This window comes from Actinoplanes sp. TBRC 11911 (assembly GCF_012933445.1).
GTDB lineage: Bacteria > Actinomycetota > Actinomycetes > Mycobacteriales > Micromonosporaceae > Actinoplanes.
Genome location: NZ_JABBNC010000032.1, coordinates 1 through 57,089, shown reverse-complemented (window position 1 = coordinate 57,089; position 57,089 = coordinate 1). Strand labels below are relative to the sequence as shown.

48 protein-coding genes, 2 tRNA genes, 2 pseudogenes and 1 riboswitch (1 of these 53 running past the window's edge) are annotated in these 57,089 nt (G+C 68.8%); of the genes and pseudogenes, 28 read left to right on the top strand and 24 right to left on the bottom strand.

From position 1 onward, the window contains the following. The 5 genes from HH310_RS32620 to HH310_RS32600 all read left to right on the top strand — a co-directional run. Positions 1 to 450: the final stretch of an ABC transporter permease gene (locus tag HH310_RS32620; protein WP_169179562.1), read on the top strand. The gene continues 567 nt to the left of window position 1, outside the view; only the last 450 of its 1,017 coding nucleotides appear in the window; its start codon lies off the left edge, out of view; its stop codon occupies positions 448 to 450. A 48-nt stretch (positions 451 to 498) separates the two neighbouring features. Continuing rightward, a complete protein-coding gene (locus HH310_RS32615) occupies positions 499 to 1,545 on the top strand; it encodes a substrate-binding domain-containing protein (protein WP_169179561.1) in 1,047 nt (348 codons plus the stop codon). A gap of 22 nt (positions 1,546 to 1,567) precedes the next feature. Further along, a complete protein-coding gene (locus HH310_RS32610) occupies positions 1,568 to 2,755 on the top strand; it encodes a Gfo/Idh/MocA family protein (RefSeq protein ID WP_169179560.1) in 1,188 nt (395 codons plus the stop codon). Between the two features lie 524 nt (positions 2,756 to 3,279). After that, positions 3,280 to 4,194: a sugar phosphate isomerase/epimerase gene (locus HH310_RS32605; protein WP_169179559.1), complete on the top strand. Its 915-nt coding sequence runs from the start codon at positions 3,280 to 3,282 to the stop codon at positions 4,192 to 4,194. Between the two features lie 151 nt (positions 4,195 to 4,345). Continuing rightward, positions 4,346 to 5,350, top strand: coding sequence for a sugar phosphate isomerase/epimerase (locus HH310_RS32600; protein WP_169179558.1), 1,005 nt, complete (start codon positions 4,346 to 4,348; stop codon positions 5,348 to 5,350). A 63-nt stretch (positions 5,351 to 5,413) separates the two neighbouring features. Here HH310_RS32600 and HH310_RS32595 read toward each other — a convergent pair whose 3' ends face one another. Then, complete coding sequence (locus HH310_RS32595; protein WP_169179557.1) at positions 5,414 to 5,713, bottom strand: hypothetical protein; 300 nt, start codon at positions 5,711 to 5,713, stop codon at positions 5,414 to 5,416. 195 nt (positions 5,714 to 5,908) lie between these two features. Between HH310_RS32595 and HH310_RS32590 the strand changes: the two genes are divergently transcribed. Continuing rightward, positions 5,909 to 5,981 (top strand) — tRNA-Asn (locus HH310_RS32590). A 403-nt stretch (positions 5,982 to 6,384) separates the two neighbouring features. On the opposite strand, the gene HH310_RS32585 is transcribed toward HH310_RS32590, so the two are convergent. Next, positions 6,385 to 6,801, bottom strand: a complete 417-nt coding sequence (locus HH310_RS32585; RefSeq protein ID WP_169179556.1) for a type II toxin-antitoxin system VapC family toxin — start codon at positions 6,799 to 6,801, stop codon at positions 6,385 to 6,387. Further along, positions 6,798 to 7,034 (bottom strand): ribbon-helix-helix protein, CopG family, encoded by a 237-nt coding sequence (locus HH310_RS32580; RefSeq protein WP_169179555.1) that lies wholly within the window; start codon positions 7,032 to 7,034, stop codon positions 6,798 to 6,800. Before HH310_RS32580 ends, HH310_RS32585 begins: the two co-directional genes overlap by 4 nt. A gap of 342 nt (positions 7,035 to 7,376) precedes the next feature. Between HH310_RS32580 and HH310_RS32575 the strand changes: the two genes are divergently transcribed. The 8 genes from HH310_RS32575 (at position 7,377) to HH310_RS32540 (ending at position 16,835) form a co-directional block, all read left to right on the top strand. Further along, positions 7,377 to 8,285 carry a LysR family transcriptional regulator gene (locus HH310_RS32575; RefSeq protein WP_312034468.1) on the top strand — a complete coding sequence of 303 codons (909 nt, stop codon included), beginning with the start codon at positions 7,377 to 7,379 and terminating at the stop codon, positions 8,283 to 8,285. Positions 8,286 to 8,396: 111 nt separating this feature from the next. Continuing rightward, positions 8,397 to 9,548, top strand: coding sequence for an LLM class flavin-dependent oxidoreductase (locus HH310_RS32570; RefSeq protein WP_169179553.1), 1,152 nt, complete (start codon positions 8,397 to 8,399; stop codon positions 9,546 to 9,548). A gap of 23 nt (positions 9,549 to 9,571) precedes the next feature. Further along, complete coding sequence (locus tag HH310_RS32565) at positions 9,572 to 10,075, top strand: flavin reductase family protein (RefSeq protein ID WP_169179552.1); 504 nt, start codon at positions 9,572 to 9,574, stop codon at positions 10,073 to 10,075. Between the two features lie 36 nt (positions 10,076 to 10,111). Further along, on the top strand, positions 10,112 to 11,323 hold the full coding sequence (locus tag HH310_RS32560; RefSeq protein ID WP_169179551.1) for an SfnB family sulfur acquisition oxidoreductase: 1,212 nt from the start codon (positions 10,112 to 10,114) through the stop codon (positions 11,321 to 11,323). Positions 11,324 to 11,342: 19 nt separating this feature from the next. Next, entirely contained in the window at positions 11,343 to 11,810 is a 468-nt protein-coding gene (locus HH310_RS32555) for an NADPH-dependent FMN reductase (protein ID WP_169179550.1), read from the top strand. 196 nt (positions 11,811 to 12,006) lie between these two features. Further along, positions 12,007 to 14,028: an ATP-binding protein gene (locus HH310_RS32550; protein ID WP_169179549.1), complete on the top strand. Its 2,022-nt coding sequence runs from the start codon at positions 12,007 to 12,009 to the stop codon at positions 14,026 to 14,028. Between the two features lie 123 nt (positions 14,029 to 14,151). Further along, positions 14,152 to 15,696: an NAD(P)/FAD-dependent oxidoreductase gene (locus HH310_RS32545; protein ID WP_169179548.1), complete on the top strand. Its 1,545-nt coding sequence runs from the start codon at positions 14,152 to 14,154 to the stop codon at positions 15,694 to 15,696. Positions 15,697 to 15,824: 128 nt separating this feature from the next. Further along, positions 15,825 to 16,835 carry an alcohol dehydrogenase catalytic domain-containing protein gene (locus tag HH310_RS32540; RefSeq protein ID WP_169179547.1) on the top strand — a complete coding sequence of 337 codons (1,011 nt, stop codon included), beginning with the start codon at positions 15,825 to 15,827 and terminating at the stop codon, positions 16,833 to 16,835. 9 nt (positions 16,836 to 16,844) lie between these two features. On the opposite strand, the gene HH310_RS32535 is transcribed toward HH310_RS32540, so the two are convergent. The 4 genes from HH310_RS32535 to HH310_RS32520 all read right to left on the bottom strand — a co-directional run bounded on the left by HH310_RS32535 (position 16,845) and on the right by HH310_RS32520 (position 21,888). After that, on the bottom strand, positions 16,845 to 17,720 hold the full coding sequence (locus HH310_RS32535) for an alpha/beta hydrolase (RefSeq protein ID WP_211192900.1): 876 nt from the start codon (positions 17,718 to 17,720) through the stop codon (positions 16,845 to 16,847). Positions 17,721 to 17,936: 216 nt separating this feature from the next. Next, positions 17,937 to 18,554, bottom strand: a complete 618-nt coding sequence (locus HH310_RS32530; protein WP_169179545.1) for a TetR/AcrR family transcriptional regulator — start codon at positions 18,552 to 18,554, stop codon at positions 17,937 to 17,939. Positions 18,555 to 18,579: 25 nt separating this feature from the next. After that, the gene (locus HH310_RS32525; RefSeq protein ID WP_169179544.1) at positions 18,580 to 20,589 is read right to left on the bottom strand and encodes an ATP-binding protein; all 2,010 of its coding nucleotides are present in this window, start codon (positions 20,587 to 20,589) and stop codon (positions 18,580 to 18,582) included. Positions 20,590 to 20,592: 3 nt separating this feature from the next. Continuing rightward, positions 20,593 to 21,888: an NAD(P)/FAD-dependent oxidoreductase gene (locus HH310_RS32520; RefSeq protein WP_169179543.1), complete on the bottom strand. Its 1,296-nt coding sequence runs from the start codon at positions 21,886 to 21,888 to the stop codon at positions 20,593 to 20,595. Positions 21,889 to 22,117: 229 nt separating this feature from the next. Between HH310_RS32520 and HH310_RS32515 the strand changes: the two genes are divergently transcribed. Beyond that, complete coding sequence (locus HH310_RS32515) at positions 22,118 to 23,098, top strand: zinc-binding dehydrogenase (protein WP_169179542.1); 981 nt, start codon at positions 22,118 to 22,120, stop codon at positions 23,096 to 23,098. A gap of 9 nt (positions 23,099 to 23,107) precedes the next feature. Here HH310_RS32515 and HH310_RS32510 read toward each other — a convergent pair whose 3' ends face one another. Next, on the bottom strand, positions 23,108 to 23,743 hold the full coding sequence (locus HH310_RS32510) for a TetR/AcrR family transcriptional regulator (protein ID WP_169179541.1): 636 nt from the start codon (positions 23,741 to 23,743) through the stop codon (positions 23,108 to 23,110). A 36-nt stretch (positions 23,744 to 23,779) separates the two neighbouring features. Continuing rightward, positions 23,780 to 25,651: a transketolase gene (locus tag HH310_RS32505; protein ID WP_169179540.1), complete on the bottom strand. Its 1,872-nt coding sequence runs from the start codon at positions 25,649 to 25,651 to the stop codon at positions 23,780 to 23,782. A gap of 263 nt (positions 25,652 to 25,914) precedes the next feature. On the opposite strand from HH310_RS32505, the gene HH310_RS32500 reads away from it, so the two are divergent. Next, the gene (locus HH310_RS32500) at positions 25,915 to 27,354 is read left to right on the top strand and encodes an MFS transporter (RefSeq protein WP_169179539.1); all 1,440 of its coding nucleotides are present in this window, start codon (positions 25,915 to 25,917) and stop codon (positions 27,352 to 27,354) included. On the opposite strand, the gene HH310_RS32495 is transcribed toward HH310_RS32500, so the two are convergent. Continuing rightward, positions 27,342 to 28,925: a methyl-accepting chemotaxis protein gene (locus HH310_RS32495; RefSeq protein WP_169179538.1), complete on the bottom strand. Its 1,584-nt coding sequence runs from the start codon at positions 28,923 to 28,925 to the stop codon at positions 27,342 to 27,344. The two genes, HH310_RS32500 and HH310_RS32495, sit on opposite strands and share 13 nt — an antisense overlap. 127 nt (positions 28,926 to 29,052) lie before the next feature. Here HH310_RS32495 and HH310_RS32490 point away from each other — a divergent pair, with 127 nt between their 5' ends. The 3 genes from HH310_RS32490 to HH310_RS32480 all read left to right on the top strand — a co-directional run bounded on the left by HH310_RS32490 (position 29,053) and on the right by HH310_RS32480 (position 33,439). After that, positions 29,053 to 30,126 (top strand): Vms1/Ankzf1 family peptidyl-tRNA hydrolase, encoded by a 1,074-nt coding sequence (locus tag HH310_RS32490; RefSeq protein WP_169179537.1) that lies wholly within the window; start codon positions 29,053 to 29,055, stop codon positions 30,124 to 30,126. 72 nt (positions 30,127 to 30,198) lie between these two features. Further along, a riboswitch (cobalamin riboswitch) is annotated at positions 30,199 to 30,266 on the top strand. Positions 30,267 to 30,318: 52 nt separating this feature from the next. Beyond that, a complete protein-coding gene (locus HH310_RS32485) occupies positions 30,319 to 31,395 on the top strand; it encodes a HoxN/HupN/NixA family nickel/cobalt transporter (protein ID WP_169179536.1) in 1,077 nt (358 codons plus the stop codon). Between the two features lie 46 nt (positions 31,396 to 31,441). Continuing rightward, complete coding sequence (locus HH310_RS32480; protein WP_312034467.1) at positions 31,442 to 33,439, top strand: cytochrome c oxidase assembly protein; 1,998 nt, start codon at positions 31,442 to 31,444, stop codon at positions 33,437 to 33,439. Between the two features lie 82 nt (positions 33,440 to 33,521). Here HH310_RS32480 and HH310_RS32475 read toward each other — a convergent pair whose 3' ends face one another. Further along, the gene (locus HH310_RS32475) at positions 33,522 to 34,328 is read right to left on the bottom strand and encodes a helix-turn-helix transcriptional regulator (RefSeq protein WP_169179535.1); all 807 of its coding nucleotides are present in this window, start codon (positions 34,326 to 34,328) and stop codon (positions 33,522 to 33,524) included. Positions 34,329 to 34,442: 114 nt separating this feature from the next. Then, positions 34,443 to 35,204: a class I SAM-dependent methyltransferase gene (locus HH310_RS32470; protein ID WP_169179534.1), complete on the bottom strand. Its 762-nt coding sequence runs from the start codon at positions 35,202 to 35,204 to the stop codon at positions 34,443 to 34,445. A gap of 58 nt (positions 35,205 to 35,262) precedes the next feature. On the opposite strand from HH310_RS32470, the gene HH310_RS32465 reads away from it, so the two are divergent. Next, positions 35,263 to 35,568, top strand: coding sequence for a hypothetical protein (locus HH310_RS32465; protein ID WP_169179533.1), 306 nt, complete (start codon positions 35,263 to 35,265; stop codon positions 35,566 to 35,568). Between the two features lie 10 nt (positions 35,569 to 35,578). Here the strand turns inward: HH310_RS32465 and HH310_RS32460 are convergent, their stop codons facing one another. Further along, positions 35,579 to 35,965: a helix-turn-helix domain-containing protein gene (locus tag HH310_RS32460; protein WP_211192899.1), complete on the bottom strand. Its 387-nt coding sequence runs from the start codon at positions 35,963 to 35,965 to the stop codon at positions 35,579 to 35,581. Positions 35,966 to 36,029: 64 nt separating this feature from the next. On the opposite strand from HH310_RS32460, the gene HH310_RS32455 reads away from it, so the two are divergent. Genes HH310_RS32455 through HH310_RS32445 form a run of 3 tightly spaced genes read left to right on the top strand, consistent with a single transcriptional unit; the run spans position 36,030 to position 39,331 of the window. After that, positions 36,030 to 36,893: an LLM class flavin-dependent oxidoreductase gene (locus tag HH310_RS32455; protein ID WP_169179532.1), complete on the top strand. Its 864-nt coding sequence runs from the start codon at positions 36,030 to 36,032 to the stop codon at positions 36,891 to 36,893. Next, positions 36,890 to 38,170 (top strand): FAD-binding oxidoreductase, encoded by a 1,281-nt coding sequence (locus tag HH310_RS32450; protein ID WP_169179531.1) that lies wholly within the window; start codon positions 36,890 to 36,892, stop codon positions 38,168 to 38,170. Before HH310_RS32455 ends, HH310_RS32450 begins: the two co-directional genes overlap by 4 nt. A gap of 15 nt (positions 38,171 to 38,185) precedes the next feature. Further along, positions 38,186 to 39,331, top strand: a complete 1,146-nt coding sequence (locus HH310_RS32445; protein ID WP_211192898.1) for an acyl-CoA dehydrogenase family protein — start codon at positions 38,186 to 38,188, stop codon at positions 39,329 to 39,331. On the opposite strand, the gene HH310_RS32440 is transcribed toward HH310_RS32445, so the two are convergent. The 8 genes from HH310_RS32440 to HH310_RS32405 form a co-directional block, all read right to left on the bottom strand. After that, entirely contained in the window at positions 39,294 to 39,947 is a 654-nt protein-coding gene (locus HH310_RS32440) for a TMEM175 family protein (RefSeq protein WP_169179530.1), read from the bottom strand. The two genes, HH310_RS32445 and HH310_RS32440, sit on opposite strands and share 38 nt — an antisense overlap. Beyond that, positions 39,947 to 41,635 (bottom strand): MOSC and FAD-binding oxidoreductase domain-containing protein, encoded by a 1,689-nt coding sequence (locus HH310_RS32435; protein ID WP_312034465.1) that lies wholly within the window; start codon positions 41,633 to 41,635, stop codon positions 39,947 to 39,949. The genes HH310_RS32440 and HH310_RS32435 overlap by 1 nt, the downstream gene beginning before the upstream one ends. 73 nt (positions 41,636 to 41,708) lie before the next feature. After that, a complete protein-coding gene (locus HH310_RS32430) occupies positions 41,709 to 42,656 on the bottom strand; it encodes an aldo/keto reductase (RefSeq protein WP_169179528.1) in 948 nt (315 codons plus the stop codon). Beyond that, positions 42,653 to 44,128: an aromatic amino acid lyase gene (locus HH310_RS32425; RefSeq protein WP_312034464.1), complete on the bottom strand. Its 1,476-nt coding sequence runs from the start codon at positions 44,126 to 44,128 to the stop codon at positions 42,653 to 42,655. The genes HH310_RS32430 and HH310_RS32425 overlap by 4 nt, the downstream gene beginning before the upstream one ends. 3 nt (positions 44,129 to 44,131) lie before the next feature. Beyond that, complete coding sequence (locus tag HH310_RS32420) at positions 44,132 to 44,710, bottom strand: sigma factor (RefSeq protein WP_169179527.1); 579 nt, start codon at positions 44,708 to 44,710, stop codon at positions 44,132 to 44,134. Next, the gene (locus tag HH310_RS32415; RefSeq protein ID WP_169179526.1) at positions 44,707 to 45,591 is read right to left on the bottom strand and encodes an RNA polymerase sigma-70 factor; all 885 of its coding nucleotides are present in this window, start codon (positions 45,589 to 45,591) and stop codon (positions 44,707 to 44,709) included. The genes HH310_RS32420 and HH310_RS32415 overlap by 4 nt, the downstream gene beginning before the upstream one ends. Before the next feature lie 68 nt (positions 45,592 to 45,659). Beyond that, on the bottom strand, positions 45,660 to 46,403 hold the full coding sequence (locus HH310_RS32410; RefSeq protein ID WP_169179525.1) for an SDR family oxidoreductase: 744 nt from the start codon (positions 46,401 to 46,403) through the stop codon (positions 45,660 to 45,662). A 91-nt stretch (positions 46,404 to 46,494) separates the two neighbouring features. Beyond that, positions 46,495 to 47,469, bottom strand: coding sequence for a polysaccharide deacetylase family protein (locus HH310_RS32405; protein WP_169179524.1), 975 nt, complete (start codon positions 47,467 to 47,469; stop codon positions 46,495 to 46,497). Between the two features lie 433 nt (positions 47,470 to 47,902). Between HH310_RS32405 and HH310_RS32400 the strand changes: the two genes are divergently transcribed. The 4 genes from HH310_RS32400 to HH310_RS32385 all read left to right on the top strand — a co-directional run bounded on the left by HH310_RS32400 (position 47,903) and on the right by HH310_RS32385 (position 51,742). Continuing rightward, positions 47,903 to 48,886 carry a helix-turn-helix domain-containing protein gene (locus tag HH310_RS32400; protein ID WP_169179523.1) on the top strand — a complete coding sequence of 328 codons (984 nt, stop codon included), beginning with the start codon at positions 47,903 to 47,905 and terminating at the stop codon, positions 48,884 to 48,886. Then, positions 48,843 to 50,054, top strand: coding sequence for a threonine synthase (locus HH310_RS32395; protein ID WP_169179522.1), 1,212 nt, complete (start codon positions 48,843 to 48,845; stop codon positions 50,052 to 50,054). The genes HH310_RS32400 and HH310_RS32395 overlap by 44 nt, the downstream gene beginning before the upstream one ends. Positions 50,055 to 50,358: 304 nt before the next feature. Then, positions 50,359 to 51,621: an FAD-dependent oxidoreductase gene (locus HH310_RS32390; protein ID WP_169179521.1), complete on the top strand. Its 1,263-nt coding sequence runs from the start codon at positions 50,359 to 50,361 to the stop codon at positions 51,619 to 51,621. Positions 51,622 to 51,668: 47 nt separating this feature from the next. Beyond that, a tRNA-Ile gene (locus tag HH310_RS32385) sits at positions 51,669 to 51,742 on the top strand. A 73-nt stretch (positions 51,743 to 51,815) separates the two neighbouring features. Here HH310_RS32385 and HH310_RS32380 read toward each other — a convergent pair. The 3 genes and pseudogenes from HH310_RS32380 to HH310_RS32370 form a co-directional block, all read right to left on the bottom strand. Next, positions 51,816 to 52,081, bottom strand: a pseudogene (locus HH310_RS32380) (site-specific integrase); the annotation flags it as partial. A 694-nt stretch (positions 52,082 to 52,775) separates the two neighbouring features. Next, positions 52,776 to 53,666, bottom strand: coding sequence for a DUF6602 domain-containing protein (locus HH310_RS32375; RefSeq protein ID WP_169179520.1), 891 nt, complete (start codon positions 53,664 to 53,666; stop codon positions 52,776 to 52,778). A gap of 254 nt (positions 53,667 to 53,920) precedes the next feature. Next, complete coding sequence (locus HH310_RS32370; protein WP_169179519.1) at positions 53,921 to 55,396, bottom strand: mCpol domain-containing protein; 1,476 nt, start codon at positions 55,394 to 55,396, stop codon at positions 53,921 to 53,923. 845 nt (positions 55,397 to 56,241) lie between these two features. Between HH310_RS32370 and HH310_RS32365 the strand changes: the two are divergent. Then, positions 56,242 to 57,089 (top strand): annotated as a pseudogene (locus tag HH310_RS32365) (hypothetical protein); the annotation flags it as partial.

Genomic DNA, 57,089 nt, shown 5'->3' with positions numbered 1-57,089 from the left:
GTCGTGGCGATCGGCTGGATCGTGCTCAACCGCACCACCTTCGGCCGTCGCACGGTCGCCATCGGCGGGAACCCCGAGGCGGCGCGGCTGGCCGGCATCAACGTCAAGTGGCAGACGCTGCTGCTCTACGGATTGTCCGGGCTGTGCTGCGGGATCGCGGCGATCATGCTCACCTCGCAGGGCACCAGCGCGCAGGCCGCCATGGCGAACCTGTACGAACTCGATGCGATCGCCGCGGCGATCATCGGCGGCACGCTGCTCAGCGGCGGTCGCGGCACCATCATCGGCACCCTGTTCGGGGTGCTGGTCTTCGCCACCATCACCAACCTGTTCGCGATCAACAACCTTTCCACCGAGGTTCAGAACATGGTCAAGGGCGGCATCATCGTCGCCGCGGTCTTGATCCAGCAGTTCCGTTATCGCTCTCTCACGCAACTCCTGAAGCGCTGACCTTTTTCACCCGGAATTCTCTCTCCGGGTACCCCCTTGGGAGGTACGATGTCCGCTTTGTCCCGTAGGCGCATTCTGTTCGGCGGCGCTGCCGTCGGCGCCGGCGCCCTTCTCACCGCGTGCACGAGCAACACCCCCGAGAACAACGCCCAGGTCAACACGAACACCGATGCGAGCGCCAACCCGAACGCCGCACCCGGCCAGAAGGTGGTCATCGGCTTCTCCGCACCGGCCGCCGACCACGGCTGGATCGCCGCGATCACGGACAACGCCAAGGCCCAGGCCGCCGTCTACTCCGATGTGGAGCTGAAGGCGGTCGAGGCGGGGGCGGACGCGGCGGCCCAGCGCGCCGCGCTCTCCACGCTGATCTCGCAGAAGCCCAACGTCATCGTGATGCTCCCGCACGACGGCAAGGAGCTGAACGCGGCCGGGCTGGAGGCCATGAAGGCCGGGATCCCGGTGGTCAACCTGGACCGCGCGTTCCCGGACGCGGCCGCGTACCGGTTACAGATCAAGGGCGACAACTTCGGGATGGGGCTGGCTGCCGGGGCGTACATCGGAGAGCAGTTGAAAGCCAAGGGCGTGACCAATCCGATCATCGGGGAGATCCCTGGCATCGACTCGCTGGAGTTGACCCAGGAGCGCACGAAGGGCTTCAACACGGCCCTCGCGCAGTACGGCTTCAAGGTCGCCAACCGGCGTCCGGCCGAGTTCACCGCGGACTCCGGCCAGGCCGCCGCGACCGCCCTGCTGCAGGCGCTGCCGAAGATGGACGCCCTCTGGAACCACGACGACGACCAGGGCATCGGTGTGATGGCCGCGATCAAGCAGGCGAACCGCAGCGAGTTCTTCATGGTCGGCGGTGCCGGCTCCAAGCAGGCGATCGACTCGATCTCGAAGGACGACACTGTGCTCAAGGCCACGGTGACCTACAGCCCGTCGATGGCATCGTCGGCCATCACTCTTGCCAGGTTGATCGGCCAGGGCAAGGGCATGAGCGACCTCGTCGAACTCCAGGTGCCCAAGGAGATCACGTTAGCTTCGGAAACGATCACCAAGGACAACGCGGCGAAGTACGCCAAGTTGGGCTTCTAGGGCTTCTAGGGGAGACACGACAATGTCGCAACAGCTGCGGGTCGGCATGGTCGGCTACGCGTTCATGGGCGCTGCGCACTCACAGGCGTGGCGCACCGTCAACCACGCTTTCGACCTGCCGCTGTCGGCACGGATGACGGCGGTGAGCGGCCGCTCCGAACAGGGGGTCGCTGCCGCCGCCGCCAAACTTGGCTGGGCGGAACACACCACCGACTGGCGTACGTTGATCGCCCGGGACGACATCGATCTGATCGACATCTGCTCCCCGGGTGACACGCACGCCGAGATCGCGCTGGCCGCCCTCGCCGCCGGAAAGCACGTCCTCTGCGAGAAACCACTGGCCAACACGGTGGCCGAGGCACGCGAGATGGCCGCGGCCGCGTCCAAGGCCGCTGCTTCGGGCGTACGCGCGATGTGCGGCTTCAACTACCGCAGGGTGCCCGCCGTGGCCCTGATGAAGCAGATGATCGACGACGGGCGGATCGGCACCATCCGGCACGTCCGCGCGAACTATCTGCAGGACTGGATCGTGGACCCCGCGTTCCCGCTGGTCTGGCGGTTGCGCAAGGAGATCGCCGGGTCCGGGGCACTGGGCGACATCGGTGCGCACATCGTGGACATGACGCAGTTCGTCACCGGGCAGTCGATCACCTCGGTGTCGGCGATGACCGAGACGTTCATCAAGCAGCGGCCGCTGCCCTCGGCGTCGGCCGGCCTGTCCGCGGCGGCCGACGGCTCGCACGTCGGCGACGTCACCGTCGACGACGCGGCGCTGTTCCTGGCCCGGCTCAGCGGGGGAGCGGTCGCCACGTACGAGGCCACGCGCTTCGCCACCGGCCGCAAGAACCAGCTGCGGGTGGAGATCAACGGGTCGCTCGGCACGCTGGTGTTCGACCAGGAGCGGATGAACGAGCTGGAGTTCTACGACGGCACGCGGCCGGCCCCGGAGCAGGGCTTCACGCGGATCCTGGTGACCGAACCCGATCACCCGTACATGGCGGCGTGGTGGCCGCCGGGGCACCTCATCGGGTACGAGCACTCGTTCACCCACGAGATGCGTGACCTGCTGTCGGCGATCGCGGAGGGCCGCCAGCCGGAGCCGTCCTTCCAGGACGCGTTGCAGGTGCAGCTCGTGCTGGAGTCGGTGTCTCGGTCGGCGGAAACGTCGTCGTGGACGGAGGTGGAGCCGGCTCTGCAGCCGGCCTTCTAGGACCTCCGGCGCGTGCCGGCGAGGGACGACGCGGTTGCGCCCCGCGTCGGCCGGCCCGCGGCGGAAATAGCGGTGCGTATGCGTGGGCACGACCGTCCGCGCATACGCATTTGCGTGTCCGGCGCGATGGGGTTTTGCAGTCGCACGAGAGATCGTCGGGTGCATGTCCGATCGTGCATATAGTGCACGCGGCCTCGGCTCGTCCAACCCATTCGGCACGCTGTCGTTCTCGCTCCGGGGCAGGTCACCGTGTGTTACGACATCGATCAAAATCGATTTGTACGGGTTGTTTCGATCATGTTCTCGCCGCTCAGGGCGTCGCACGAATGGTACGGCGCTGATCCCGAGGGCACCCGAGTCTCGTATCCGTGGACAGAAGACTCCCCGGATGGAGGCGAGATGGCATCCCGACGGCCCGCAGCGCGCGCGTCGAGCGTCGACCGCCATATGGTCCATACTGGAGTCCCAAGCACGCGCGGATGCACGTGCAGATGCACCGGTGCGCTCGTCCGGGGAGGACTCGAATGCGGCTGAGACACACATCCGGCCGGATCGTGCAACTCAGCTGTGAGATCTTCCCACGACCGGTCGCCAACCTTCCAGATCTGGTCGAGTGCCTCGACACGTACGGCAACGCCCGCGCCCGCCTCGGCGCCGACGCCCTCGGCGTGACCTTCTGGCTTCCCCCCGCACTCGCCGCCGCCCTCGCCGTAGAGAGCCGCGCCCGCACCCGGCTTCGTGCCGAACTCGACGCCCGCCGGCTCGAAGTCGTCACGTTGAGCGGAGCGCCCTTCGACGAGAGCGGCGGCGAGGCCCCCACCTGGACCGAACCGGTACGCCGCGAATACACCCTCGATCTGGCCCGCATCCTGCTCGATCTGCTCGACGAGGACGCCGTGCGCGGCACCGTCAGCACCATCGGGCTCGGCGCCCGCAGCGGCTGGGCCGAGTCGTCCGAGAAGGCCGCCACCGGCATCCTGCGCCGCCTCTCCGCCGGGCTCGCGGACCTGGCCTGGCAGAACGGACGGGCCGTCCGGGTCGGGTTCCAGCCCGGCCCCGGGTTCGTGCTCGACGGTCCGGAACAAACGGTCGCGGGGCTCGCCCGTACGGACAAGGATCGTCTCGGGGTTTGCCTCGATCTCGGCCATGCGGCGCGCACCTGGCCGGACGCGGCGGCCGGCATCGAAACCATCACCGACGCCGGCTACGGGATCGTCGAGGTACGCCTCGCCGCCGTCCCCGGCTCCACCACCGAAGGGTGGCGCTCCGGCCTGCGGCAGCTCTTCGGCTCCGAGGGCCCGCTCACCGAGAACATCACGCTGGTCTCACGCGTGCGCGGAGCAACCGCCGAACAGATCGCGGCCGACGTGGCGTACCTGCTGGCCGAGCTGGCCGACGTCGGCCTCGCGCCGGAAAACGAGCCTTGCCCCGCACGCTGATCCGGTTATTGTCATTGATGTCATCGCCGTGACGGCGGGCCCTCCGGGAGGCGCAAACCCGGTCGGCCGCTGTTTCGCCGCACGCCGATGCGACCTGGCCCGGGTCTTCCCTCACCGGCCGTCTTTTCGACTGCGAGCAGGGGAGTTGGCAATGGCGCGACCCATCACACTCTTCACCGGCCAGTGGGCCGATCTGCCGTTCGAGGAGGTGTGCCGGCTGGCGTCCGAGTGGGGATACGACGGGCTCGAGATCGCCTGCTGGGGCGACCACTTCGAGGTGGACCGGGCGCTCGCCGAACCCGACTACATCGACCGCAAGCGCGAGCAGTTGGGTAAGTACAACCTGAAGGTCTTCGCGATCTCCAACCACCTGGTCGGGCAGGCGGTCTGCGACCACCCGATCGACGAGCGGCATCAGGACATCCTGCCGGCGTCCATCTGGGGAGACGGAGACCCGTCGGGCGTACGCGCGCGCGCCGCGGAACGGATGAAAGACACCGCCCGGGCCGCCGCCGCCCTGGGCGTCAACACCGTGGTCGGCTTCACCGGGTCGTCGATCTGGCACACCGTCGCCATGTTCCCGCCCGTGTCCGAAGCCATGATCGACCGCGGCTACCAGGACTTCGCCGACCGCTGGAACCCCATCCTCGACGTGTTCGACGAGGTCGGCGTGCGGTTCGCGCACGAGGTGCACCCCAGCGAGATCGCGTACGACTACTGGACCACCCGGCGCGCGCTCGACGCCATCGGGCACCGGCCCGCGTTCGGCCTGAACTGGGACCCGTCGCACTTCGTGTGGCAGGAACTCGACCCGGTCAACTTCATCCTCGAGTTCAAAGACCTCATCTACCACGTGGACTGCAAAGACGCGAAAGTCCGTACCGGCGACGGGCGCCGCGGGCGGCTCAGCTCCCACCTGCCGTGGGCCGACCTGCGCCGGGGCTGGGACTTCGTCTCCACCGGGCACGGGGATGTGCCGTGGGAGGACTGCTTCCGGGCACTGAACGCCATCGGCTACGACGGGCCCATCTCCATCGAATGGGAGGACGCCGGCATGGACCGGCTGGTCGGGGCTCCGGAGGCGCTGGAATTCGTGCGGCGGTTAGCGTTCGACGCCCCCAGTGCGGCGTTCGACGCGGCCTTCTCGACGAAGTAGTTCGCAGAGCTTTGTGGGCCGCCCCCGCCAGGTGGGGGCGGCCCACAAGCCGTCTCAGTATTTTCAGTAGGCGCTGCCGGCTGGCTTGTTGTTCGAACCCGCCAGCGAGTCGGTCACGTCCGCACCCGTGGTCGACGAGACGTGCAGCTTCTCACCCAGCTTCGACGACTGAAGCTTGTCCTTGCTCTCCGAGTACAGCTTCGTGGCCTGCGCCTGGGCGACACCGGCGGCCTCCTGGACCGACGGATGCTCCCACACCTTCTTCGCGCTGGACCGGATCTCCTCGTACTTCTCCCGGCCCGCGCGACTGCCCAGGACGAAGCCCGCCGCGAGACCGGTGATGAACATCAGCTTTCCGCGCATGATGGCGGCTCCTTCCGTGTGACGACGCGCCTGCGTCTGCGCCACGCATACCCATCCTGCCCGCGCGGTACTCCTGTGCCGCGCGTTTGCGCCCATCGGCGGCGCGCCCCGGTAACCCCTTCGCACACCGCCCACCCCGTCATGTACTCTGTTCCCCGGCACCGAGGAGAGCAAGACCCCGGGGCCGAAGAGCAATCCCCTGTAGCTCAATTGGCAGAGCAGCCGGCTGTTAACCGGCAGGTTATTGGTTCGAGTCCAATCGGGGGAGCGAGTGGGCGGGGGTCTGTGTTCGCGGAAAGCGCGAACCGGGCCCCCTCGTATATCTGCTCAGGGGGCCGAGCCCCCTGAAACCCCACGTTGCGGTGCCTGCGGTGGGTGCCATCGCTCACGCTCGGCCGTCGGGGTGCGCTTTCGCCTTCGGCTCCTAGGACCGGGGCATTGCGTTGGTGCGCTTGAGCCTTCGGGTTCGAAACTCCCTGGCTAGGTTCGCTACAGAACCCCCGAGCCGAGCTCTGGGCGCTGCTCCGTGACCCGGAGCGCAAGGGGCCGGGCCGGTTGCGTGACCGGCTGACCCCCGACCTGATGTGCGGCATCGAAAACTCGGGAGAAGTCGACGTGCACGACCTCGTCCGATACATAGTGGGCGAGCGCTCTCGGGGCTGCCTGGTCGTTCAGCCGGTGGGCATGCCTACGGCAAGGCCGGCTGCTGATGCGGCCTCGGCGAGCCGTTTGTCGTAGGTCACGAACAAGGTCAGTCGCTGCTGATCTCGTAGCCGTAGTCCGGTGGCCAAGTGGATGGCGTCTAGGCTGCGTACGGCGGGCGGCGTGACGGTCTGGGCGAGGATGCGAATCCCGGAGTCGATCTCGACGCGGACGATGAGGTCGAGTAATGCATGGAATCGATTGATCACCGCGGGCATGTCGGCGGGTCCGGTGGCCCGGGCCAACGCTCGGTAGGTCTCAATCTCGACCAGGCTAGAGCTGACCCACTCAATCGTGGAATGTTCGTCAAGGAAGGCGCGTAGCGCGGCGGAGTCGGCTTCGGTATGGACAAGCTTGACCGCAGCCGCTGAGTCGAGGTAGATCACTGGATCTGGCCTTCGCGCTCGCGCGCGATGTCGTCGGCAAGGTTGGTTCCGTCTGGCAGCGGCATTGGCTGGGAGAGGAAGGCGCGTTTCATCTCTACGAGGCGCTCGCGGCGTACCGCTGCCTCCAAGAGCGCCTGTCGGATCGCCTCTGAACGGTTGGTTCCGTCGCGGGTCAATACGTCCAGTGCGTGCTCGGTGTCCGTATCGATACGTATCGTGACGGTGTCAGCCATGCGACAAGTGTAAGACGAAGCGTAAGACGTCGGCAATGCGCTTCTATGATTGACCGGTTACGCCAGGCGTTCGCCACTTGCTGGTGGGTCGGCTGGGGCCTGGCAAACGGCCGCCAAGTGGGCGGGGTGGTTGCGCTTGGCCTCCGGGTCGGGGGTTTGGCTGGGGTGGGCCGGCGATTGCCGGGCTCGGGGCATATCCTACTTCTTAGATGGGATGGGTATGTGCTATGAGTGACATGGGTGGGGCGGGCGAGGAGGGAGAGGCCTTGTGTAAGCGGGTCTCCGGACGCGGGCGGCTGCGTGGCAGGTGCCGCTGTTCGGCTACGCTGCGCGACTGAGCGCGTGCGGCTGGAGCAGCTGGGGTATCTGGCGGCGGTCACGCAGTACGGGTCGTTGCGCCGCGCGGCGGAGCATCTGCATGTCTCGCAGTCCGCGCTCAGTGAAGGCATCAGCAGCTTGGAGCGGGAGCTGGGGGTGCCGCTGCTCGAACGGCATCGTTCCGGCGCCCGGGTCAGCCGGGAGGGCATCGATCTGCTGCCGTTGATGACCGAGATCCTGTCCGGGGTGGCGCAGCTCAAGAACGCGGCGCGCGATCACGCCAGGACGATTCGCACCATCCGCGTCGGTACCGTCAACGCCGGAACCTCGGCGTTGCTCGTGCCGGCCGTCCGCGAGTTCGGTGCCGGGCATCCGAACACCACGGTCGACGTCGCGACGATGTTGCAGGACCAGATTCACGACGGCCTGCTGCAGGGGCGCCTGGACGTCGGGCTGGTGAACGTCTTCCCGGACGACGCCATCCCGTCGGGCCTGACCCGGAGCCTCCTGTTGCGGGGCACGCCGGTCGTGTGCTGCCGGGTGGACGACCCCTTGTCCGCCCAGGCCACCGTGCGCGTCGAGGACCTGCGCCGCCGCCCGTTCGTCGCGATGCGGCCCGGATACCTGATGCACCGGCTCGTCCAGGACCTGTTCGCCGACGCGCCGCCGCCGGAGACGTTCTCGACCGACGGCGCCGAGATGGGCAAGGTCCTGGTCGCCAACGGCACGGGACCGACCATCCTGCCGGACTACAGCGTGTACGGCGACCCCCTCGAACGAGCCGGAGTGATCACCACGCGCCCGCTGGTGGAGGACGTGCCGCCGGTCACGATGCTGCTGCTGCGCCGCCGATTCGACCGGCTACCGCCGGTCGTGCGTGACTTCGAGCAGACGATCATCCGGCTGGCGGGTGAGCACGCGCAACACGGATGACCCTTCGGTACGCCCGACGGGGTGTTCGGCAATCCCGCACACACCGGCCTTGCCAGCGCCGTAAAACCTAGTAATTCTGTAGGCGATAGCGGTTTCGAGCAGAGGATCCTCATGTCGCTGAAGTTTCATTGGTTCCTGCCGACCAACGGCGGCGACGGTCGCCACGTGGTCGGCGGTGGCCACGGCCTGACCGCCGGGCACTCCGGCCGCCCCAGTGACGTCGCCTACCTCACCATGGTGGCCCGCGCCGCCGAGGAGAACGGCTTCGAGGCCGCGCTGACCCCGGCTGGCGCGTGGTGCGACGACGCCTGGCTGAGCACGGCGATGCTCAGCCAGACCTCGCAGCGGCTCAAGTTCCTGGTCGCCTTCCGGCCCGGCCTGGTCTCGCCGTACCTGGCGGCGCAGATGGCCGGCACCTTCCAGAACCTGACCGACGGCCGCCTGCTGCTCAACGTCGTCACTGGCGGCGAGAGCCACGAACAGCGCATGTACGGCGACTACCTGGACAAGGACGCCCGCTACCGGCGCGCCGACGAGTTCCTCGAGATCGTGCGACGGCTGTGGGCGGGCGAGACCGTCGACTTCCACGGTGAGCATCTGTCGGTGGACGCCGCCCACCTCGACCAGATCCCCGACCCGGTGCCGGCCATCTACTTCGGCGGTTCCTCCCCCGCGGCCGGCATCGTCGCCGCCAAGCACGCCGACGTCTACCTCACCTGGGGCGAGCCGCCCTCCGCGGTGGCCGAGAAGATCGCCTGGATCCGCGGGCTCGCCGCGCAATTGAAGCGTGAGCGGCCGGTCCGCTTCGGCATCCGGATGCACACGATCAGCCGCGACACCGCCGAGGAGGCCTGGGCCGAGGCGGACCGGCTGCTGGCCGGGATCTCCCCGGAGATGATCGCCAAGGTGCAGCGGGGGCTGCGGCTCAGCGAGTCGGAAGGGCAGAAGCGGATGCTGGCCCTCAACGGCGGCTCGAAAGACGGTCTCGAGGTCTATCCGAACGTGTGGGCCGGCGTCGGCCTGGTCCGCGGCGGCGCCGGAACCGCCCTGGTGGGCAGCCACGAACAGGTCGCCGACCGCATCGAGGAATACGCCTCGCTAGGCATCGAGGAGTTCGTGCTGTCCGCCTATCCCCACCTGGAGGGCACGTACTGGTTCGGCGAGGGTGTGCTGCCGATTCTCGCCGAGCGCGGTCTCTGGAAGGACGAACGGCCCCGCCGCCACCACAACGCCGCGGTGCCCTTCGCCGCGGCCGGCCGCTGATTCTTCGCACCGGGGGGCCTGACATGACCGTTGCGGATCTCGACCCCGCCAGCCTGCGTCGGGCGTTCGGGGCCTTCCCCAGCGGCGTCGTCGCCGTCGCCGCCGCCGTCGACGGCAAGCTGGTCGGCCTCGCCGCCAACTCGTTCACCTCGGTGAGCCTCGACCCGCCGCTCGTGTCCTTCTCGATCGCGAACGCTTCCAAGACCTGGCCGGATCTGCGACGCGCGGACCGTCTCGGGGTGACGATCCTCGCGTCGCACCACGGCGTGGTCTGCCGGCAACTCGCCGGTCCCGCCGAGCACCGGTTCGATGGCGTGCCCGCAACGGTCACCGGCACCGGCGCGGTGACCCTCGACGACGGGCTGGCCCGCTTCGACTGCTCGATCTCCCGCGAATTCGAGGCCGGCGATCACACCATCGTGCTCCTGCGGTTACACGCCGTAGATCATCCCGTCGAACGGGCCCACGGCTCGTCACCGCTCGTCTTTCATCGGTCCGGCTTCGGGCGGCTTTCCCCGGCAGCGTGACCGACCACTTTTTACCTAGTCACTCAAGGAGGCGACATGGTCGCGATCCTCTCTGGTGGACCGAACACCCAGGTTCCCGTCCTGTCCGACGCCGACGCGGTTGAGGTCGCCCGCGAGTTGGGCGCGAAGTTCGCCGCGGGTGCCGCCGAACGAGACCGGCAGCGGATCCTGCCGACGTCCGAGGTGGATCAGCTGTCCGCCGCCGGCCTGCTCGCCCTGACCGTCCCGGCGGACTTCGGCGGAGCCGGACTGGGCGCACAAACCCTTGCCGAGGTCGTACGCCTGGTCTCCGTCGGCGATCCGAACATCGCCCAGATTCCGCTCAGTCATTTCGTCTACATCAACGCCGTGCGCCACCGGGGTTCCACGGCACAGCAAGAGTTCTTCTTCGGCGAGGTGCTCGCCGGCAAGCGATTCGGCAACGCCCAGTCGGAGATCAAGAGTAAGAACGTGCGGGAGCACGCGACGACCCTGCGCCCGGCCGGTCGCGACTGGACTCTCGACGGCGAGAAGGGCTACGCAACGGGCGCGCTGTTCGCGCACTGGATTCCGGTGCTCGCCCACCTGGACGAGGGTGGTCCGCTGCACGTCGCCTGGGTCGAACGCGGCGCCGCCGGCGTGACCGTCGCCGACGACTGGGACGGGCTCGGCCAGCGCACCACGGCCAGCGGCACGGTCCGGCTCGACGCCGTCCACGTCCCCGCCGAGCACGTGATGCCGTACCACCTGACCTTCGAGAAGCCACAGACGTACGGCGCGTTCGCCCAACTGCTGCACGCGGCGATCGACGCCGGCATCGCCCGGGCCGCCGTCGCTGAGGCAGCCGCGTTCGTCACCACGAAAAGCCGGCCCTACCCGGATGCGGGCGTCGACCGGGCCGCCGAGGACCCGCTGGTCGTGCAGGCGTTCGGGCAGCTGGAACTGCAGGTCCGGGCGGCTGAGGCGCTGCTGGCCGAGGCAGGTCGGGCGGTCGACCGGGCCGACGCGGATCTCACCGCCGAGACGGCCGGCGCGGCGAGCCTCGCGGTCGCCGCGGCCCGCGCGATGACCACCAGCGCGTCGGTGGACGCCGGCAGCCGGCTTTTCGAGGTGTCCGGCACTCGCTCGGCGCTCGCGTCACTCAACCTGGACCGCCACTGGCGCAACGCCCGCACCCACACGCTGCACGACCCGGCCGCCTGGAAGGTGCAACACCTCGGCCGGTACGCCATCGACGGCACCCTCCCGCCCCGGCACGGGCAGATCTGACGAAGGGAGCGCACCCCGCATGACGACTGTCGTCCTCTCCGGCAACCCGCGACCCGGCTCCCGGACCGCGCGGCTGGCCGCAGCGCTCGGCGCCGCACTCGCCGGCGCCGAACCACACGTGGTGGATCTCAGCAAGCTCGCGGCCGGGCTGCTGACGCCGGGCGACGGACCGGCCACCGCCGCGCTGGACACCGTCCGCGGTGCGACCCGGCTGGTCGTGGCCACGCCCACCTACAAGGGCTCGTACACCGGAATTCTGAAGGTTTTCGTCGACCTGCTGCCGCCGGCCGCCCTGGCGGGTATCAACGCCGTGCCGGTGGTCACCGCCGGAACCCCGCCACAGGCCGAGGGCGCCGCCATCGCGCTGCGAGCGCTGCTGACCGAGCTCGGCGCCGACGTCGCCCCGGCACTGACCGCGATCGAGAGCGAACTCGACGACATCGAGGGTCTCGTCGAGGCCTATGCCACGTCATTCCAGACAAGCTGATATCTGCGATCTGAGTGACGGCAGCTTGTGGTAGGAATCGGAACGTACTCTCCGCAAGTTCTGCCTAGGGTGCTGTTTCGCGGTGTCTGAAATCACCTCGGCCGTACGGGATTGATCGGAATGCCGGACCGCATCATTGCTGCAGGTGGCTTTCCTTTAGGAGAAATAGTTGCAGACCCTTGGTGATCGGCTTGACATGAATCGCCGAAAGGTCTTTGTCGGACGCCAGCGGGAACGTGAACTGTTCGCCGCGTCCCTTAGCGATGATCGTGGCGACGGGTCGGTTCTGTTCGTGCAAGGTGCCGGCGGCGTCGGGAAATCCGCCCTGCTCGACGTCTTCGCTGACGACGCGAGGGCGAAGGGCCGCGCGGTCATCCGGATCGACGGCCGGTTCGTCGAGTCCGACCCCGCATCGTTCGCGGAGGCGGTCGGAGCGGTGCCGGCCGGGAGTGTGCTGATCATCGACACTTTTGAGCGCTGTCAGGGCTTAGAGCTGTGGCTGAGCCGTCACTTCCTGCCCGGACTGCCGGGCGACACGGTCGTCGTCATCGCGGGCCGCCGGGCGCCGGATGTGTCCTGGCGGTCGGATTCCGCGTGGTCCGGGCTGCTGCGAGTGCTGAGGTTGGGTGAGCTGGACGCGCCGGATGCGGCCCGGCTGATGGCCGGTCGGGGGGTGCTCGCCGCGCTGCGGCCCCGGGTGCTGGCGTTCGCCGGTGGGCATCCGCTGGCGTTGACGCTGGCCGCCGAGGTCGCCCGCAGCGATGTCGCGTCGGCCGAGACCTGGGAACCCGGCCCGGATGTGATCGGCACGCTGCTGGCCCAGCTCGTCGGCGAGGTGCCGAGCGAATGGCACCGGCGTGCGCTGGCGCTGTGTGCCCACGTCGAGGTCAGCACGCAGGAGACGGTGCGGACCGTGGTGCCCGCCGATCAGGCCGGCGGGGTCTTCGCGTGGTTGTGTGATCAGCCGTACATCGAGACCGATCCGCGTGGTGTCTTCCCCCACGACATCGTGCGCGACGTGCTGGAGGCCGAGCTGCGCTGGCGTGACGCCGAGGCGTACCGGGAAATGCATCGGGCCGTGCAGCAGCACCTGCTCGACGAGATCCGCGCCGACGGGAACGCGGATTACCTGCGGCTGACCCGGGAATTCGCCTTCACGTTCCGGCGGAGCCCGGTGATCTCGACCTTCTTCACCTGGCAGGGGACCGACGATCTATTCGGCGGCCCGTACCGGCCGGGGGAGCGCGCGACGCTGCTGGCGTTCACCGAGCGGGTGGCGGGGTCGGCGACCGCGCGGATCGCCGGATATTGGATGGATCGCCAGCCCGAGGCGTTCCAGGTCTACCGGCGGATCTCCAGCGGCGAACCGGTCGGCTACTCGGCGTGGCTGACGCTCACCGAGCCGGACCCGCGGGACCGGGCCGCCGATCCGGTGGTGGACGCCGTGTGGACGCACGTCGAACGCACCGCGCCGCCGCGGCCGGGTGAACACGTCGGAGTGTCGCGCTTCCTGGTCGAGGCCGAGGCGTACGAGCGCCGCTCGCCGGTCATGGATCTCATGGTGTTGGGTGTCTTCAAGGCGTGGCTGTCCGGCGATGGACTGGCCTGGAGCTTCTGCGCGGCGGGCCGTCCGGACCACTGGAGGGACGGGCTCGCGGGTCTGCAGCATCGCTCGGTGCTGCCGTATCCGCGGATCGACCGGGAGCCGGTCGGGCTGTTCGCCTGCGACTGGCGGCGTACCCCGGTCGAGCCGTGGCTGGACTGGCTCAGCGTGCAGGCGCTGCGCGGCCGGGCCACCGGCAGTCCACCGCCGCGGCCGGATGTCGACGTCCTCGGCCGCGCCGAGTTCGCCGACGCCGTCCGGTTCGCGCTGCGCGTCCTGCACGGCACGTCGCTGGGCGACAGCGTGCTGCTTCGCAGCCGCCTGGTCAACGGCAGCGTCGACCGCCGCCTCGCGCTGCGCGACCGGATCCTCGCGGAGATCCGCGAGATCGGGGCGGATCCCCGGGAGGCCAAGGTGCGGCGGGTTCTCGACGCCACCTACGTGCGTCCCGCCCCGACGCAGGAGGCCGCGGCCGGCCGGCTGAATCTTCCGTTCACGACCTACCGGCGGCACCTGACCCGTGGCATCCAGCTTCTGACCGAGCGCCTCTGGCAGCAGGAGCTGAACGCCTCGGTGGACAGTGTTCGGTCAGAAAACGGCGTTGACAATGGATAGCCATCGCGTTTCCGGCAATCCGGGATTGCTGTGAGAAACGCTTTACGCTGGCATTTCTCCTGGTCACGTGCTCCCTCTCACGTCGGATAAAAGGCACCGGAGAATCGGGATAGCGTCGCTCGCATGCCACCACTGCGGGATCACGAATTCGACGTCGTTTTCATCGGAGCCGGCCATAATGCACTGGTCGCCGCCGCTTATCTGGCCAGGGCCGGGCGAAGCGTGCTTTTGCTGGAACGAACGGAGCGAGCGGGCGGGTTTGTCCGGACGCAGGAGCTGACCCTTCCGGGTTTTCTGCACGACACGTACTCGGCGGTGCATCCGCTGTTCGCCGAGTTCGGCCTGCGGTATGTACGAGGCGATGTCTCCACCGGCGTCTCCCTGCCGGGCGGTCGCGGCGTCGTCATCCCCACCGATCCTCGCGAGCTGGACGCCGAGCTCGACCGGCTGGGCGAACGCGGCGCCTGGTACGGCCTGTTCGCCGACCTCGCCCCGGTGTTCGAGGAGGCGCTGCCGCTGCTCGGCACGGACCTGACCAGCTTGGACGCAACCGCCACGTTCAACTATCTGACGCGCGAGTTCGCGACGGCACCGATGCCGTTCGAGCACCTGCTCGCCGGGAACGCGGCCGACCTGCTCACCGATCGTTTCCGGTCCGAGGAACTGCGGGCGAACTACCTGGCCTGGCCGGTGCACATGGGCGTCGGGCCGCGAGACGCCTCGGGCGCGTTCTGGGTCTGCGTGATGATGGCCGCGCTCGCCGGCGGCAACCCGCAGGCCGTGGGCGGTAGCGGTCGGCTGGCGGACGCCCTGGTCGCGCTGGTCGAGAAGCACGGCGGCGTGATCGTCACCGGGGCCGAGGCCGACACGATCGTGGTCGATGGGGGACGGGCCACAGGCGTACGCACGAAAGGGGGTGAGGTCTTCACGGCCACCTCGGGGGTGGTTGCCACGACCTCGCCCGATGCTCTCTACAACCGGCTGCTACGCGACGTCGTGACGGTCCCGCCGGGGGTGCGCAGCCAGGCCGCGCGATACCGGTATCGGCGCGGTTGCCTCCAGGTCAACCTGGCGCTCAACGGCAAGCCACATTTCGCGGACGCGCGGATGGACCATGGTGGCCTCATCACCCTCGGCCGCGGTTTCGACGACATGATCGCCGCGGTGCGGCAGGCGGACGACGGGGTGATTCCTGAGCACCCGACGATCTCGTGGCACGAGCCCAGTGCCGTCGACCCGGGCCGCGCCCCGGACGGCTCCGCGACCGTACGGCTGCAGATCTTCGAGGCGCCGTTGTATCCGAAGGCGGACGCGGCCGGGGTCATCCCCACCGATGGCACGTGGACCCGGGATGTCGGGGAGCGGTACGCCGATCGGATCGTCGCCGAGGCCGCACAGCATGTCGAGGGCCTTGAGGACATGATCGTGGGCCGGCATGTGCTCACTCCGGCGGACATCGCGGCGGCGAACCCGAACGCCGGCCCTGGCGACTCCAACGCCGGGCACAACGCGCTGTCGCAGGGCTTCACCCAGCGGCCGCTGCCGGCCCATCGTGGTGGCTACGCCACGGTGGTGCCCGGCCTGTACATGATCGGCGGCGCGACGTGGCCGGGCCCGGGCGTCAGTGGCGCCTCCGGGCGTGCGGTGGCACAGATCCTGCTCGGCTGAGCGCGGGCTCACCCTCCGGCTGCTGCCGCTTTCGCGATCGCTTCGCCGCGCGAAAGCGCTGTGAGCTGCGAGTACTCTCGCCAGTGGGTGATCGTCCCGCTGCCCTGAGTAAGCATGGGGGTCTGCCGATGCTGACTGCCGTCGCCAACGCGCCCGGCGAGCCGCTCGTGTTCACCGAACGTGACGTGCCAGAGCCCGGGCCGGGTGAGGTTCTCGTCAAGATCACTGCGTGCGGGGTGTGCTACACGGATTTGGATGTGCTGCAAGGGCATTGGCCGATGGCGCGATTTCCGGTCGTCCCCGGGCACGAGATCACCGGGGTCGTGGTCACGGCCGGTCCGGGTGCTTCCTGGCAGGAGGTGGGTTCCGCCGTGGGCGCTCAGATACTGGGCGACTCCTGCCGTCATTGCGACTATTGCGCGCGCGGTGACCAGATTCTGTGCCCGCAGAAGCGTTTCACGGGCATCGTCATGGATGGCGGTTATGCCGAATACGCGGTCCTCAAGGCCGATTTCGTGACCCGGCTGCCGGAGGGACTCGACCCGGTCGCCGCGGCTCCGTTGATGTGCGCGGGCCTGACCGCCTTCAACGCCTTACGGCGGGCCGGGATCACGCCCACCTCACGTGTGGCGATCATCGGCGCCGGGGCTCTCGGCATGCTCGCGATCCGCTACGCCGTCGCCATGGGCGCCCGGGTGGCTGTCGTCGGGCGCTCGGACCGTGAGCTGGCGGCCGGCAAGGAAGCGGGCGCCGAGCGGTTCATCTCCACCGCGGACTCCGATCCCGCGGAGGCGTTGAAGGCCTGGAACGGCGGCGCGGATCTGATCCTCAACGCGTCGCCGTCCACCTCGGCTGCCGCGGCGGCGTTCACCGGCCTGGCGCCCGACGGCACGCTCGTGCTGTGCGGGTACGGGGCCGACCCGCTGATCCTGCCCACCGAGCCGATGGCCCTCAACCGGCTGCACGCCATGATCAATCCGTCGGGGTCACCGCACGACGCTCGCGACACCCTGGCGTTCTCGGCGGCGCACGGCATCCTCCCCGAGTTCACCCCGATCGCGCTGCGCGACGCCGGCACCGTGCTCGATGCCATGGCCCGAGGTCAAGCCGGCCGGCGCTCGATCATCGTCTTTGACTGATCATCGCCGTCATATCGTCCGCAGATATCGGATGCGGTCGGCCTGAATTCGTCGCGCGATGTCGGTGTTGAAAGCCATGGTTTCGAAGGCGTGCACGACTCCGCTGTGCAGGTGCAGCTCGGTGGGAACACCGGCGAGGGAGCATCGCCGTGCGTATTGCAGGTCTTCGTCGCGGAGAATGTCGAGCTCGAGCGCTTCCATATAAAGCGGCGGAAGGCCGGCCAGGTCCGAGGCGCGGGCCGGCGCCGCATAGGCGGATACATTATCGGTGCCGTACGCGTTGCCCAGAAATGCCCGCCAGATCGTCTCGTTGTCGTCGTAGGACCAGGTGTAGAGGCCATCGAGCTCCGGATCCGGTTCGATGGTGCGGTCGTCGAGCGCGGGATACAGCAGGATCTGCTTGGCCAGTGCCGGCCCGCCCCGGTCACGAGCGAGCAAGGCCAGGCTGGCCGCGACGTTCCCGCCGCCGCTGTCGCCCATGACAGCGATCCGGGCGGGGTCGACGCCGAGATCGCCGGCGTGCTCGGCGAGCCAGGTCAAGGCGGCGTAGCCGTCCTCGACCGGCGTCGGGTGCGGGAACTCCGGGGCGAGCCGGTACTCCACCGACAAGAAGGGGACACCGCTGGAGGAGACGAACCGTGACACGGTCCCGTCATAGAGGCTCACACTGCTTGCGATCATGCCACTGCCGTGGAAGAACAACACCGCCGGACCCGGAATCGAATCCTCCTTGACGTACCACCGCAGCAGCAGCGTCGCCCCGTCCGAGGCGGTGGTCGAGAAATCCGTGGTTACCACATCACCGGGCACTCCAGGCGCGGCATCGACCATGGCGTGTGCCGCGTTGATTCCCGCGCGTCGCGACACCACATCCCCGACCGGCATCCGGGGAACATTGAACGATCCCCCGAAAATGGCCTCCAATGCCGCACGCACATCCGGATCAAGAGACAGAGGCATAGCGCTTCCCCATCTTTAGATTTGCGAAAGGCCTCGCCAAATAGTCAGGCCCATTTCATGATGCGGTTTCGTCGGCCATTCTGACACGGTGTCGGAATCTTCGGCAGCGTGATGATCGGCACACTGGCTCGGGTGGCGTTCTCAGCCCCGGACCCCGCGGCGGTACACCCCGTAATACTGATTGGCGGCCAACTCCTGGGCGATGATGTCGTCGCGCTCGGGTCCACGAGTGGTCACGTGGTGGGTGATCACCTGGAACCCGCCCCAGATGATGACCTCGGCGGCGGCTTGCGCGTCCACCTCGGCCGGCGTCCGCCCGGCCGCCTGCTCGGCACGCAACAGGCCGACCTCGCGCTGGACGAATTTCCGCCGGTATCCCTCCCACGCGGCACCGACTTCGGGATCGTACGCAGCCGCCTCGAGCACGGCGGCGAGCACGAGTTTTCGCTCCCTGAAGAACGCTATCCCCGTCCGATATGCCTCGGTGATCGCTTCCAGGTCGACCGGGGTCCCCTCGCTGCTCTCCCAGTTGGGGGAATGCAACGCTTCAACCAGCCGCAGCACCAGCTCCGTCTTGCTGCTGAAGTACAGGTAGAACGTTGACCGCGCCAGGCCGACCTCGGCGGCGATCTGCTTGATCCCCAGCTCGGTGAACGAGACGCCGCCGGCCAGGAGGCGCTCTGTGGCGGCCATCACGGCGGCCACGACAGCAGCACGCCGGACCGCCGGATCGTATGGCCGGCGAACGTTGGAAGACACGCCGCCATCCTAGATTTCGTCACCCCTACGCCAAGTCATCAGCGGTCGAATAGCCGTGCAGTTCCTGGTGCCACAACAGGTCGGTGAGCTCCTCAACGGCGCGGGACAGGTGTCGCCGGTATGTGCTCAACGGCAGGCCCAGGCGTTCGGCCGCGGCTTCCTGGGAGGGCACGCCGTGGAAGTACTCGGTGGTCAGCGCGCTGTGCCAAGCGACCGTGCGAGGGTCGCCGGCCAGGACGGCGGCCGCGTCGCCGATGGTCGTCCTCAGGTTCGCGACCCGGTCGTCTCCGTCGGCCGCGGCGAGGCGGCTGCGGGACAGCGGGTTCGCGGCAATTCGCGCGGGGCGGCGCCATGCGCGCAGCACCTCGCGCACCGCCAGGTTGAACTCCTCGCGGGAAAGAACCGCCAGGTCACTCGACGGGGCTGGTGGCGTGCGCTGCAAGAGTTCAACGCCGACGTGGCGGTCGAGCCACGTGTCGAACGGCACTGCCCGCCAGTCGTGGCCGAACAACTGGTAGCGGCGACCGCCGACCTCGCTCTGGCGGCCGACCGCGTGCTGGTCGAGATAGTCCATCTGGCCCTGCCAGGCCGGCGCGTCGGCCACCACCAGATAGCTCCAGGCCAGCCGGTCCGCGCGGAGCCATTCGGCGAGGATTCGGGACTGCACCAGGTCTCCGGTGGCGGACGGGCGCTGGTAGGCCTCGGGGTCGACGATAAAACGCGCGACGGCGATGTGCTCGCCGGCCCGCAGCGGTCCGGTCGAGCGCGCGTGCTGCCACGCCGCCGCCACGACCGGATCCGCGGCGATCTCGTCGGAGTTCGGCTCGGTCAGTCGCAGCCACACCATGAAGGCATACGGCTTCGGCTCGCCGGGTCGCCGGAACACGCTTACCGCGGACGGCTGCCGGTCCAGCCAGAAGCCCGCGATCCGTGCCGACTCCGGCCCCTCCGCCCGTTCGGTCAGCGCGACGACGACGTCGCCGACATCGTCGCGGTACGGTTCGATCCGGATGTCGTGCCGGCGTTGGAAGGTGATGTAGTCGGACATCACGCCGCCGTGCCGGTGCAAGAAGGTGAGATCCCGCATCCTGTCCAGCAGCCCATCGCCCCGCGTGGCGTCGGTGCGTGACAGCAGGTAACGGCGGATGCCCCGGTGCATCTCCGCGTATCCCGACGGATCGCGCCACCGCAGGTCGTCGTCGAGGGCGTCCCGGACGATGTCATGAGGGAAGAGCCCGTGCGGTCCGGCCTCGATGTACGGCTGCTCACGGAGCCAGTCGAACAGCCGGCGCGCGCCGGCGTCCCGACCGAGGACGGCGCGCAGCAACTCCTCGGTGGTGTCGAACGCGTGCGCGCAGATTTCCAGCGCGCGCTGATGCGCGTCTGACGGGACCGCGCCGACGAGCTCGCCGAGCAGCGTCCGGATGACGTCGTGCCCGCGTTCGGTGACCGCGCCTTCCCGCGCCGACCGCGCGCCCAGCGACAGGGCCAGCGGGTGTCCGCCGGCGTAGGCCAGAAGCTCGGCCCGCGCGGACGGTGGAACGTCGAGGGCGTGCAGGAACGTTTCGGCGTCCTCGGGGCCGAGGTTGCGCAGCCCGAGCACCTGCAGCAACTCGCCCCAGCCCGGGTCCGCGCGCCAGTCCGGCGAAGGGCCGCTCCGGCCCGCGATCACCACCACGGCGTCCGGGGCGATGTTCGGCAGGAACTCGTCGCGAAGCCAGCTCTCGAGGCCGGCGCCCCGCTCGAACGTGTCGATCAGAAGCACGCCGGTGGCGGGCGCCTCCCGGAACGCCTCCGGCGTGGGGTCGCTCTCGCGGAGGTCGATGAGGGTGACCGTGCGGGCCGTGTCGCGCGCGTCCTCGGCGAGCTGCCGCAGGAGCGCCGTCTTGCCGATGCCACCGGGGCCGTGAATCCACAGCACGGCGGCCGGCGACGCCCCGGCGAGCATGGTGCCGAAGATCTCGCGTTCCGCGGCGCGGCCCACGAACGTGCGCCGGCGTGCGGCTCGGATCCGGGCGCCTAGCGAGTGCGGCACAAATCAGCCTATCCGGCCGAACAGCGAGGAGGGCGGCTCCGTCATGTGCATCACCTTGATGAACGCCCTACTGAGCTCGGGATCGCTCGCCGCGGCCGCATGAAACTTCTCCCAGTACGCGTTGAGCGCCTCATGCTCGGGCGGGCGGAACCCGACGGCCTCCGGGAACCGTAGATCGTTGCCGACCGCGACGGTCCACGGTGTCTCGATTGCCTCGGCCGCTCGCCGGAAGAAGCGTTCGGGGAGCGCGTCCGACCCCTCGGCCAACAGCTCGCGCAGCAGCGTCGCCTCGACCGCGGCGACGGTCATCCCCTGGGCGTAGATCGGATTGAAGCTGCACATCGCGTCGCCCGTGACCAGAAAACCCTCGGGCAGGCGCGGCAGCCGCTCGTATCGCCATCGTGTGTTGGCGGCAAAGCGCATCTTCACCGGATCGTCGAGCGGCTCCGCGTCCCGGATGATGTCGTAGATGTCCGGGCTGGCCAGTGGCTTCACCCAGTCCAGCATCGCGGCGTGGTCCATCGGCGGGTCGGCGCCCAGCATGCCGCCCACGACCACGGCGAAGCGATCACCTTCCTGAGCGAGCGCGAACCCGCCGTGCAACTGTCCCGGGTAGTAGTTGACCGACGTGCCGATCCGGCCGCCGAGATCGCTCGGATCGCGGCGGTAGTGGCGCGTGATGTTGACCAGGTTGACGCGCAACGTCTCCTGCTCGGGAGCCGGATAACCGAGATCCCACAACCAGGCCGGGGACCGCGATCCCCGGCCGGCGGCGTCCACGACCAGTTCGGCGGGCAGTGCGGACTCCGTCGAGTCGGTCCGGGACACGGTCCGCACCCCGGTGACGTGCCGGCGATCCGCGGTCGAGGTCAGTCCGACGACGTCGAGCGACGGCAGAATCCGGATCCCGGGGAACTCGGCCAGCCGGCGCCGCACAACATACTCGACGAGCGGCCGGCTGGCCCCGACGCCGACAATGCCGGACGCGGCCGGCTGCAACTGATGGCCGCCGATGTACCAGTGCATGTCGCGCAACGGGTCGCCGAACGGCGCACCCGCGGCGCGCAGATCATCGCTGAATCCCGGCAGCAGCTCCTCGATCTCCTGCAGGCCTCGGGCGAGCATCGCGTGCACCTGCCGGCTCTGCGGTACGCCGCGACGGGGTGCCGGATGGTCAGGCAGCGCGTCCCGGTCGATGACGGTGACGCTCGGATAGCGACTTCGCAGTGCCACCGCTGTGAGCAGCCCGGCCATGCCGGCGCCGATGACGACCGCGTGGTCGCCTCGAAAGTCAGTCATGACCCTATGGTTCGAGCTGCCGCCGCTCACCGGCCAGGGCAAACCACGCTCACTTCGCACTCACCGGCGGGCGGTCGTGACTTGTCGCTCAGCAGCTCGGTGGTGATCGACGGCACGTTGCCGAACCGGCGGGGTCCTCTTGTACGGTTCACTCGGACATGGTGTCCGACCTTGACGACCGATCGATTGTCCCTTGGCGCGGTGAACGTGGCGTGGAAGGAATGTGTGCGTGTTGGTAGAGGGAAACGCCTGGCGTGTGGTGGCGTTTGGTGACGTGCGGCTCGAACGCCTCAGCTATGACCAGATGCCTGCCGGACACTTGCTCGTCCGGGTTCGCACGGCGGGGGCCGGCATGCCCGATGCGATGATGGTGGCGGGGCAGTTTCCGGTGCTCAGTACGCCGCCGTTCGGACTGGGCGAGGAAGTGTGCGGCGACGTGGTCGCGGTGGGTGAAGGCTCACGGTTCACCGTCGGCGAACGAATCATGGGGATCACCGCCTTCCTACTGGGCTGGGGCGGCTACGCCGAGTACGCCTACGTGCGGGAACAATCTGCCGGGCGGGTGCCCACGCGATTCAGCGACGAGCAGGCCGGTGGGTTCAGCATCGGCTTCCGTACGGCGTACCACGCGCTGGTCGAGCGGGCTCAAATAAGGGCCGGCGAGACCGTGGTCGTGCTCGGGGCCGCCGGCAGTTCCGGGGTCACCGCGGTCCGGCTGGCGAAGGCGTTGGGCGCCACGGTCATCGGGGTGGCCGGCAGTGACGAGAAGCTGGCGTTCGCTCGCGAGGCGGGCGCCGACGACGTGGTCAGTCATCACGTTGACGACCTCGCCGCCGAACTCGGCGCGCTGACCGGCGGCCGCGGGGTCGACCTGATCCACGATGCCGTGGGCGGCCCGGCCGCGGAAGCCGCGATCAAGGCGCTCGGCCGCAACGGACGCATCGTCCTGGCGGGCCTGGCCAGCGGGCAGCCGGTCAAGCTGGATCCGCTCGACATGCTCGGGCGCAACTGGGGCGCGTTGGGCGCGCTGAATTTCGGGCATGCGCCGGAGTACGACGTGGCCGTCTGGGACCGGCTGATCGACCTGGCGGAGAAGGGCCTGCTGGACACTCCGGTCGGCCGCGTGTGGGCGTTCGACGAGGTGCCCACGATGATCGCCGGTCAAGGGTCGCCGCCGCCCGGTAAGTCGGTGGTCCGCGTAGCGGACTGAGCGACCGTCCTAATCGCGATGGTCCGGGCGTCGCAACGCGCCGAACCACTGGATCTCGGCGATCTCGCGGGCGACAGCGGCGTCGTCGGCGGGGTCGCCGGTCGCGATGTGATGGGTGATCGCCTGGATGCCGCCGTGCACCAGGACGCGGACGGCCGTATCGGTACGGACGCCGGCCGAGGTCATCCCGTCGCGTTGCGCGGCCTCCAGCCAACGCCGGCCCAGGGCGACTTGACGTTCGAGCTCGTCGTTCCACATCTGACGGACGGCCTCGTCATACGCGGCGACCTCGAGGACCGCGCGCAGCAGCGCGGCATGCTCGCGGTACACCGCGATCACGCCGGTCAGGATCTCCACCATCGCCGGGAACGGGTCGGTGCCGTCCGGATCCCAGACCGTCACCCGGTTGAACGAGGTGTCCTTCAGCTTCGCCGCCAGGCTCAGCAGCACGTCGCTCTTGTCCCGGAAATGCACGTAGAAGGTCGAGCTGGCGATGCCCGCCGTCTCGACGATGCGCTGCACGCTCAAGTCGGTGAACCGCTCGCCACCCTCCAGCGATCTCTCGACCGCGGCCAGGATCCGGGCCTGAATCTCGGCCCTGCGTTCGGCCGCGTGCGTGGACCGACGTGTGGTGATCGATGGCATGCCGCTACGGTAGCTCAGTCCCGGCGCGTCATTGCCTCAGCCGTTGAGCAGCTCCTGGGCCGCCGTCGCGATGTGCTCGGCGTCGATGCCCGCCCACGCCATCAGTTCCTCGCCGGTGCCGGAGCCGGGCATACCCCGTACGGCCAGATGGGTGAGTTTGACGTCGGTGATGCCATCGGCCACGAGGCTGTCGATGACCGCGGAGCCGAGGCCGCCCTCGGGATGGTGATCCTCGGCGACCACGATGCGGCCGCCGGTCGCGGCCGCCGCCTCACGCAGGGTGGCGCTGTCGATCGGCTTGATGGAGTACGCGTCGACGACGCGCGCGGTGATGCCCTGCTCGGCCAGCGCGTCCGCCGCGGCCAGCGCCTCGTGCAGCGTGACGCCCGCGCCGACGAGCGTGACCTGGTCGTGGTCGCTGGAGCGCGGCAGCTTCGAACCCCCGACCGGGAACGACTCGCCGTCGGGGTAGAGCACCGGGTAACTGCCCCGGGTGGTGCGCATGTAGCTGATGCCGGTGGTGTTCGCCATCGCGTGGGTCAGCGCGACCGTGCTGGTCGCGTCGGCCGGGTAGAGCACAGTGGAACCGTGCACGGCCCGCATCATGGCGAGGTCTTCGAGTGCCATCTGCGAAGGGCCGTCGGCGCCGATCTCGACCCCCGAGTGTGAGCCCACCAGGCGCAGGTCGGCGCCGCTGATCGCGCCCATCCGGATGAAGTCGTACGCCCGGGTGAGAAACGCCGCGAAGGTGGAGGCGAACGCTTTGTACCCGCGTACGGAAAGCCCGGTGGCGGCGGCGACCATCTGCTGTTCGGCGATGAACATCTCGAAATACCGGTCGGGATAGGCGTGCGCGAACTCGTCGGCGAACGTGGAATTACTGACCTCGCCGTCGAGTGCCACCACGCGGGGATCGAGTGCGCCGAGCGCGACCAGCCCATCCCCGTACGCCTTGCGGGTGGCCACCTTCGCGCCCAGCTCGTACGAGGCGGGCTTGCCGGGCTGGACGGGTTCCGGCGCCGCCACCCGAATCTTGTCGGGAAGCGGGCCGCGGAGCGTGAGGTTGCGGACGCCGCCCAGTTCGGCGATCGCGCGTTCCGCCATGTCCGGCGGCAGGGGCTTGCCGTGCCAGCCGTTCTTGTCCTCGATCTCGGAGAATCCCTTGCCCTTCACGGTCTTCGCGAGAATCACGGTGGGCCGGCCCTCGGTCTGCGTCGCCGCGGTCAGCGCCTCGTCGACGGCTGCCAGGTCGTGTCCGTCGATGGTGAGCACCCGCGCCCCGAATGCCTCGGCGCGGGCCCGGTATCCGTCGAGGTTCCAGCCGAGGTCGGTCTCGCCGCGCTGGCCGAGCCGGTTGACGTCGACGATCGCGACGAGGTTGGACAGCTGGTAGTAGGACGCCTTGTCGAAGGCCTCCCAGATCGAGCCCTCGGCCATCTCGCTGTCGCCGCACAGCACCCAGACCCGGTATGCCCTCTTGTCCAGGTACTTGCCGGCCAGCGCGACGCCGACGCCGTCGGGCAGGCCCTGGCCGAGCGAGCCGGTGGCCACGTCGACCCACGGCAGCACGGGTGTGGGGTGGCCCTCCAGGCGCTGCCCGAAACGCCGGTAACCGGTCAGCAGTTCCTCGTCCGAAACGACACCGACGGCCTTGAACACCGAGTAGAGAAGCGGCGAGGCATGGCCCTTCGAGAAGATCAAATGGTCGTTGTCGTCGGCGTCCGGATTGTTCCAGTCGTAGCGCAGGTGCCGGGCGACCAGCACCGCGATCAGGTCGGCGGCGGACATGCTGGACGTGGGATGCCCGGAACCGGCGCTGGTGGAGGAGCGGATCGAGTCGACGCGAAGCTGGGCGGCCACCTGCGCGACCGTCTCGAGGTCCGTATCGGGTGAAATGATCGTCGTCATGGCGCTCCTCCGGGTAGCCGCGAATCAACTCGACTACCCGGCGAGCACTGTTGGCAACAGTACGCGTACAAGATGTGACACAGAACGCGTCACTGCTCGAGACCGTCCTCGGGCGCGGTGGTGAAGTGCAGCACTTGATCCACTGGCGTCGCGCACCCTCCTCCTCGTGATTAGACGGTCGTCACACGGGCGGCTGTCACGTCGCGGGCTGCCCGTCCCGTCACTTGCGCCGACAAAGGTTCGCGGTTTCGGGGAGTGTGCTCATGTCTCAGCCACGTGTTGTCGTCGCGGTGCTGGCCTACGGCAGTTTGCTGGTGGCCGTCCTGCAGACGCTGGTGGTGCCGGTCATCGGGGAGATCCAAGCCGAGCTGGGGGTGTCCGCCAGTGCGGCCAGCTGGGCGATAACAGCCAATCTGCTGGCCGCCGCGGTCTGCACGCCGGTGATTGGGCGGCTCGGCGATCTACGCGGGCGCCGGTCGGTCATGATCGGTGTGATGGTGCTGGTATTGGCCGGGTCGGTGCTGGCCGCCGTCACCACCAGCCTGCCGTTGCTGCTGGTCGCCCGGGTGCTGCAGGCCACCAGCTTCGGATTGTCGCCGCTGCTGATCGCCACGCTGCGCGAGGAACTCCCGGCCGAGCGGCTGACCGGAGCGATGGCGCTGATCAGCGGGATGATCGCGGTCGGCGCCGGGGTGGGCGTCGCGGTCACCGGGTTCTTCATGCGGTCCGGTGGCGACTACCACCAGCTCTTCTGGCTTTCCAGTGCGCTGACCGCCCTCGGCCTGCTCGGTTTCCTGGCGCTGCCGAGCCGTGCGGCCGCCGCGATCGGGCGCATCGACTGGACCGGCGCGGTCCTGCTCGGTGCCGGCCTGGTCCTGCTGGTGATGCCGTTGGAGCAGGGCAACACCTGGGGCTGGGGTTCGCCGGAGACGCTGGGCAGCCTCGCCGGCTCGGTGCTGCTGCTGACGCTCTTCGTCCTGGTGGAGCGGCGCGTCACGCACCCGCTGGTCACCGTCAAGATGCTGCGCCACCGCCCGATCGCGGTCGCCAACGTGGCCGGGCTGTTCATGGGATTCGCGTTCTTCGCGATCTTCCTGTCGATCTCGGCGCTGGTACAGGCCCCGCCCGCGGTCGCCGGGTACGGCTTCGGATCGACCGTGCTGGCCGCGAGCCTGGTGTATCTGCTGCCCGGCACCGCGGGCGGGATCATCACCGCACCGCTGGGCGGTCGCCTGGTGAACGCTTTCGGGGCGAAGGCCACGCTGGTGCTCGCCGCGCTCCTGGCCGCCGCCGGCTTCGCCTTCCTGGCGCTCGTCCACGCGACCACGTGGCAGGTCATCGCCGGGTCGGTCGCGGTGAACACCGGCGTGATGTTCGGGTACGCGGCGTTGCCCGCCCTCATCGTTCAGCACGTGGACCGCGCCGAGACCGGCATCGCGAACAGCATGAACTCCATCGTCCGCTCGGTCGGCATGTCCCTGGGCACGGCTTTCGTCGTCGCCTTGCTGGCCCGCAACCTCGTGCCGGGCGCCGCGCTGCCGGCCGAGTCCCAGTTCACCTGGATCTTCGTGGTCGGCGCCGCGCTCTCCGGCGTCACCGCGTTCGTCCTCGCCCTGGCGCTGCCGCGCAGCCGCCCCACCGGCCGGACCGTGGCGGACGCCGACAAGGTGGAGGTCTTCGCCGCCCCCGGTCAGATGCGGTAGGTGGAGACCGTCGTCTGCAGGTCGGCGGCCGTGCGGGCCAGCTCGGACGCGGTCTGCTGGGTCTCGGTGGCGCCGTTCGTGACGTGCTGGGCCGCCTCGGCGACGCCCGCGATCGTGCCGGCGATGTCGGACGACCCCTCGGCGGCCTGCCCCACGCTGCGGGCGATCTCGGCGGTGGTCGCCGTCTGCTCCTCGACCGCGGCGGCGATCGTCGTGGCGTAGTCGTTGATCGTGCCGATGACCTGGGCGATCTCGCGGATCGCGGCCACCGCGTTGCCGGTCTCGTCCTGGATGGCGGTGACCTGCGCGGTGATCTGCTGGGTCGCGTTGGCCGTCTCCTGGGCCAGATCCTTGACCTCGGAGGCGACCACCGCGAAGCCCTTGCCGGCCTCGCCCGCGCGCGCGGCCTCGATGGTCGCGTTGAGCGCCAGCAGGTTGGTCTGCTCGGCGATCGAGGTGATCAAGGCGACCACCGTTCCGATCTGCGACGACGCCTCACCGAGCCGGGCGACGCTGGTGTTCGTCGATTCCGCGGTGCGCGCGGCGTCCGAGGCGACCCCGGCGGCCTCGTTGGCGCTGTTGGAGATCTCCCGGATCGAGGTGCCCATCTCGTCGGCGCCCGCGGAAACCGCCTGTACCCCTTCGGAGACCCGGTCGGCGGACTCCGAGACGGTGCTCACCTGGGCCGCGGTCTGCTCGGCCGACGAGGAGAGCTGGGCCGCGACCGAGGACAGTTCCTCGGAGGCGGACGCCAGCAGGTCGGAGCTGGAGTGCACCCGGCTGACCGTGCCGGCCATCGCGACGGCCGTCTCGTTGAGGGTCTGTGCCATCCGGCCGACCTCGTCCGCGCTCTCCACCTCCACCCGGACGGTGAGGTCACCGTGGCCGACCTTCTCCAGCGCCTCGACGCAGCGCGACAGTGGCCGGACGATGAGCCGGGTGATCGCGGCGGCCAGGATCAGGCCGATGATCGTGCCGCCGATCAGGAAGCCGATCACCCAGGTCTTGGTCGACTGGTAGCGGTGCTCGGCCACCTCCTCCTGCGCGGCCGCCGCCGCCACGGTGCGGTCGGCCAGGGCGGTCATCTGGGTCCGCACGCCGTTCATGGCGGTGGCCAGCGCGCCGGTGCGGACCGCCTGCAGCCGGGCCCGGCCGGCGCCGGCCAGCGGCATCGCCTGGTTGGTGAGCACGTCGACGTACTTCGCCCAGTTCTGCTCGAACCCGTCGAAGGCGCTGGCGGCGTCCGCGGGCAGCGGGAACGAGCGGTATGTCGAGGCGTACCCGGTGATCTCCTTCTCCGCCTTGGTGATGGCGGCCGAGGCGGTGGCGCGACCGGCGTCGTCGACGGCGAGGAAGTAGTCGCCGGCGGCGAGCCAGGTGCGGTTCACGGCGGCCCGCATGTTGCCGACGGTGTTCAGCTCCTGGCTGTGCTGGTAACCGGTCTTGACCTGCAGGTTCGTGACGCCCAGGCTGTTCAGCGCCAAGAGGCCGTCGATGACGCTGATCGACGCCACGATCACGATCGCGAACATGATCTTTGTGCCGACCCGCCGATCCTTCAACAGACGCATCAACGGCTCCTCTTGTCACACGGCGTAGTCGCCCTGCCTTTACCAAACACGACCCGGCGCGACGCAATGGCGAAAACCGCGAAAACGGCTCGGGTTTACCCGACCCGGCCCAGGGAACATCGCCGCCATGAAGCTGGATTTCCTGCGCCCGCTGGTCGAAAGCCCTGGTCGGTGGGCGTCCGTCTACCTCGACGCGAGCCGCTCGGACGAGGGTGCGGTGCACGAGGTTGATCTGCGCTGGCGCGCGGCGCGGGCGGCACTCGCCGAGCGTGGCTGCGACGAGCGGACGATCGTCGCGGCCGAGGACGCCTTCCAGTCCTTCCCGTACCAGCCTGGCCGGTACGGCTTGGCGATCTTCGCGCGGTCCGGTGAGGTGGCCGTGGTCGAGACGTTGCCGTCCCCGCCACCGACGGACGACGTGACCGTGGGCCCGCTGCCGCACCTGATGCCGTGGGTCGTGCAGCGCGGCGAGGAGGTGCCGTACGTACGGGTGCGAGCCGACCGTACGGGAGCCGATGTTGACGCCCTGTCGGCCGGCGGCGTGCCACGGCACCTGGAGGTGAGCGGCCGGGAGAAGTTCCCGATGACGAAGGTGCACGCCGGCGGCTGGTCGAACCCGCGCTACCTGCGGGCCGTGGAGGAGACCTGGAAGCGCAACGCGGGCGACGTGGTGGCCGCCGCCGTGGACCTGGCCGACACGATGGACGCCGAGGTCATCGCGGTGAGCGGGGACGTCCGCGCGGTCCAGGACTTCACCCGCCAGCTGCCCAAGCGGTGGCAGTCGCGGGTGACCGGCGAGAACAAGGACGAGGCGATCGCGGAGGTCGCCGACCGGCATCTGCGCGAGGCCGTCGACCGGTTCCGGACCCAGCTCGGCGAGGGCAGCGCGAGCACCGGCCTGCCGGACGTGGTGACCCATCTGCAGCGCGGCCAGATCGACACGGTGCTGATGGTCAACCATCCGGAGTCGACCGACATGCTGTGGATCGACCCCGCCGACCCGGCCGGGATCTCCGTCGACGACCACATCCTGCGCGACGCCGGCATCGAGCCGCAGAAGGTACGCGCCGACGCCGCCCTGCTGCGCGCCCTCGCCGGCACCGACGCCCGGTTGATCCTGGTCGAGAAGGACGACGTGCCGTTGCGGCACGGCATCGGCGCGGTTCTCCGGTACGCGGACGGGAGCACGGCCGCCCGGTGACGATGTGACACCGGTCGCTCCCGGCGGACAGGGCGACCGGCGGCGGTTAGGGTCCTCCGGTACGTGATCTTCAGGGAAGCCGGTGTGAATCCGGTGCGGTCGCGCCACTGTGACCAGCTCGCGGGCTGGGAGCCAGACCTCTGGGATCGACGATCCTAACCGCGCGGGACGCGTGATCCCGCTGGAGGTCACATGCCCGCCGCCACCCGTACGACATGGACGCGTCTCGACTGGTGGCAGTCCGCGGCATGGCTCGGATTCGTCGCAGTGCTGCACGTGGTCGCCTTCGGGCTGCTGTTCCTGGTGATCGCGCCGGGGCGGCTGCGGCTCGGCACCGAGGCGTTCGGCGTCGGGCTCGGCATCACCGCGTACACCTATGGGTTACGCCACGCGTTCGACGCCGATCACATCGCGGCGATCGACAACACCACCCGCAAGCTGCGCGGCGACGGGAAGCGGCCGAAGTCGGTCGGGTTCTGGTTCGCGATGGGCCACTCCAGCACGGTCGCCGGGATGGCCGCCCTGGTCGCGGCCGGGGTGCACGCGGTCGGCGAGCTCACCACCGACGGCACCGCGGTGAACCGCACGCTGGGGCTGATCGGGACCGGCGTCTCCGGCGGGTTCCTCTACGTCATCGCCGCGCTGAACCTGGTCGCCCTGATCGGCATCGTCCGCGTCTTCCGCGCGATGCGCTCGGGCGAGCTGGACGAGGCGAAGCTGGAACACCATCTGCAGGCGCGCGGCCTGCTCGCACGGGTGCTGGGCCGGGTCACCCGGGCGATCAGCCGGCCCGGGCAGATGTACTTCGCCGGGCTGCTGTTCGGCGTCGGCTTCGACACCGCGACCGAGGTAGCACTGCTCGTGCTGGCCGGCACCGGCGCCGCCACCGGTCTTCCGTGGTACGCCATCATGACGTTGCCGCTGCTGTTCGCGGCCGGGATGAGCCTGCTGGACACGCTGGACGGGCTGTTCATGAGTGTCGCGTACGACTGGGCGTTCCTGCACCCGGCCCGCAAGGTCTTCTACAACATCTCGATCACCGGGCTGTCCATCGCGGTGGCCGTCCTCATCGGCACGATCGAGCTGGTCGGCATCCTGCACGACGACGCGGGCTGGGTGGATCCGTTCACCACCTGGGTGAGCGGGATCGACCTCAACAACGTCGGCTTCATCATCGTCGGGCTGTTCGTGCTGACCTGGGCCGTGGCTCTGGGCTACTGGCGTTTCGCGCGGGTGGAGGAACGCTGGGCCACGCCCGGCGGAGACTAGGATTACATCGCGGAACCAACGGGACGCCGCGGACGACCATTGCGTCGTGAGGCTCGGTGTGAAGGTCGTCCCGATGGTTGCGGCGGCGGCGTTGCTGACGTTGATCGCGGCTCTGCTGTTCAGCAAGGGAGTGGACACCGGCATATATCCGGGCATTCCCAATCCCGGTAAGGGCACCGAATGGTCGCTCCCCGTGTTCACCGTCTTCGCGGAACTGCTCGGCGTGCTGGTGGTGGGCGCGACGCTCACCTCGGCGTTCCTGCTGCCGGGGGACGGGCCGAGCGTGTCCGCGCCGGGCTGGGTGCTGTTGCGCCGGGCGTCCTGGCTGGCCTGGGGACTCGCGATCACCGCGCTGGTACTGGTGATCCTCACCGTCTCCGACATTCTGGGCGTTCCGCTCGGCAGCCTGGGCAGTCACGAGATCTTCAGCTTCGCGTTCTCCGTCGCACAGGGACAGGCACTCCTCATCCAGGCGGGCCTGGCGATCGTGGTGGCGATCCTGGCCCGGGCCGGGGTGTCGCGCGGGCTGGCAGCGGTGACCGCGATCATCGCGATGATCGCGATACTGCCGCCGGCGTTCACCGGGCACGCGGCCGGGGCGGGCAACCACCAGATCGCGGTGACCAGCCTCGCGCTGCACGTGCTGGCCGCGACACTGTGGATCGGCGGGCTGGCCGGGCTGCTGGTGGTGCGCAAGACCAAATGGCTCGCCGAGACCGCGGGCCGCTACAGCCGGCTGGCGCTGGTGTGCTTCGGGATGACCGCGATCAGCGGGGTGGCGAACGCGGCGGTGCGGCTCGGCGGCTGGTCGCCGCTGTGGTCGTCCCGTTACGGCGCGCTCATCCTGCTCAAGGTTCTGGCGCTGCTCGTCGTCGGCTTCTTCGGCGCGCTGCACCGGACTCGCACGCTGCCCGCTCTCAACGCCGGGCAGCCGAAGGCCTTCCTGCGTCTGGCGGTCGGCGAGATCGTGGTGTTCGGCGCCGCGATCGGCCTGGCTGTGGCACTGTCGCGCAGCCCGACGCCGGTGCCGAACGACCCGGTCGGACCGGACCCGGTCCTGGAACTGCTGGGCTTCGCCCGACCCGGCCCGGAGACCGTGTGGCGGATGATCGGTGACCCGCTGCCGGACCTGTTCTTCCTGACCATCGTGGTGGCCGGCATCTGGTCCTACCTGGCCGGCGTGCGGCGGCTGCGGAAGGCCGGGCACGACTGGCCGATGAACCGGACGGTGTGCTGGGTCCTCGGCATGCTCATCCTGGGCGGCGTCACCAGCCTCGGCGTGGCGCGGTACGCGTACGTGCTGTTCAGCGTCCACATGGTGCAGCACATGATTCTCTCGATGGTGGTGCCGGTGCTGCTCGTCATCGGTGCGCCGGTCACGTTGGCGCTACGCGCGCTCAAGCGGCCGGCCGACGAGCAGGTCCGGGGCGCACGGGATTGGCTGCTCATGATCATGCACAGCCGGATCGTGCGTCTGCTCTCGCATCCGCTGGTCGCGCTCGCCATCTACGTGACCAGCCTGTACGGGATCTACTTCAGCAACACGCTCGGCACGCTGATGCGCTACCACCTCGGGCACGAGGCCATGCTGATCCACTTCGTGCTGGCCGGATATCTGCTGGCCTGGGTGCTGATCGGCGTCGACCCGGGACGCCGGCGTATCCATCCGGCGATGCTGTCGATCGTGCATTTCCTCGCGATGGCCGCGCACGCCTTCTTCGGCTTCGTGCTGCTGCTGTCGACCACGAAGATCGGCGTGGACTGGTACACGTCGGTCCATCCGGTCTGGGCGCCGTCGCTGCTCAGCGATCAACGGCTGGGTGCGGGGCTGGCCTGGGCGTTCGGCGAGATCCCGGCGGCGATCGTGCTGCTTCTGCTCGTACGCCAATGGATGCGCAGCGACGAACGGGAAGCGGCCCGGCTCGATCGTGCGGCGGACCGTGCCGAGGCAACCGGCGAGGAAGACGAATTGGCCCGCTACAACGCGTTCCTGGCGGCCGCGGCGGCGCACGACCGGGCGCTCAAGGAACAGGGCTTTCAGTGACCGGGATCCTAGCCACGGCTAGGCACTGTTAGCGTCCCCCGATTTCACTAAGCTCGGTCCAGGGCGTGGTCGTTTCCGCGGTTCAATCGGCACTCGGGGGAAATTGAACCGCGGCAAGCGACTGGCTCCGGGGAATGAAGACGAGCACGGTCTGATCCTCGGCGAGCTTGACGGCCAGCGTCTCGGCGGTGCCGCTTTCGCGGCGAGGCCCGCGTTCGAGCCGCCGCCCGCCGATCGACACCGCGTGCTCGGCCCACACCTTGCGAAAGAGCGCGCTGCTGGACGTGAGCTCACCCACCACGCGCTGAATGCCGGGGTGCGTCGGTTTCCGGCCGGCGTGCAGCCGCAGCATGCCGATCAGCTCGGTCGCGATCTCGGTGCGGTCCTCGCCGAACAGCCGGGTGGCCCGGGCCCCGAGCAGCCACTGGATAGCGTTGCCCCGATCGTCCGGGTACAGGGAGCCGGCCGCCGCGTTGGTGGCCAGGATGTCCATGTTCGGCCCGAGCACGAACGCGGGCGCCGTCCCCAGAGCGTCCAGCAGCCGGATCGTCTCCGGCCGCACCTCGACGTCCCGCGTCGCGCGGCCGACCCGTTCGACGCCGGCGAGACGGTGCAGGTAGGCACGTTCGGCGGGCGGCAGCCGCAGCGCGGTGGCGAGCGAATCCAGCACGGACCGCGACGCGGCGGCGTGCTTTCCCTGTTCGAGCCGCGTGTAGTAGTGCACGCTGATGTTGGCGAGCTGGGCCAGCTCGTCGCGTCGCAGCCCGATCACGCGGCGCCGCTGGGTGTCGCCGATGCCGACGTCCCGCGGGTCGACCAGGGCGCGGCGCGCGCGCAGAAAATCGCCGAGCGGACCGTTCTTCCGGACCGCCCGCAAACTCGCTTCCACGATTGCTCACTTACCTCGGAAAATGTATCGAATAATTGTTCCGGGGCTTTTCAGGCTAACCGCGAAAGGGCCACCTATCACCGCGCCGGGTAGGTGTGCGATGCCCACCCAGCTTTATGCACGGCGGCGCGCGGTGACGAGCCAGGCGCGCGAGTCGAACCGGACGCCGTCGTCGCTCAGGTGGGCGGCGAGCATCTCGCGCAGGCGCCCGGCCGCGAGTTCCGCGCCCGCCGGATCGAGACGGTTCAGCGCCTCGTTCGTGCAGGTGAAGCCCTTCACCCAGGTGAGGGCGGCGGCCACGTCGGGTCCGTAGAAGACCGGCTCTCGCACGTCGGTGAGGTCGACGTCGGCGAACCCCGCGGTGTCCAGGATCCGCTCGACGGTGGCGGGCTCGGCCAGGCTGAACGGATCGAGCCCGTCAGTTTTTGATCCCGCTGGCGCGGCGAGGGCCTGCCGGAGGGCGACATCCCATTCGTTGCGCTCACCGGCCTGCCAGACGATCATCACCAGGCGCCCGCCGGGCCGCAGCCCCCTCCGGATATTGGCGAACGCGGCCACCGGATCGCCGAAGAACATCGTCCCGAACCGGCTGATCACCAGGTCGAATCGGCCTCGGGGAAACGGGTGAACCTGTGCGTCGGCGTGCTCGAAGCTGACGTTCCGCAGCCCTTCGGCGCGGGCGGTCCGACGGGCGCGCTCGACCGCGGCGGCGGAGACGTCCACGCCGAGCGCGCTGCCGGCGGCGGCCGCGCGGCCGGCCTCGCGAGTCGTCTGCCCGCTGCCGCACCCGACATCGAGGATGTGCTCACCACCTTGAATGCCGCAGGCCCGGCGCAGCACCTCGTTATGCCGCCGCAGTTCCTCGTCATAGCCCATCGTCGACCGTTACCCTTCAGCCCCGCGACGACGCGGGATCGTGGGGAGGGGAATCAGCATGCCGTGGTGGAAATCGTCGTGGCTACCACCGGCCCTGGCAATTGTCCCGGCCGTGCTGCTGGTGTGGGGCGTGGTCGTGCCCGGCGACTTCTTCGCCGTCAAGGGCCCGGCGTTCGCCACGGGTGCGGGTTTCGCCCGGTGCGCCTCAACCCCGGTCGCGGGCTCCGAGGGCGAGGACTTCGAACCCTTGACCGGCAATTGGTACGTCTTTCTGATCCGCCACGAGCTGTGGCAGAACCGCTTCAAGGGCGCCCACCCGTGGGGCCTGCAAATAACCGAACTGCAAAAACGAACCGAAGCCTGAAGATCGTCGGTCAGGAAGGCCCTCCCGTTCCCGGGGTGACGGGGGCACGGTCGGCGGCGTGCCACTTCTGGTACCACAGATTCAGCGGCGCCAGCCCGGCCAGCAGCTCGCGGCCGCGCTCGGTCAGCTCGTACCGCACCTGCACCGGCGTGGTGGGGATGACGGTGCGGGAGATCAGGTTGTTGCCCTCCAGCTCCTTCAGGCGCTGAGCCAGCACCGGATCGGTGATTCCGTTCAAGTGCCGGCGGATGTCGGTGAACCGCTCGGCGTGTCGGCCGATGGCGAGCAGGATCGCCGCGGTCCAGCGGCGGCCGACGAGGACGACCGCGGCCTCGAAGTTGCGGCACGACTCATCGTCGATGTCGCCGAACTGGCTGCTGTCCATTCGAGAAGTCACTCGGGAAATACTAGTGACTTGCCCATGCGTTGGCCGCTCACCGGCGTCTCCGCAGAGTGGTCCCGTGGACATCACATTCGGTTTCAACGTGGACCCGCGGGTGGGTCCCGCGGCAGAGCTGGCCGGCCTCGCGCGAACGGCTGAGCGCAGCGGGTTCGACCTGATCGGCATCCAGGACCACCCGTACCAGCCGGGCTTCTACGACACGTGGAGCCTGATCACCTACCTGGCCGCGAAGACCGAGCGGATCGCGTTCACGCCGAACGTCGCCAACCTGGGACTGCGGCCACCCGCGATGCTGGCGAAGGCGGCGGCCTCCGTGTCGTCGCTGCTGGGCGGCCGGATCCAGCTGGGTGTCGGCGCGGGCGCGAGCGGCGGGGCGATCCCGTCGATGGGCGGAGCGGACCGGACCGGCAAGCACATGCTGCACTATGTTCGCGAGTCGCTGACGGTCATGCGCCGGGCGCTCGACGGCGGCGTGGTGCGGCTCGACGGCAACGAGGTCGACGTACGCGGATACCAGGCCGGCCCGGTCCCGCCGGAGCGGATCGAACTGTGGGTGGGAGCGATCGGGCCGGCCATGCTGGCCAACGTCGGGCGGTACGCGGACGGCTGGATGTCGCCGGGCAGCGCCTACCTTCCGCCGTCGAAGGTGCCGGCGATGCGATCCGTCATCGACGAGAGCGCCGAGGCGGCCGGGCGTGACCCGTCGCAGGTGCGCCGCATCTACAACATCTTCGGCGGAGTCGGCACCCGGTCCGGCCGTGGCTTCGAAGGCCCGGTCGAGCAGTGGGCCGAGTGGATCACAAGCTGGACGCGGGACCTCGGGTTCACCTCGTTCGTCTTCTGGCCGGTCGCCGGCGACCCGGTGCGGCAGGCCGAAGTGTTCGGCAACGAGGTCATCCCGGCCGTGCGGGTACTGCGGTGACCGCCTTACCCGTCTCGCTCGACGACCGTGCCGTGCTGCCGGGCGACTCCCGCTACCCGCTACTGCGCTCGACATACACCACCCGGCACTCGCCCGCCGTCGTCATCCTGGCCAGGTCGCACGAGGACATTCGCGAGGCGCTCGCGTACGCCCGTAAGAGCGGCCTGGAGGTGGCCGTCCGCAGCGGTGGCCACGGCTTGTCCGGCTCATCTTCGAACGACGGTGGCCTGGTGATCGACCTGTCCGAGATGAACGGCGTCCGGGTTCTCGACCGCGGCGCGCGCCTGGTCGCGATCGGGGCGGGAGCGCGCTGGGCCACGGTCGCCGGCGTGCTGCACGCCCACGGCCTGTCCATCAGCTCGGGCGACCACGGCAACGTCGGTGTCGGCGGCCTCGCCACCGCCGGTGGCATCGGCTGGATGGTGCGCAAGTTCGGGCTCACCGTCGACCGGATGCGATCCGCCACCCTGGTGCTGGCGGACGGATCGGTGCGCACCGTGGATGACCGCTCGCACCCCGAACTCTTCTGGGCGGTGCGCGGCGGCGGGGGATTCGTGGGGATCGTGACCGAGTTCGTCTTCGAGGCCGTGGAGGTGACCGCCGTCACCGTGACGCAACTGACATTCGAGGGTGCGGCTGCCACCGACGCTCTCGCGCGCTGGGACGCGATCATGCGGGCGGCTCCCCGCGAGCTCACCACCACGATCATGCTGCATCCGGACGGCGGCGTTCTCACCGTCGTCTGGGCCGGCGACGACATCCCCGCAGCCGAGGCCGCCATCCGTCCGCTGCGGCGACTGGGTCGGCGTCCGAGCGGCGGAAAACTGCAGGTCATCCCGTACGCCGCGCTCGTGCCCGGGGCGCATCTGCACCCCAACGTGGGGCAGATGCCGGCGGTCACCCGGAACGGCATGGTCGATGAGCTCGACACGACGGTGCAGGATCTCGTGCTCGCCGCGGCGACCGAGCCAGACCTGATGATGCAGCTGCGATCGCTCGGCGGCGCGATGTTCGACGTTGTGGCGGATGCCACCGCGTTCGGCAACCGGCACCAATCGGCGTTAGTCATCGCAACAACTTTCGCGCCCTCGACCTGGGCAACATTGGATCGTCGATGGGCGCCGCTGGAACCTCATTTCACCGGCGCCTACGGCAACTTCGAAAGCCGGCCGACGGTCGCCTCGTTGCGGCTGGCCTACCCGGCTGCGACTCGCAAGCGATTGCGGGAGCTGAAAAGCCGATACGACCCGGAGGGCGTGCTGCGCGCACTGCCCTGACCCTTGGGAGACCACGTGCCTGACACCGTAGCGGGCCTGCCCGCCCAACTCGCGCCATCGATCCGGGCCGCGGCCGCCGAGATGGACGCGACCAGCGACCTGCCCGCCGGCCTTCGCGACGAGCTGCGTGAGGCCGGGGCCTTCCGGCTGCTCACCCCCAAGGAGCTCGGCGGCTCCGAGACGTCGATGACCGCCACGATGGCGCTGTACGAGCAGCTCGGCCGTCTCGACGCCTCGGTGGGCTGGGTGGTGTGGAACGCCAACTTCGGGTTCGTGGGCGCGCTGATGGACGAGGCGGGCACGGGCCGGATCTGGGGCGACGGCGCGGAACCCGTCTTCGCGAACTCGGGCATTCCCGGGATGGCCCGGCCGGTCGACGGGGGCTACCGCGTCTCCGGCAACTGGAAGATCGTCAGCGGGGTCAACGGCGCGGACTGGGTCGTCGTGATCGGGATCGTCATGGACGGGGAGGCGCCGCGGATGACCGAGGCGGGCACCCCGGACGTACGCCTCATCTCCCTGCACCGGGATCAGGTGACCGTGCAGAACACCTGGAACGTCACCGGGATGCGCGGCTCGGGCAGCAACAACGTGGTCGCCGAGGACGCGTTCGTGCCCGAGGCTCTCGCCGCCCGTTTCGACCGGCCGGCCCGCATCGACCGGCCGCTCTACCGGGGCTTCATCCCGGCGCTGGTGATCCCGGGCTGCACGGCGGTGACGCTCGGCGTGGTCCAGTCGGCCATCGACGAGACGGCGCGACTGGTGACCACCAAGACCGGCATGACCGGCGCCCGGCTCGCCGACCTGCCGCACACCCAGTCGACCATCGCGCGGGCGCAGTCCGCCCTGGACGCGGCCCGGCTGCTGCTGTTCTCCGCCATCGGCGCGCTGGAAGAGGCCGCGACCGCGGGCGACCCGGTCACGCTCGAGCAGCGGGCCGCGTTGCGCGCCGCGATGAGTCACGGCGCACAGGTGGGCCGCGAGACGCTGGTGGCGATGTACGAGCTGAGCAGTTCCTCGGCGCTCTACGTCGGCAACCCCATCGAGCGGCTGTTCCGGGACGGCATGGTGGCGCTGCAGCACGCCAACCACTCGGCGGCGCTGTTCGAGGCGGCCGGTCGCGTCAGGTTCGGCCTCGACCCCGCGGTGCCGCTGTTCTAGGCGGGCCGGCCATGCCCAGTTCCCCGGAGATGGGCAACCAGTAGAACACGATAAAGGCGATGATCACGGCCGTGCCCAGGACCGGGATCAGGCCGCCGGCCACCGTTCCGACGGCCAGCCAGATGACGCCGAGCCCGAAGCGCCGGGTGATCGCTCGCGCGCCCGCCGTGTCGAGGCTGGCGCGCAGCAGGTGCCTCCTCCGGGCGTACCACCAAATGATGTTGAAAATGACGGCGGCGACGGTGAACGTGGCGGCGTTCAGGACGACGGCGACGCGTTCGCCCTCGCCGTCGCGAAACGCGTCGGCCAGCACCGAGGCGGTGAACGGCAGGAACGCGATGACCATCAGCAGCAGGGTGTTCAGGAACAGGATCGCCCGGTCGGCGTGCCGGATGTGATCGAACATCACGTGGTGGTTGGCCCAGATGTTCCCGATCAGCAGGAACGTGGTGATGTAGGCCAGGTACGACGGCCACAGCGCGCCCAGGCCGTGCAGCAGATGCCGGCTGTCGCCGGGCGGGCGGATCTCCAGGACCAGGAGCGTGGCGGCGATCGCGATGACCCCGTCGCTGACGAACTCCAGCCGGCGAGGCGAGCGTTCGGGCTGGTCCTCCATCACATGTCCAGCACGACGTCGGTCCGCGGCCGGGCGCAGCAGATCAGCACCCGGCCGTCGGTCGGCTCATCCAGCGGTTCCGGGTCGTACGCGATGTCGCCGGACAGCAGCGGCGTGATGCAGGTCTGGCAGACGCCGGTCCGGCAGCTCCAGCGGGTGGGGACGTCGCACGACTCGGCGAAGTCGAGAAGATGGGGCTGGCCGGCGTCATCCCGGGGGAAGCGGGCCGACAGGTTGCTGCGGGCGAAGGTGACCAGCGGCCCGGTTCCGGCCGGGCCCGGCGGCTGGTGCGGCGGCCGCGTGGCGTGCGCGGTGACGCCCGGATTGATCGCCGCCAGCGCGCCGAACAGCTCGGTGTGGATGCGGCCGGCGTCGAGACCGATCGTGGTCAGGGCCGCCCGCACATCGTCCATGAAGGAGTCCGGGCCGCACAGGTAGGCGCAGGCGTCGAGCGGGATCCGCAACGCGGTCAGGGCGGCCTCGGTGACGTGCTCGGGGCTGACGAAGAGCTTCGCCCGGGCGTTCGGCAGCCGCTTGATCAAGGCGGTGGCCTCGGCCGTCAGCGGCGGCTGCCCGGGGCCGCGATCGCCGTGGATCCACCACACTTCCCGCTTGCTGTGCTGGTCGGCGAGCTCGTGCAGCATGGACAGCACCGGGGTGACGCCGATGCCGGCGGAGAGCAGCAGGATCGGCCGCGACTCGTCGGTGAGGACGAAATCGCCGCGCGGGGCGCCCGCGTCGAGAACGTCGCCCTGACGCAGGGTGCCGGTGAGGTAGGTGCTCACCGGCCCGTCCGGCAGGTGTTTGACGCTGATCCGGTAGTCGTCGGTTCCGGGCGCCGAGGAGAGTGAGTAGCTGCGTACGGCGTCGCCCGGAATGCGCAGCGTCACGTACTGCCCGCCGCGCGCGGCCGGCAGCCGGCTCCCGTCCGCGGCGCTCAGGTAGATCGAGGAGACGTTCGTGCTCTCCGGGACGATCCGGGTCACCCGCACCTTCCGGAACCCGGACCAGGCCGGCTTGGCGGCGGTGGCGATGCCGCCCGCGCCGGCCGTTCCGTCGATCAGCTCGCGGAACGACTGCTGCCAGCCGGGGCTCAGCGCCGGGATCTCCAGCGCGCGCCGCACCGTCGCCTCGTCCGGGTGCGGCAGGTAGAGCGCCGCGTCGGTGTCGGCCACGCTGAGCGCGCCGGGCCCGGTGCGGGTCTTGACGATGTCGTCGCCGGCCCGGATGCGGCCCTCGGTGAGGACCCGCATGTAGAAGCCCGGCCGGTGATGGCTGACCAGCAGCGCGGGCATGCGAGGCTCGCCGAGCCGCATGCCGACCCGGTAGCAGGTGACCCGGGGCTGGGTGACCTCGAACTCGGCCTCGCCGATGCGGTACCGGTCGCCGATGCAGACCTCGTCGTCGCCCATGCCGTCGACGGTGAGGTTTTCGCCGAACACCCCGTACCCGAGGTCGTCGCGGCCGAGGAAATCCGCCCAGTACCGGTGCGACTGGATCTGGTAGACCATCACCGCGCGCATCTCGCCGCCGTGCCCGGCCGTGTCGCCCTGGCCGTCGCCGTCGAGGTTGAGCCGCCGGGCCATCACCGGCCCGTCCACCGGCGCTTTCCAGACACCGGTGAACACCGTCTCGCCCTGCCAAGCGACGTTCTTGGGTTTGCCCACGTTCACGGAAAGCAACTTCACCGCCTCATCCTCGCCGGGACCAGGCATTTCTTCATAGAGCACCCCGGGTGGCGGGCGTCACGTCTTGACCACGTCAGGCCCAAGCCAGCTCAGACCGGTGCCGCCAGTAGCCGGCGGCGGGCTCGGCCAGCGTCGCCAGGCGCTCCACCTGGCCGGGCTCCAGGGTGATCTCCTCGGCGTGCAGGTTCGAGGCGAGCTGCCCCGCGGTCACCGCTCCGGAGAGGACCCGCGTCGCCCACGGCTGCTGCAGTACCGCGGCCAGCGCCACCTCGTCCGGCGTGGTGCCCAGTTCACCGGCGATCGCGGTGAGCACCTCGGTCCCCGGCCCGGTCTCGCGTCCGGCAAGCCGGCCGTTGGCCATGGCCTCCTTGACGATGACCTGACACCCTTGCCGGTACGCCTCGGCGAGCGCGCCACCGGCGGACGGCTCGAGAACGTTCCACGTCGACTGCACGCTGCCGAACAACCGCACGCCCGCGACCTCGATCCGCAGCGCCTCGCGGATCACCGCCGCCTGATCCGGCCCGCTGGTCGAGAACCCGATCGTGACCCCGTCCGCGGCGAGCCGGGCGAGACGCTCGTGCAGCGTGGTGTCGCGCAGCGCACTGCTCTCCGGGGTGAGCGAGTGGATCTGGTACAGGTTCAGGTGCCGGCCCAGCAACGCGCGCGTCTCGGCGATCTGCCGGTCGTACGTCTCGACGCTGTGGTCCTTGACCTCATGCACCTCGGCGTCGACCCGCCACCCCGCCGCGTACGTGTAGCCCCATTTGCTCCCGACCACGACGTCGTCGCGTCCCGGATGCGCGTCCAGCCACTGCCCGAGGAACTCCTCCGCCCGCCCGTACGAGCGTGCCGCGTCGAAATACCGCACCCCCGCCGCGTACGCCTCGTCGAGCAGAGCGTGCGCCCGCTCGCGCAACGCCTCGACGGTGCGCTGCGCCGGCAGATCCGTCCCGTGCCCGAGATTGATGTATCCGGGCCGGCCGATCGCCGCCAGCCCGAGCCCCATCCGCCGTGTCATAGGGCAATCAAACCCCAGCCGGAGGTCAACAGCCCGATGAGCGTGGACACGTCCCGGCCGAACGGGCGGTCCCCGGTGCCCTCCGGCAGCACCGCCGCCACCGCGCCCAACGCCTCGGCGGCGCGATCGCCCAGGCCCGGCGGGACGCCGCCGAGCAGGACCGCCTGATGCACCGCCAGCAGCTCGCAGGCCAGCACGTCGCGGAGCCCCTCGATCGCCTCGGCCAGGCACTCGGCGGCCTCGAACCCGAAGCTCTGCACGTCCTCCTGACCCAGCGAGGTCTCCATCGAGCCGATCACGGCCGGGACGGCGAAGCGGCGTAACCGGTGCGCGACCCCGGCCGCCCGCTTGTGCACCGTGCCCATCCCGACGTGCCGGCCGGGCGCGTCGGACAGCTGGCGGGGCAGCCCGGTGACGTTGTCGTCGAGCAGCCGGTGCAGCCGGCTCACCGACAGGTCGGCCAGGTGGGTGAGGGCTGTGGTCAGCGTGCCGCACGCGACCGCGAGGTCGGTGCCGGCGTAGCCCGCGGTGCCGACGAAAGCGCCGTCCACGTGCGCGGGCGAGTCGGTGATCATGGACAGCGCGCGTCCGGCGGCGGCGTCGAGCGCGCCGGCGGCCCGCATCGCGACCGCGAGGGCGGGTGCCGTCACGCGGAACGACACCGGGGCCTGTAACGCCCGCACCGGCCCGTCGCCGCGCACCTCGCGCATCGCGGCCAGTACCGCGGCCAGTTCGTCGTCGCCGCGTCCCAGCGCCGGATGCAGCGGATCGCGGCTGGCCCGCACGACGGCCTGCGCCGCGGCGGACACCAGCACGTTCTGCGCCAGCAGGGTCCGCACCGCGGCGGCGGCCAGCACCGCGAGACCGGTCAGTCCGGGCACGCCCTCGATGAAGGCGACGCCCTCCTTGGCTTCGAACGGGCGCGGCGGCAGGCCCGCGGCGCGCATGACCGGGGCGGCGTCGGTCGCGGCGCCGGACTCGTCGAGCACCTGGCCGGTGCCGTTCAGCGCGGCGCCGGCGTGGGCCAGCGGGATGATCTCGCCGGCCGCACCCGAGCCGCGGGCCGGCACGGCCGGGACGACACCGGCGTTGAGCAGCTCGGCCAGGAAGACGCACAGGGCGGGGGAGACGCCGGCCGCGGGGTCGAGGAAGGTGCGCAGGCGCGCGGCGAGCAGGGCCCGCGCCTGGTCGCGGCGCAGCCACGGGGCGGATCCGACGGCGCGACCGGCCATCAACGTGTTCTGGTGGTGCGCCTGGGCGGCGGGGTCGAGGCGTACCGAGGAAAAAGCTCCCATGCCGGTGTTGACGCCGTAGACCGGGGTCTCGCCGTCCAGGTCGGCGAGGGTCGCGGCCCGGCTCGCGGCTAACTCGGTCAGTAATTCGGGGGCCAGCTCGAGGGTGCCGGCGGCGCGGGCCACGTCGACGATGACGGCCGGATCGAGGTCTTGGGCGCGGTGGATGCGATGGATCACCAGTCAGTGGTACCGCAGCTTGTCCGGGTTCAGGACGATCCACACCTCCGCGATCTTGCGCGCCGCGACGGTCACGGTGACCGTCGCGACCGTCCGGCCGCCCTGGCTGATCAGCAACGCGGCGTGGCCGTTGACCGCGCCGACCGCGATGGCGATGCCCGGCTGCGCGGACAACAGCGTGCTCAGGAAGCCCGCGGACGCCTCGGCACCGCGTACCGGCTGGATCGGCGCCCGGATCTTGCCGCCGCCGTCGGCGATCAGTTGGCAGTCGGTCGTCAGGAGGTTGCGCAGGATGGCGATGTCGCCGGATTCACAGGCGGCCGCGAGCCGGCGGACCAGATCGTCGTGCTGCGGCGGCGTGGGCAGGCCGCTGGCCAGCAGCATGTCGAGACAGATGTCCTTGGCCGCGTTCGCGAGCCAGGCACGTGGTTCGGTGTCGTCGCGATCGGGCCGCCGGTACCAGCGCACGTAGGTTTCCTGGACCGCACGCTCGGCCGCGGAGACCGAGCCGAGCATGCCGGTGGCGATGTCGAGCAGGAACCGGCGCTCGTCGAGCATCTCGGTCAAGGAGATGGCGGTCATGGCAGGCTTGGTATCGCAGTGATCTTGGCGGGGTTCATCACCCACATGACACGGTCGATACCGTCCGCCACGATGTTGAGCACCAGCACGCCGAAGACGGTGCCGCCGTTGCTGAGCAGCGCGGCCGGCTGGTCGTTCACCCTCGTGTAGCTGACGTCGACACCGGTCCAGAAGTGACTGGCGAAGGCCTTGTGGAACTTGGCCACCCGGTCCACGCCGAGCACCGGGAACTTGGAGACCTGCCGCACCTTGCCGCCGCCGTCGGAGAAGCTGATCACGTCGGCGGCCAGGAGTTGTTCCAGCTTGGCCAGGTCGCCGTCGCGGGCCGCCGTGACGAACGCTTTGAGCAGGCGTTGCTGGTCGGCGTCCGCGACGGGGGTGCGCCGTTCTTCGGCCAGGTGCTTCTTGGCCCGGCTGACGAGTTGGCGGGCAGAAACCTCGGTTATGGACAGGATGTCGGAAATTTGCGGATAAGGGTATGCGAAGGCCTCGCGTAGGACGTAGGCCGCGCGTTCGGTGGGGTTCAGTTTCTCCAGCAGCATCAGCACGGCGAAACTCAGCGCCTCCCCACGCTCGGCGCCCAGGTACGGGTCGGCGGTGGTGTCCACCGGTTCCGGCAGCCACGGCCCGATGTACGTCTCGCGGCGCACCCGCGCGGACTGCAACGCGTTGATGGCGAGCCGCGTGATGGTGGTGGCGAGGAACGCCCCCGGATCGGACACGGTGCCGCGGTCGTACGCCTGCCACCGCAGCCACGTGTCCTGTACCAGGTCCTCGGCCTCGCTGGCGCTGCTCATCATCCGGTAGGCGATCCCGAACAGGCGTGGCCGCAGGGTTGCGAACGCCGCCGCGGCCGCGTCGAGATCGTTCGGGTCGCCCATGTCTGTGCTCCTTGTCAGCCGGCTTCTAGTAGAGGACCGAATCGGCCGGCGTTTTGTGACATGGATTCTTACTGCTTCGCGGACCATTCGGCGTACGAGATCGCGCCGGTGAGCGCCCCCGGGCCCGGGACCAGCGAGTCCATGCCCAGCTCGGTGCCGAAGTAGTGCGCGTGCGGGTCGGTGATCACCGTACGCGGGTCATCCCAGGCGGCCAGCGCGGCGCGGAAGAAGTCGTCCATCAGCCGGCGCTCCGGGCCACCCACCTCGACCCGTCCCTTGGTCGGCTCGCCCAGCGCGGCCCGGGTGACCGTCAGCGCGACGTCGTCGCTCGCGATCGGCTGGAACTCCACCGGTGCGAAGTGGAGCTCGCCGTCCACCTCGGCGTCGTTGGCGATGGCCTTGACGAACTCGAAGAACTGCGTCGCGTGCACCAGCGAGTACGGGATCGGCGCGGCCGCGATCAGCTCCTCCTGGGCGGCCTTGGCCCGCAGGTAGCCGCTCTCCGGCAGCCGCTCGGTCCCGACCACCGACAGCGCCACGTGGTGCTGCACGCCGGCCGCCGCTTCCGCCTCGGCGATGTTGCGCGTCGCGGTCTGGAAGAACTTCATCGCGGTGTCACCGTCGAGCGAGGGCGAGTTGGACACGTCCACGACCACCTCGGCACCGGCCAACGCCTCGGCGAGGCCCTCGCCGGTCAGGGTGTTCACGCCGGTGTTCGGCGCCGCGGCGACGGCCTGGTGACCCTGCCGCGCGAGGTTGGCGACAACCTTCGAGCCGATGAGTCCGGTGCCCCCGATGACGACGATCTTCATGACAATTCCTTCCGTACGCCGTTTGTCCGTTCACCAGCTCAGACAAGGCAGCCCCCGCGTGTGTGACAACGCGGGGGCCGGTGTCAAGAAGTCAGCTCGGGCTGCAGGCGACGGCGGGCCACGTCCGGTTGCCGTTGTGCTGGATCGTCACCCCCCAGTTGTTGCCGCTGCCGTTGGGCTTCGCGGTCAGCACCTGCGCGCTCGGGTAGGTGGCATTGATGTTCCAGGTCGCGATGATGCGGGCCGGCGACGGCACCGTCATGGTCACCGTCCAGGTGTTCGATCCGGTGACACTGACGTTGAGGTTGTAACGGTCGGTCCATGACTGGCCGGCGGACAGGGTCGCGGTGCAGGAGCCGCCGGGGTTGCCGGGATTACCGGGGTTGGTGGCGCCGTCGGGGGCCACCGCGCGGCCCGTCGTCGGGGAGATCATGCCGGCGCACAGGCCGCGGGCGGTCAGGCCCTGGGCGATGCGTGGGATGGCGGCGAGCGTGTTGGCCGGCCACTCGTGCATCAGGATGATCTGGCCGTTGGTGAGGCGGGCGTTGGCCGCCACGATGGCGTCCACGCTCGCGTTGTTCCAGTCGCCCGAGTCGACGTCCCAGATGATCTCGCGCAGGCCGTACTTGGCCTCGACCGATTTGAGGGTCGCGTTGGTCTCGCCGTACGGCGGGCGGAACAGCTTCGGCGTCCCGCCGCCGCCGTTGGCGATCGCCTGCTGCGTACGGGAGATCTCCGAGTCGATCTGGGCCTGGCTCTGCTGGATCAGGTGCGGGTGGGTGTAGCTGTGGTTGCCCACCCACATGCCGGCGCTGACCTGAGCGCGGACCTGGCTCGGGTACGAGGCGGCGTACTGGCCCTCGTTGAACATGGTGGCCCGGAGCCCGTTCTGCCGCAGCGCGTTGAGGATGGCGGGCGTGTGATCGTTGGAGGGGCCGTCGTCGAACGTGAGCCCGACGTAGCCGTTGCAGGCGGCGGCCCGGGCCGGGGTGGCGAGGCCGGTGACGATCGCCGTCAGTCCCACGGCCAGGACGAGGGCGGCGACCAGATGTCTCGGTGAGCGCATGACGGGGGAACCTCCCGGGATCGATTTTCGTCTATCTTTTGGCCTGCGCTCGATGTGTGTCAACAACTTTCGGAAAGATGGCGGAAGATTTTGTGCTTCTGACCAGGTTTTCGCCCGCATCGATCGGCTGCTGCGGCTATTCGTGATCCACTTTGACAACCGAAAGTTTCGGAGAGCTTGCCCGGGAGGGTGGCTGACTCCACCCAGCAGCCTCCCGGGCTCGCCCGTGCGCGCGGCGGAGACGTCGACCACTGCTTCGGCGATCGGAGTCGCACGTCCCAGGGCTTGCTGCCGGCGCTCCTCCAGCGTGGGCGTACGGCTGACTTCTCGTCTTGCACCTCAGCGCCCGATTTGTGTGCGGGGAACGCCCACGGTCACTCAGGGTGTCGCGCGCCACTGCTTCGGCGGTGCGGCCCGCGGTTAACTTTGCGTGATGGACGTGTTCGAGAGCTGGCGCGAGGCGATCACCACGGCGTTCGTCCCGCTCGAGCTCACCGCCCTGTCCGGCCACTCGTTCGGCGGCGGCCTGGCCTCCCGCCAGCTCGGCGACGTGCAGCTCAGCCAGGTCTCCGGCGGCGCACTGCTGGTCGAGCGCACGCCGCTGACCATCCGCCGCAGCGACCCCGGCTACTTCAAGGTCGGGCTGCAGGTGCGCGGCGCCTGCGCGATCGACCAGGACGGCCGGCAGACCGCCCTCGACCCGGGCGACTTCGCCGTCTACGACTCCGCCCGCCCGTACCGGCTGCGCTTCGACAGCGAGTTCCGGATGTTCGTGGTCATGCTCCCGCGCACCCTGCTCACCATTACGCAGAGCGACATGGCGCGGGTGACCGCCCGCCGGGTGCCGCGTGCCGCCGGCCTGGGCGCGCTGGTCTCACCCTTCCTCTCCAGGCTGTCCCGCCAGCTCGACACCGACGCCGTGACGCCCAACATGCACCTCGCCGATGCGGTTGTGGACCTGCTGTCGGCCACGCTCGTCGAGCAGGTGGGCGGGCCGGACGTGTCGTCGGGCATGCACCGGCACGCGCTGATGATGAAGGTGAAGGCGTTCGTCGCGGCCCATCTGCGGCGACCCGATCTCACCGCCGCGACGATCGCCACCGCACACCACATTTCCGTACGCCACCTGCAGCGCCTCTTCGAGAGCGAAGGCCAGACGGTGGGCGGCTGGATACGGATGCAGCGCCTGGAACGATGCCGGCTGGACCTGGCGGACCCGAGGCTGACCGAGTTGCCGGTCAGTGCCGTGGCGGCGCGCTGGGGCCTCGTGAACGCCTCGCATTTTGCCCGCTTGTTCAAGTCCGCATATGGTCGTTCCCCGCGGGAATACCGTGCGCAAACGCTATCTGGGAGCAGCGGCCTTGGGAAAATCGATGGAATCCGCTCTGACCCACCTCGAGTGTTCCCGGAGCGGTGAGCGGTACGACGCCGACATCGTTCAGGGGCTGAGCAAAGAGGCCGTCCCGCTGATCGCGCGCTACGACGTGGAACGCGCCGGGCGCACGCTGACCCGCGAAGCGCTCGCCACGCGGCCGCCGGACCTGTGGCGCTATCGCGAGATGCTGCCGGTCCGCGACTCCGACCACGTCATCACGCTCGGCGAGGGCATGACGCCCTTGGTGCCGCTGCCCCGATACGGGGCCCGGCTGGGACTGCCCCGGCTGCTCATGAAGGACGAGGGCCTGATCCCGACCGGCTCGTTCAAGGCGCGCGGCGCGGCGGTCGGCGTGTCGCGGGCGCACGAACTGGGCGTCACCGGGATCGCGATGCCCACCAACGGCAACGCCGGGTCGGCCTGGGCGACGTACTCGGCCCGCGCCGGGATGAAAAGCCTCATCGCCATGCCGGTGGCGGCGCCGGCCATCACGCGTACCGAATGTGTCGCAGTCGGCGCCGAGCTGTACCTGGTGGACGGCCTGATCGGCGACGCCGGCCGGGTGATCGCGTCGGCGCTCGCCGCCCGCGACGGCTACCAGGACGTGTCGACGCTCAAGGAGCCGTACCGCATCGAGGGCAAGAAGACGATGGGCTACGAGATCGTCGAGCAGCTCGGCTTCCGGGTGCCGGACGCGATCCTGTACCCCACCGGCGGCGGCGTCGGGCTGATCGGCATCTTCAAGGCGTTACGCGAGATGCAGCAGCTCGGCTGGATCGGCGACAAGCTGCCCAAGCTCATCGCCGTGCAGGCCGAGGGCTGCGCGCCGATCGTGCGGGCGTTCCGCTCCGGCGCCGAGGTGAGCGAGCCCTTCCCGAACCCGCACACGGTCGCCTTCGGCATCACCGTCCCCAAGGCGCTGGGCGACTTCCTGGTCCTGCACGCCGTCCGAGCCACCGGCGGCACCGCCGTCGCGGTCAGCGACGAGGCCCTGCTGGCCGAGCAGCGCCGCTTAGCCGCCGACGAGGGCACGTTCATCTGCCCCGAGGGCGCGGCGTGCTTCGCCGCGGTCCGGCAGCTGCGCGAGGGCGGCTTCCTGAGCAGCGCCGACGAGGTCGTGGTCCTGAACACGGGCGCCGGCATCAAATACCCCGAGACGATCCCGGTCGACGTCCCGATCCTCCCCCCGGACGGCTCCATCCCCGCCTGACCCCGCCCTGTGGATACCGGCCCAGAACTGTCAGACCCCCCTGCTTGATTTGGCCCCACCCAAAAACGGGCGGGGGTGGGTTGGGAACGTCTACCGGCGTCCGCGGCCCGCCGCTGCCCGTTTGCCGTGCCGCGTGCCCCGTGCCCGGTCCCGCTGCCCGTTTGCCGCGTGCCGCGTGCCCCGTGCCCGGGCCCGCTGCCCGTTTGCCGTGCCGCGCGCCTGGGTCCGCTGCTCGTTTGCCGTGCCGCGCGCCGCGGGCGCGGTTAGTCTGAGGCTGCCTGTTTCGTCCCCTTGTGAGGTGCACGTGTCGCAGCCGGTTGAGGTGGACGTCGTCATCGTCGGCGGCGGTCTCGCCGGGTTGGCCGCTGCCCGGCGGCTGGACCGGGCCGGCGTGGAGTGGCTGCTCGTCGAGGCGGAGGACCGCATCGGCGGCCGCGTCGCCACCGACCTCATCGACGGCTGGCGCCTCGACCGGGGCTTCCAGATCCTGAACACGGCGTACCCGCGGCTGCCCGCGCTCGTGGACATCGACGCGCTGGACATGCGGTACTTCACCTCCGGCGTCCTGGTCCGCAAGGGCACCGAGCTGGAGCGCCTCGGCAACCCGCTGCACGACCCGGTCGGCGGCGCGATGGCCCTCACCTCGGGCGTCGGCACGCTCAGCGACCGCTTGAAGTTCGCCGCGCTCGCCACCCGCTGCGCCACCACCCCGGCCGCACGGCTGCTCGAAGCGCGCGAGACCACCACGCAGGAGATGCTGCGCCGGGCGGGCCTGTCGCACCGCATGATCGAGGAGGTGCTGCGGCCCTTCTTGTCGGGCGTCTTCGCCGACCGCTCACTGGACACCTCCAGCCACGTCTTCGCCATGGTGCTGCGGTCGTTCGTGCGAGGGCGTCTAGGCGTACCGGCAAGTGGCATGGCGGCCCTGCCCGCCGCCCTCGCCGGACCCCTGCCTTACCCACAGCTCTTGATCGGCGCTCGCACCCTGTCGCTGGCCCCCGGCATGGTCGTCACCGAAGGCGGCGAGCTCCGCTGCCGCGCCGTGATCGTCGCCACCGACCCGCACGCCGCCGCAACTTTGCTGCCGCAGTTCCCGACGCCCGACATGCACGGTTTGACCACGTTCTATTTCGGGGCCGACCACGCGCCCATCGACGAGCCCACCCTGATCCTGGACGGCGACCGCCGCGAGATCATCGCCAACACGGTCGTCATGAGCAACGCCGCGCCCGAGTACGCACCCCCCGGCAAATCTCTGATAGCCGCCTCGGTCGTCGGCGTTTCCGCCCCGTCCAGCGCCTCGGAGACGGTGATACGGGTGGAACTGTCCCGTCTGTACGGCGTACCCACCGACGACTGGGAACTGCTCGAAGTCATGTCGATCCCGCAGGCGCTCCCGTCGGCCCGCGTCCCGCAGGCGGCCTTGCGCAAGCCCGTCGACATGGGCGACGGCCTCTTCGTAGCAGGTGATCATCGCGACAGCCCGTCGATCCAGGGCGCCCTGGCCGGCGGCTGGCGCACCGCCGGCGCGGTCCTGTCCTGGCTGGGCGCCCACGTCCCGGCGTAGATCGGTGGCTTGCGGTTGGCCCATCGGGTTAGGATCGCCGCCGGTAAGGGGCGGTAGCTCAGTGGGTTAGAGCAGTCGACTCATAATCGATCGGTCACGGGTTCGAGTCCCGTCCGCCCCACTCTCACCAGCGGCGATGCGACGTTGAAGATCGCACTCGGCGCCGGTACAGCAGTGAAGTACAGCAGTAGCGGTCATATCAGCGATTCACCGAGGCGTTTGAGCGCGGCCCGGGTCTTCTTCGACGACACCACCGTGTAGATCTCCATCGTCACCCAGAAGCGGGCGTGCCGCAGGATCTGCATCGCCACGCGCGGGTGCACGTCGAGATCGGCCAGCAGGCTGCCGCAGGTTCGCCGCGCGTCTCGCAGCGTGATCCGGGCACACCAGCGCGCACGCAGCGCCGGTCCCAGTACCGGTTGAAGTTGCGCGGCTCGACCGGCGTTCCGAGACGCGTCGTAGGTATCGTCCTTTGTTATTGCTGAATCTGCGTCGCATTCTGGCGGAGCCTCCAACATAATGCACGATGCCATTTACGCCGTCGAGAACTACGTATGTTACGAAAGAGGCGTCTAGGACGAAGGCAAACCTTCGGACGGCTACCCCAAGTTTGGTTTCGTGGCGTACATTCTCCTGGGGGAAAGATGGCGCTCCACGTGATCTATGCCCATTTGTACGCGATGCTTCGGTGCAAGCGAGAATAATTCAGCAGTTTGGCCTGCCGCCGAGTTTAGGCATAACAATTCGACTGAACTGAGCGGAGCATCACGCAATATGGACAGGGCACCAAGGCGGACGTTTCCTGTGGGATTCCCGGATCTTAGCACGTAGAACCACGAGTTGCTCGCTCTTGCTCTCTGTGAGGTTATTAGAATGTGCGAAGCAGCCTCGACAGAGTAGCTGACTTCACCGTCGCAATACGTCCAGGAAGAAGGCGAGTCCCTCTGGGAGCTGCACATGGTGACTCGCGAGACCGCTCTGGCCGGGTCGCTGGCGCGCGTCGGCTCAGAGGTATCAGGGGTCCCCCAAAGGCCAGCCACTGGTTCTAAAACGGCTCCAACGGGTTGGCCCGCGAGCCGATCGGCATTGGGCCTCAGATGCGCGATTTCGCAGTTTGCGGTTCGACCTCACGCGTGCCGCACCTGACGATTGAGCTACTGTCCACCGTTGGGTGCCCATTTTGGCGGGTCGTTCTCGTCGAACCAGTATCCGTACTTGAACTCGACGGGACTCCTCGTGCCGGCCGATCCAGGGCCGAAGGCGTACGGCATCCAGCGCACGGGTGGGGTGATCCAGTTTGCCAGGTGCTCCATGAGCGTCAGGTAGAAGAAGAGCAGCGTATCTTGGCGGGCGTCGATAATGAGCGGCGTCTCCGCCTGCTCCCCTCTGAAGCAGAAGTGAACGCCGGATCCTTCCGATGGGTTGCCCCAAAGTACCGCCAACTTATCGACGATGCACAGTGCGTCGCAGCGTTCTCGCCTATCTACTCCCAGAACGGCATTTGCGTAGGACGACGCTAGTGTCTCTATCTTTCCTCGTTTTGAAAGGAAGAGAGCCCCTGAGAAGAAACTCGCCGATGTGGACTGCATGCTCGTTTGGTGACTGCCGGCGGGAGCGTATCCATAACGTGGCTCGGAAGACAGAAGGCGCTTCGCGCTGGCGAGGTTGGCGACGGCCGATTTAATTTGGCCGCTGGTGGCTTGACTTTTGATTTGGACCACACCGACAACTCCTTCGACTGGGACGGCACGCGTATTCCCACCGCCCAATGCCGTCGGGATAGCATTCGTGTCGAAGATTATGACGTCTTGGGGCATACTTTCTTCCCCGGCAGAATTGATCACTACCCCTTTGACCATACTGTAGCGAGCCGGAAGATACGGACGAAAGGCCGCAACGGTGTCTTCTTCCCGAAGCCCACCTTTTGTTAGCGAATCGCCCAATGGGCTGGACGCGCCGAAGTCGGCACTCATTCGTCCCGCCAACCCGCGCATCGCCCTTCGCAGGTGTTCCTTCTGGGGCTGTTCCCTGTTGTTCGTGGGCACGTCGGAGACACTACCCGGGAACCGTCACTCGTCAACTATGCAAATGCCGTCGGCTGTAAAGGACCGGATCAAGATCAAGTTATTGCGCCGTTTGCCAGAGATCACGAGGTCGCCATGCTGTGGAAGCTGGTCAAACGCGCGGCGGTCGGGCAACAACGTGAGAGATCGGTACGCTCGATCTGGGCGATTATGGTGCACCAGGCCTGGCGCTCGACTTCCGCGAGCTCATAAATGCAAGTGGCGCCACGTCGAGGTTACAGGGATTGAAAGGACTTAGTTTTGTTCTTTCCTGAAGTCTTGGCCGACCTCAAGGCAATAAAAGCGCTCCGAATGTCGGGCCCGTATCCGCACGAGAAGTGAAAGTCGACTCGCCTTCGGGAGATCTCAAGTTCGCGAAGAAAGGAATCGACGGAGTCGCCTTCGACTTTAAATAGCGCGCTATCGCCCCCAAAAGAAAGTTGGCGAACACCCGAGATGATGGAGAGGCGTCGGCCGAGTACCTCAAGTGCCCCGCCGATGGCAGCGCTTGCATCAAGTACGCCATCGGTATCGTTCTGGAGCATACGATTCTCGATGGCCTGACCTACATCATCGCCGTCTATAATCGCCATGATGGCCGCTCGCGATCCTGCAGGAACTGAGGCCGTTACAATTGCGCCATTGTCGTACGGCACCAAGCGGCTGTCAGGAGGTAGAAATGCGCCGGCGGCGAAGGAAACGAGCGACGATCCGTTCAAAAACACTCGAACAGGAACATCTTGTCTACCGTATTGATCAGCACAGTACTGCAGCCAGGTTATCCTCAAGGCGGCAATGGTGCGCCCTGATGTCCCTCTCTTCATACCCTCGGCCAACGCAGTCCAGTCAACTGCGACCTCAAGCGTTCGGTCGCAGACATCGTCTGCCTCTACCAGGTAGCGAGTACCATTTTTCCCTGATGCGGCCTCCCGAGCATCGTCGAAGAACGCCGCTCGGTGGTCGTCGTCAAGATCTCGGTCCGAGGCTGCGTAAACGATAAGGGCGAGCCTCTCCGTAGTCCCAGAAAGTTGACTCTTCCCGACAATCATTATTTCCGACATTCGTTCAGGCTGCGGCGATGACATGACGTCGGAGAGGTTGGTTTCGTTCAGGGTTACCTTGCCATCGTAGATCGAAACCTGATGGACTTTGACTTCCACCTGAAAGTTTGTTGTCAAGACCGACGAAAGCGCTTGGAGTCCTGGACGCGAAGCCGGCGGAACCACATTTCGAAGTAATGAGCCGAGCGCGAAGGCGTCTGGACTTCGTGCAAGGAAATAGAGAAATAGTCTAGTGTCGCCTTTTGCAAGAAGCTCCGCCTCATCAAGCCGAAAGCGCATAGTCTTTAACGCCCATTCGGCTCGGCTAACGGGCCTGCCGATGAGATCGTCGCGCATAGGGCCGGCTCGAAACCACGTGCGATGCCGGGACTGCATCCACTTGTCAACCTGGGAGAGGGCAACCGTGCCTATCTCTTTGTCACCCGGACTGGGTAGATGAACGAAGACCGCGACTCCGCTTCTCCGACGGTTCCTGAAGTACTCGATAGTGAGAATGATTGCGGCTACGGTGGCCACACCGATAAGAATAGAAAGCCCTCGTGGGAGCCCCACGATAATGTTAGGAATGCCGCCGCCCACAAGTGCAGCGGAGAACCACCACGCGAGATCCCTCATCTCGACCGTTGACAACTTCGGTCGAAGCTTGGCCAACGCGGCATCCTCTCCGAGTTCGGTTCATGCTGTCGCGGCCTGTCGGGCGACAGTTGGGGGAGTCTAGCGGATGTGGCGCTTTATGGAGCACCGTTCACGTGGTCCTCCCTGCAGGTTGTTGACCGATACCACACGTCTGTTGACTTCGATGGCCTTGAGCGGCCGGCGGCCCAGATCACCTGCCGGGCGCTGTGCCAGCAAGAGCGGATCCGATCGCTATCAGGCCGATACCCAGACTGTTAGACGCACCAGCCACTTTGGACGACTCGCGCCCTGCAGCCTTGACCGGCGGTCTGCTGAACTCGGAGTTCGTACGTCTGAGGGACAGTCAGAGCAGGTCACTATGTCCTGACTTCGGCGTGAGCCCGCCAGACGTCCGGGTAGGGGATTGCCTGGGACTACGCTGGAGTGGTTCGCGTGCTGCAACGTTCGGCCCACCCATGGGCTGACCTGCGAGAGTTCGCCCAGTCCTTGAGGCAGTGCGCGAACCGCCTGACGATCTCCGCAGCCGAGGCCACGATGGAGCCATCTTGGCTCTATTCCGGAGGATGGGTGTCACGCTCTGCATTGCCCATCATCAGTCTGTCCATCGACCTATCGCTTGGATGGCCACAACCCTTACCCTGCGCTAAGTGTGCGCGTTCTGGCGCCTGCGTAGGTGACCTCGCTGCTTGGCGTGCCGTCCGGCGCGAGGGCAGCAGCTCCCGGGTTGATGCAGCCGGTTGTCCCAGCGGTCGCGAGACGAATCGCGTCGCTGCAGACAGGCGAACGATAAGCGGAACGGAGGCCCGTTGATGTCGACCGTGTCTACGCCTGGGGTTGCCCGGGGACCTGGACGTCAGGTCGTGCCGTACCGGACGGGGTTTGAGACACCGCTCGAATTTCGGCCGGCGACCGAGCGAGTGCGAGAACAGCTCCGGGCGTGGCTGCAACAGAAGCAGTACGATGTCGATCGTTTTGATGCGGGCGAGACTGTCCTCGCGTCAGGTGTTGTGATCCGATACGCCGCCACCAACAACGTCTCCGGCTGGCAATTACGAGAGTCGCGCCACGACGGCCCTACCTGGGTCAGCACAGTGGCGGTAACCCGGGGCGAACGAAAGAACCATGCCTGGATTTCGCTTAACGTGGAGCCCGTCGTCTCCGGGTTGGCGTCTGTGCCGCAAGCCGCCCCTCCCAACCTGGTCAAGCTGCTGCTGGCAGCAGTCGATGCGGTCGACGGCGAGGCTGCCTTGAGACCGCAGCCGTCGGTGGTCAACGTTGCGGGCGTCGACGATCTGCTCGACATCGTGTGCGCTGAGGAACGCCGGCTGCCCGCGGTGGTGGCCGCTGCGCCCACAGACATTGCATTCGACCGGTGGCGGGCGACGATCGAGAGGATGGTTAGGTATTTGCCAGGTTTGGCCAGCACCTATCTGCTTGATCCCATCGCAGTGCCGAAGTTCAACGAGGGGATCGGTTTTGCCTACGCAGCGGGGCCAGGTGCGGTGCGCACCTTCCTGCCCGGCGTGGACCCGGCGATCATGGAGGACTCTATTCGGCACCGGGTCCTGAGTAGGTGGCGTATCGAGAAAGAGCCGGCCCGAGCTGCCAGGGTCTTGGCGGTCATACCTAGGCAACTTGCTGCCGCCGCGTTACCTACCGGTGCAGCCAGAGGGCTGAACCTATCCATCGGCGAACCCCGTCCGACACA

Excerpts from the sequence above, each read along its gene's own strand:
- HH310_RS32430 (WP_169179528.1), bottom strand. The coding sequence starts at position 42,656 with ATGACACGGCGGATGGGGCTCGGGCTGGCGGCGATCGGCCGGCCCGGA.
- HH310_RS32550 (WP_169179549.1), top strand. The coding sequence starts at position 12,007 with ATGAATCGCCGAAAGGTCTTTGTCGGACGCCAGCGGGAACGTGAACTG.
- HH310_RS32540 (WP_169179547.1), top strand. The coding sequence starts at position 15,825 with ATGCTGACTGCCGTCGCCAACGCGCCCGGCGAGCCGCTCGTGTTCACC.
- HH310_RS32500 (WP_169179539.1), top strand. The coding sequence starts at position 25,915 with ATGTCTCAGCCACGTGTTGTCGTCGCGGTGCTGGCCTACGGCAGTTTG.
- HH310_RS32405 (WP_169179524.1), bottom strand. The coding sequence starts at position 47,469 with ATGCGCTCACCGAGACATCTGGTCGCCGCCCTCGTCCTGGCCGTGGGA.
- HH310_RS32555 (WP_169179550.1), top strand. The coding sequence starts at position 11,343 with ATGACGACTGTCGTCCTCTCCGGCAACCCGCGACCCGGCTCCCGGACC.
- HH310_RS32465 (WP_169179533.1), top strand. The coding sequence starts at position 35,263 with ATGCCGTGGTGGAAATCGTCGTGGCTACCACCGGCCCTGGCAATTGTC.
- HH310_RS32395 (WP_169179522.1), top strand. The coding sequence starts at position 48,843 with ATGGAATCCGCTCTGACCCACCTCGAGTGTTCCCGGAGCGGTGAGCGG.
- HH310_RS32600 (WP_169179558.1), top strand. The coding sequence starts at position 4,346 with ATGGCGCGACCCATCACACTCTTCACCGGCCAGTGGGCCGATCTGCCG.
- HH310_RS32615 (WP_169179561.1), top strand. The coding sequence starts at position 499 with ATGTCCGCTTTGTCCCGTAGGCGCATTCTGTTCGGCGGCGCTGCCGTC.
- HH310_RS32485 (WP_169179536.1), top strand. The coding sequence starts at position 30,319 with ATGCCCGCCGCCACCCGTACGACATGGACGCGTCTCGACTGGTGGCAG.
- HH310_RS32545 (WP_169179548.1), top strand. The coding sequence starts at position 14,152 with ATGCCACCACTGCGGGATCACGAATTCGACGTCGTTTTCATCGGAGCC.
- HH310_RS32420 (WP_169179527.1), bottom strand. The coding sequence starts at position 44,710 with ATGACCGCCATCTCCTTGACCGAGATGCTCGACGAGCGCCGGTTCCTG.
- HH310_RS32510 (WP_169179541.1), bottom strand. The coding sequence starts at position 23,743 with ATGCCATCGATCACCACACGTCGGTCCACGCACGCGGCCGAACGCAGG.
- HH310_RS32505 (WP_169179540.1), bottom strand. The coding sequence starts at position 25,651 with ATGACGACGATCATTTCACCCGATACGGACCTCGAGACGGTCGCGCAG.
- HH310_RS32580 (WP_169179555.1), bottom strand. The coding sequence starts at position 7,034 with ATGGCTGACACCGTCACGATACGTATCGATACGGACACCGAGCACGCA.
- HH310_RS32440 (WP_169179530.1), bottom strand. The coding sequence starts at position 39,947 with ATGGAGGACCAGCCCGAACGCTCGCCTCGCCGGCTGGAGTTCGTCAGC.
- HH310_RS32400 (WP_169179523.1), top strand. The coding sequence starts at position 47,903 with ATGGACGTGTTCGAGAGCTGGCGCGAGGCGATCACCACGGCGTTCGTC.
- HH310_RS32490 (WP_169179537.1), top strand. The coding sequence starts at position 29,053 with ATGAAGCTGGATTTCCTGCGCCCGCTGGTCGAAAGCCCTGGTCGGTGG.
- HH310_RS32520 (WP_169179543.1), bottom strand. The coding sequence starts at position 21,888 with ATGACTGACTTTCGAGGCGACCACGCGGTCGTCATCGGCGCCGGCATG.
- HH310_RS32535 (WP_211192900.1), bottom strand. The coding sequence starts at position 17,720 with ATGCCGGTCGGGGATGTGGTGTCGCGACGCGCGGGAATCAACGCGGCA.
- HH310_RS32605 (WP_169179559.1), top strand. The coding sequence starts at position 3,280 with ATGCGGCTGAGACACACATCCGGCCGGATCGTGCAACTCAGCTGTGAG.
- HH310_RS32560 (WP_169179551.1), top strand. The coding sequence starts at position 10,112 with ATGGTCGCGATCCTCTCTGGTGGACCGAACACCCAGGTTCCCGTCCTG.
- HH310_RS32470 (WP_169179534.1), bottom strand. The coding sequence starts at position 35,204 with ATGGGCTATGACGAGGAACTGCGGCGGCATAACGAGGTGCTGCGCCGG.
- HH310_RS32570 (WP_169179553.1), top strand. The coding sequence starts at position 8,397 with ATGTCGCTGAAGTTTCATTGGTTCCTGCCGACCAACGGCGGCGACGGT.
- HH310_RS32410 (WP_169179525.1), bottom strand. The coding sequence starts at position 46,403 with ATGAAGATCGTCGTCATCGGGGGCACCGGACTCATCGGCTCGAAGGTT.
- HH310_RS32610 (WP_169179560.1), top strand. The coding sequence starts at position 1,568 with ATGTCGCAACAGCTGCGGGTCGGCATGGTCGGCTACGCGTTCATGGGC.
- HH310_RS32415 (WP_169179526.1), bottom strand. The coding sequence starts at position 45,591 with ATGGGCGACCCGAACGATCTCGACGCGGCCGCGGCGGCGTTCGCAACC.
- HH310_RS32595 (WP_169179557.1), bottom strand. The coding sequence starts at position 5,713 with ATGCGCGGAAAGCTGATGTTCATCACCGGTCTCGCGGCGGGCTTCGTC.
- HH310_RS32495 (WP_169179538.1), bottom strand. The coding sequence starts at position 28,925 with ATGCGTCTGTTGAAGGATCGGCGGGTCGGCACAAAGATCATGTTCGCG.
- HH310_RS32565 (WP_169179552.1), top strand. The coding sequence starts at position 9,572 with ATGACCGTTGCGGATCTCGACCCCGCCAGCCTGCGTCGGGCGTTCGGG.